This window comes from Microbulbifer aggregans, assembly GCF_001750105.1.
Classification (GTDB): Bacteria; Pseudomonadota; Gammaproteobacteria; order Pseudomonadales; family Cellvibrionaceae; genus Microbulbifer; species Microbulbifer aggregans.
The window spans coordinates 1,895,052-1,952,722 of record NZ_CP014143.1; the positions used below are offsets into that span (position 1 = coordinate 1,895,052).

General features: G+C 60.2%; 54 protein-coding genes (2 of these 54 cut by a window edge). 34 read left to right on the forward strand and 20 right to left on the reverse strand.

From position 1 onward, the window contains the following. From AUP74_RS08220 to zntB, 5 genes are all read left to right on the forward strand, one after another. Positions 1-149 carry the final stretch of a TonB-dependent receptor gene (locus AUP74_RS08220; protein ID WP_069947155.1) on the forward strand. The gene continues 2,821 nt to the left of window position 1, outside the view, so only the last 149 of its 2,970 coding nucleotides appear in the window; its start codon lies off the left edge, out of view; its stop codon occupies positions 147-149. Between the two features lie 199 nt (positions 150-348). Beyond that, positions 349-1,014, forward strand: coding sequence for a hypothetical protein (locus AUP74_RS08225; protein WP_069947156.1), 666 nt, complete (start codon positions 349-351; stop codon positions 1,012-1,014). Continuing rightward, a complete protein-coding gene (locus AUP74_RS08230) occupies positions 1,001-1,423 on the forward strand; it encodes a GFA family protein (protein ID WP_069947157.1) in 423 nt (140 codons plus the stop codon). The genes AUP74_RS08225 and AUP74_RS08230 overlap by 14 nt, the downstream gene beginning before the upstream one ends. Further along, positions 1,416-2,288: a D-hexose-6-phosphate mutarotase gene (locus tag AUP74_RS08235; protein WP_069947158.1), complete on the forward strand. Its 873-nt coding sequence runs from the start codon at positions 1,416-1,418 to the stop codon at positions 2,286-2,288. The genes AUP74_RS08230 and AUP74_RS08235 overlap by 8 nt, the downstream gene beginning before the upstream one ends. A 50-nt stretch (positions 2,289-2,338) precedes the next feature. After that, entirely contained in the window at positions 2,339-3,337 is a 999-nt protein-coding gene (zntB, locus tag AUP74_RS08240) for a zinc transporter ZntB (RefSeq protein ID WP_069947159.1), read from the forward strand. A 48-nt stretch (positions 3,338-3,385) separates the two neighbouring features. On the opposite strand, the gene AUP74_RS08245 is transcribed toward zntB, so the two are convergent. The 10 genes from AUP74_RS08245 to dksA form a co-directional block, all read right to left on the reverse strand. Beyond that, the gene (locus AUP74_RS08245) at positions 3,386-4,180 is read right to left on the reverse strand and encodes an acyl-CoA thioesterase (protein ID WP_069947160.1); all 795 of its coding nucleotides are present in this window, start codon (positions 4,178-4,180) and stop codon (positions 3,386-3,388) included. A 30-nt stretch (positions 4,181-4,210) separates the two neighbouring features. Then, on the reverse strand, positions 4,211-5,026 hold the full coding sequence (panB, locus tag AUP74_RS08250) for a 3-methyl-2-oxobutanoate hydroxymethyltransferase (RefSeq protein WP_069947161.1): 816 nt from the start codon (positions 5,024-5,026) through the stop codon (positions 4,211-4,213). Between the two features lie 5 nt (positions 5,027-5,031). Continuing rightward, positions 5,032-5,718 carry a deoxynucleoside kinase gene (locus AUP74_RS08255; protein ID WP_069947162.1) on the reverse strand — a complete coding sequence of 229 codons (687 nt, stop codon included), beginning with the start codon at positions 5,716-5,718 and terminating at the stop codon, positions 5,032-5,034. A gap of 101 nt (positions 5,719-5,819) precedes the next feature. Then, complete coding sequence (gene folK / locus AUP74_RS08260; RefSeq protein ID WP_069947163.1) at positions 5,820-6,302, reverse strand: 2-amino-4-hydroxy-6-hydroxymethyldihydropteridine diphosphokinase; 483 nt, start codon at positions 6,300-6,302, stop codon at positions 5,820-5,822. A 6-nt stretch (positions 6,303-6,308) separates the two neighbouring features. Continuing rightward, positions 6,309-7,658, reverse strand: coding sequence for a polynucleotide adenylyltransferase PcnB (pcnB, locus tag AUP74_RS08265; protein WP_069947164.1), 1,350 nt, complete (start codon positions 7,656-7,658; stop codon positions 6,309-6,311). Positions 7,659-8,472: 814 nt separating this feature from the next. Continuing rightward, a complete protein-coding gene (locus AUP74_RS08270) occupies positions 8,473-9,861 on the reverse strand; it encodes a sigma-54-dependent transcriptional regulator (protein ID WP_069947165.1) in 1,389 nt (462 codons plus the stop codon). Between the two features lie 145 nt (positions 9,862-10,006). Next, a complete protein-coding gene (locus AUP74_RS08275; protein WP_069947166.1) occupies positions 10,007-12,964 on the reverse strand; it encodes an ATP-binding protein in 2,958 nt (985 codons plus the stop codon). After that, on the reverse strand, positions 12,954-13,130 hold the full coding sequence (locus AUP74_RS17335) for a hypothetical protein (RefSeq protein ID WP_193427356.1): 177 nt from the start codon (positions 13,128-13,130) through the stop codon (positions 12,954-12,956). Before AUP74_RS17335 ends, AUP74_RS08275 begins: the two co-directional genes overlap by 11 nt. Before the next feature lie 122 nt (positions 13,131-13,252). Then, positions 13,253-14,140, reverse strand: a complete 888-nt coding sequence (gene gluQRS / locus AUP74_RS08280) for a tRNA glutamyl-Q(34) synthetase GluQRS (RefSeq protein ID WP_069947167.1) — start codon at positions 14,138-14,140, stop codon at positions 13,253-13,255. A 78-nt stretch (positions 14,141-14,218) separates the two neighbouring features. Further along, positions 14,219-14,656, reverse strand: coding sequence for an RNA polymerase-binding protein DksA (gene dksA, locus AUP74_RS08285; RefSeq protein ID WP_067085220.1), 438 nt, complete (start codon positions 14,654-14,656; stop codon positions 14,219-14,221). A gap of 288 nt (positions 14,657-14,944) precedes the next feature. Here dksA and sfsA point away from each other — a divergent pair, with 288 nt between their 5' ends. Continuing rightward, positions 14,945-15,652: a DNA/RNA nuclease SfsA gene (gene sfsA / locus AUP74_RS08290; protein WP_069947168.1), complete on the forward strand. Its 708-nt coding sequence runs from the start codon at positions 14,945-14,947 to the stop codon at positions 15,650-15,652. A 7-nt stretch (positions 15,653-15,659) separates the two neighbouring features. Here the strand turns inward: sfsA and AUP74_RS08295 are convergent, their stop codons facing one another. The 4 genes from AUP74_RS08295 to AUP74_RS08310 all read right to left on the reverse strand — a co-directional run bounded on the left by AUP74_RS08295 (position 15,660) and on the right by AUP74_RS08310 (position 18,495). Next, complete coding sequence (locus AUP74_RS08295) at positions 15,660-16,004, reverse strand: Rieske (2Fe-2S) protein (protein WP_069947169.1); 345 nt, start codon at positions 16,002-16,004, stop codon at positions 15,660-15,662. A gap of 54 nt (positions 16,005-16,058) precedes the next feature. After that, positions 16,059-17,126 (reverse strand): S1C family serine protease, encoded by a 1,068-nt coding sequence (locus tag AUP74_RS08300; RefSeq protein WP_069947170.1) that lies wholly within the window; start codon positions 17,124-17,126, stop codon positions 16,059-16,061. A gap of 106 nt (positions 17,127-17,232) precedes the next feature. Beyond that, positions 17,233-18,117 carry a protease HtpX gene (htpX, locus tag AUP74_RS08305; RefSeq protein WP_069947171.1) on the reverse strand — a complete coding sequence of 295 codons (885 nt, stop codon included), beginning with the start codon at positions 18,115-18,117 and terminating at the stop codon, positions 17,233-17,235. A gap of 93 nt (positions 18,118-18,210) precedes the next feature. Further along, positions 18,211-18,495 (reverse strand): TfoX/Sxy family protein, encoded by a 285-nt coding sequence (locus AUP74_RS08310; protein WP_069947172.1) that lies wholly within the window; start codon positions 18,493-18,495, stop codon positions 18,211-18,213. Positions 18,496-18,780: 285 nt separating this feature from the next. On the opposite strand from AUP74_RS08310, the gene AUP74_RS08315 reads away from it, so the two are divergent. The 3 genes from AUP74_RS08315 to AUP74_RS08325 all read left to right on the forward strand — a co-directional run bounded on the left by AUP74_RS08315 (position 18,781) and on the right by AUP74_RS08325 (position 20,921). Then, entirely contained in the window at positions 18,781-19,494 is a 714-nt protein-coding gene (locus AUP74_RS08315; protein ID WP_069947173.1) for a M15 family metallopeptidase, read from the forward strand. Continuing rightward, positions 19,470-20,330, forward strand: a complete 861-nt coding sequence (cysE, locus tag AUP74_RS08320; protein WP_472436432.1) for a serine O-acetyltransferase — start codon at positions 19,470-19,472, stop codon at positions 20,328-20,330. The genes AUP74_RS08315 and cysE overlap by 25 nt, the downstream gene beginning before the upstream one ends. A 93-nt stretch (positions 20,331-20,423) precedes the next feature. Next, positions 20,424-20,921: a hypothetical protein gene (locus tag AUP74_RS08325; protein ID WP_069947174.1), complete on the forward strand. Its 498-nt coding sequence runs from the start codon at positions 20,424-20,426 to the stop codon at positions 20,919-20,921. 122 nt (positions 20,922-21,043) lie between these two features. Here AUP74_RS08325 and ppa read toward each other — a convergent pair whose 3' ends face one another. Further along, on the reverse strand, positions 21,044-21,580 hold the full coding sequence (gene ppa / locus AUP74_RS08330; RefSeq protein WP_069947175.1) for an inorganic diphosphatase: 537 nt from the start codon (positions 21,578-21,580) through the stop codon (positions 21,044-21,046). Between the two features lie 214 nt (positions 21,581-21,794). Here ppa and AUP74_RS08335 point away from each other — a divergent pair, with 214 nt between their 5' ends. From AUP74_RS08335 to AUP74_RS08355, 5 genes are all read left to right on the forward strand, one after another. After that, positions 21,795-23,168: a glutamine synthetase family protein gene (locus AUP74_RS08335; protein WP_069947176.1), complete on the forward strand. Its 1,374-nt coding sequence runs from the start codon at positions 21,795-21,797 to the stop codon at positions 23,166-23,168. Positions 23,169-23,189: 21 nt separating this feature from the next. Beyond that, positions 23,190-24,578 (forward strand): aldehyde dehydrogenase family protein, encoded by a 1,389-nt coding sequence (locus tag AUP74_RS08340; RefSeq protein WP_069947177.1) that lies wholly within the window; start codon positions 23,190-23,192, stop codon positions 24,576-24,578. A 17-nt stretch (positions 24,579-24,595) separates the two neighbouring features. Then, on the forward strand, positions 24,596-25,771 hold the full coding sequence (locus tag AUP74_RS08345) for an iron-containing alcohol dehydrogenase (RefSeq protein WP_069947178.1): 1,176 nt from the start codon (positions 24,596-24,598) through the stop codon (positions 25,769-25,771). Positions 25,772-25,822: 51 nt separating this feature from the next. Next, a complete protein-coding gene (gene msrA / locus AUP74_RS08350; RefSeq protein WP_069947179.1) occupies positions 25,823-26,413 on the forward strand; it encodes a peptide-methionine (S)-S-oxide reductase MsrA in 591 nt (196 codons plus the stop codon). 109 nt (positions 26,414-26,522) lie between these two features. Next, positions 26,523-27,521 carry an LLM class flavin-dependent oxidoreductase gene (locus AUP74_RS08355; RefSeq protein ID WP_069947180.1) on the forward strand — a complete coding sequence of 333 codons (999 nt, stop codon included), beginning with the start codon at positions 26,523-26,525 and terminating at the stop codon, positions 27,519-27,521. A gap of 66 nt (positions 27,522-27,587) precedes the next feature. Here AUP74_RS08355 and AUP74_RS08360 read toward each other — a convergent pair whose 3' ends face one another. Next, positions 27,588-28,850: a 6-phosphofructokinase gene (locus tag AUP74_RS08360; RefSeq protein WP_069947181.1), complete on the reverse strand. Its 1,263-nt coding sequence runs from the start codon at positions 28,848-28,850 to the stop codon at positions 27,588-27,590. Positions 28,851-29,169: 319 nt separating this feature from the next. Here AUP74_RS08360 and mpl point away from each other — a divergent pair, with 319 nt between their 5' ends. The 4 genes from mpl (at position 29,170) to AUP74_RS08380 (ending at position 34,269) form a co-directional block, all read left to right on the forward strand. Further along, the gene (mpl, locus tag AUP74_RS08365; protein ID WP_069947182.1) at positions 29,170-30,561 is read left to right on the forward strand and encodes a UDP-N-acetylmuramate:L-alanyl-gamma-D-glutamyl-meso-diaminopimelate ligase; all 1,392 of its coding nucleotides are present in this window, start codon (positions 29,170-29,172) and stop codon (positions 30,559-30,561) included. Between the two features lie 130 nt (positions 30,562-30,691). Then, positions 30,692-31,306, forward strand: a complete 615-nt coding sequence (locus AUP74_RS08370) for a flavin prenyltransferase UbiX (RefSeq protein ID WP_069948770.1) — start codon at positions 30,692-30,694, stop codon at positions 31,304-31,306. Further along, positions 31,303-31,578 carry an Rdx family protein gene (locus tag AUP74_RS08375; RefSeq protein ID WP_226999923.1) on the forward strand — a complete coding sequence of 92 codons (276 nt, stop codon included), beginning with the start codon at positions 31,303-31,305 and terminating at the stop codon, positions 31,576-31,578. Before AUP74_RS08370 ends, AUP74_RS08375 begins: the two co-directional genes overlap by 4 nt. A 102-nt stretch (positions 31,579-31,680) precedes the next feature. Beyond that, positions 31,681-34,269 carry an efflux RND transporter permease subunit gene (locus tag AUP74_RS08380; RefSeq protein WP_069947183.1) on the forward strand — a complete coding sequence of 863 codons (2,589 nt, stop codon included), beginning with the start codon at positions 31,681-31,683 and terminating at the stop codon, positions 34,267-34,269. Positions 34,270-34,339: 70 nt separating this feature from the next. Here the strand turns inward: AUP74_RS08380 and AUP74_RS08385 are convergent, their stop codons facing one another. Then, the gene (locus tag AUP74_RS08385; RefSeq protein ID WP_145924348.1) at positions 34,340-35,863 is read right to left on the reverse strand and encodes a tryptophan halogenase family protein; all 1,524 of its coding nucleotides are present in this window, start codon (positions 35,861-35,863) and stop codon (positions 34,340-34,342) included. 150 nt (positions 35,864-36,013) lie between these two features. Between AUP74_RS08385 and AUP74_RS17475 the strand changes: the two genes are divergently transcribed. After that, positions 36,014-36,961 carry a tryptophan 7-halogenase gene (locus AUP74_RS17475; protein ID WP_158514552.1) on the forward strand — a complete coding sequence of 316 codons (948 nt, stop codon included), beginning with the start codon at positions 36,014-36,016 and terminating at the stop codon, positions 36,959-36,961. Next, positions 36,912-37,571, forward strand: a complete 660-nt coding sequence (locus AUP74_RS17480; protein WP_158514553.1) for a tryptophan 7-halogenase — start codon at positions 36,912-36,914, stop codon at positions 37,569-37,571. The genes AUP74_RS17475 and AUP74_RS17480 overlap by 50 nt, the downstream gene beginning before the upstream one ends. An 88-nt stretch (positions 37,572-37,659) precedes the next feature. Here AUP74_RS17480 and AUP74_RS08395 read toward each other — a convergent pair whose 3' ends face one another. The 3 genes from AUP74_RS08395 to ypfJ form a co-directional block, all read right to left on the reverse strand. Then, positions 37,660-40,350, reverse strand: a complete 2,691-nt coding sequence (locus tag AUP74_RS08395; RefSeq protein ID WP_069947184.1) for a TonB-dependent receptor — start codon at positions 40,348-40,350, stop codon at positions 37,660-37,662. Positions 40,351-40,951: 601 nt separating this feature from the next. After that, entirely contained in the window at positions 40,952-41,233 is a 282-nt protein-coding gene (locus AUP74_RS08400) for a peptidylprolyl isomerase (protein WP_069947185.1), read from the reverse strand. An 86-nt stretch (positions 41,234-41,319) separates the two neighbouring features. Then, the gene (ypfJ, locus tag AUP74_RS08405) at positions 41,320-42,213 is read right to left on the reverse strand and encodes a KPN_02809 family neutral zinc metallopeptidase (protein ID WP_069948773.1); all 894 of its coding nucleotides are present in this window, start codon (positions 42,211-42,213) and stop codon (positions 41,320-41,322) included. A 131-nt stretch (positions 42,214-42,344) separates the two neighbouring features. Here ypfJ and AUP74_RS08410 point away from each other — a divergent pair, with 131 nt between their 5' ends. The 14 genes from AUP74_RS08410 to AUP74_RS08475 all read left to right on the forward strand — a co-directional run. Next, on the forward strand, positions 42,345-42,920 hold the full coding sequence (locus AUP74_RS08410) for an LON peptidase substrate-binding domain-containing protein (RefSeq protein WP_069947186.1): 576 nt from the start codon (positions 42,345-42,347) through the stop codon (positions 42,918-42,920). 107 nt (positions 42,921-43,027) lie between these two features. After that, positions 43,028-44,320 carry a glutamate-5-semialdehyde dehydrogenase gene (locus tag AUP74_RS08415; protein WP_083260877.1) on the forward strand — a complete coding sequence of 431 codons (1,293 nt, stop codon included), beginning with the start codon at positions 43,028-43,030 and terminating at the stop codon, positions 44,318-44,320. 131 nt (positions 44,321-44,451) lie between these two features. Further along, on the forward strand, positions 44,452-45,117 hold the full coding sequence (gene nadD / locus AUP74_RS08420) for a nicotinate-nucleotide adenylyltransferase (RefSeq protein WP_069947187.1): 666 nt from the start codon (positions 44,452-44,454) through the stop codon (positions 45,115-45,117). 10 nt (positions 45,118-45,127) lie between these two features. Then, positions 45,128-45,463, forward strand: coding sequence for a ribosome silencing factor (gene rsfS, locus AUP74_RS08425; RefSeq protein WP_069947188.1), 336 nt, complete (start codon positions 45,128-45,130; stop codon positions 45,461-45,463). A 54-nt stretch (positions 45,464-45,517) separates the two neighbouring features. Then, on the forward strand, positions 45,518-45,994 hold the full coding sequence (gene rlmH, locus AUP74_RS08430) for a 23S rRNA (pseudouridine(1915)-N(3))-methyltransferase RlmH (RefSeq protein ID WP_069947189.1): 477 nt from the start codon (positions 45,518-45,520) through the stop codon (positions 45,992-45,994). 230 nt (positions 45,995-46,224) lie between these two features. Then, positions 46,225-48,123, forward strand: coding sequence for a penicillin-binding protein 2 (mrdA, locus tag AUP74_RS08435; protein WP_069947190.1), 1,899 nt, complete (start codon positions 46,225-46,227; stop codon positions 48,121-48,123). Further along, positions 48,116-49,261: a rod shape-determining protein RodA gene (rodA, locus tag AUP74_RS08440; RefSeq protein ID WP_226999731.1), complete on the forward strand. Its 1,146-nt coding sequence runs from the start codon at positions 48,116-48,118 to the stop codon at positions 49,259-49,261. Before mrdA ends, rodA begins: the two co-directional genes overlap by 8 nt. Before the next feature lie 75 nt (positions 49,262-49,336). Then, on the forward strand, positions 49,337-50,335 hold the full coding sequence (mltB, locus tag AUP74_RS08445) for a lytic murein transglycosylase B (protein ID WP_226999732.1): 999 nt from the start codon (positions 49,337-49,339) through the stop codon (positions 50,333-50,335). 153 nt (positions 50,336-50,488) lie between these two features. Continuing rightward, the gene (locus AUP74_RS08450) at positions 50,489-51,346 is read left to right on the forward strand and encodes a septal ring lytic transglycosylase RlpA family protein (RefSeq protein ID WP_069947193.1); all 858 of its coding nucleotides are present in this window, start codon (positions 50,489-50,491) and stop codon (positions 51,344-51,346) included. Positions 51,347-51,429: 83 nt separating this feature from the next. Next, positions 51,430-52,581: a D-alanyl-D-alanine carboxypeptidase family protein gene (locus tag AUP74_RS08455; RefSeq protein ID WP_069947194.1), complete on the forward strand. Its 1,152-nt coding sequence runs from the start codon at positions 51,430-51,432 to the stop codon at positions 52,579-52,581. A gap of 206 nt (positions 52,582-52,787) precedes the next feature. After that, on the forward strand, positions 52,788-53,069 hold the full coding sequence (locus AUP74_RS08460; RefSeq protein ID WP_069947195.1) for an HP0495 family protein: 282 nt from the start codon (positions 52,788-52,790) through the stop codon (positions 53,067-53,069). After that, positions 53,070-53,774: a lipoyl(octanoyl) transferase LipB gene (gene lipB / locus AUP74_RS08465; RefSeq protein ID WP_069947196.1), complete on the forward strand. Its 705-nt coding sequence runs from the start codon at positions 53,070-53,072 to the stop codon at positions 53,772-53,774. Continuing rightward, entirely contained in the window at positions 53,767-54,765 is a 999-nt protein-coding gene (gene lipA / locus AUP74_RS08470; RefSeq protein WP_069947197.1) for a lipoyl synthase, read from the forward strand. Before lipB ends, lipA begins: the two co-directional genes overlap by 8 nt. A 401-nt stretch (positions 54,766-55,166) precedes the next feature. Beyond that, positions 55,167-57,671, forward strand: partial view of a TonB-dependent receptor gene (locus AUP74_RS08475; RefSeq protein ID WP_069947198.1) — the 5' portion only. Its footprint extends 471 nt past the window's final position; only the first 2,505 of its 2,976 coding nucleotides appear in the window; its start codon is at positions 55,167-55,169; its stop codon lies off the right edge, out of view.

Here is a 57,671-nt window from a genome sequence, read left to right on the forward strand (position 1 = left end):
CGCTGAAGTTCCGCGCGGACCTGTTCAACCTGTTTGACAACCAGACTGGTTACAACATCCAGCCGTACGCGGACTTCTCTGACTACGGTGAGCCGCGTGACTACTACGCGCCCCGCCGAATCCAGCTGTCTGTCGGTATGGACTTCTGATCGTCCGCGCCCCTCAATTAGAGGGGCGACTCTCGATCGGCGGATGCTGAATCTGCCTCCCAACAGAATGCCCCGGTCCTCCCGGGGCATTTCTTTTTCCGCTCCTCTTTCCCTGTTGACTTGCCTCGCTGTGACCTCCAGTCCACTTCAGTTATCATCGAGACCATTCGAATGACACTGGTCTCGACGGAGGTTGCTCTTGGGCAGCAGTTACTGGCTGGCGGAAGTCTTGCTGGCGCTGGCAGCGTTGCTGGTAGCCAATCAATATTGGTATCTGGCCCGGGAGCGCTCGCAATCTCCGGCGCTGCTGGTGGTGGCCGGTTGTCTGTGTCTCGCTCTGGCGGCCTTTGTTGGCGCTTACCGTTATGGTGTTGATCCCCAGATAACGGAGCTGCACCGGGCTTTGTCCCGCCTTTCCGGTTTCCTGACATTCTCCAGCGTCGGCTTGGCCCTTTTGTGGGTTTACTTTGTGCCCGCGATCGGCCGCCAGACCCGTGCGCCGGCCTATGCGGCGCTGGTGCTGCTCGCTGGCTCTGCGTTGGGCGTCATGGAATCCGGACTCATTCCTCCCGGTTCCGTTAGCTCGCTCTGGTCCAGTATCGGCCTTGCCGGCTGGCTCGCGGTGGCGTTGCTGACACGTTTGCGCGGGCATCGGCTCGGTCGCGGCGAGGCGCTGTTGCTGGCCTCAGGTCCGGTACTTGTAATTATCGCTTCCACGGTTATTGGCACTGGGCCTTCCAAGCTCCTGGGGCTTGCTCGCATGAACTGGTTCCATCTGCTCCTGGCCCTGGGCATGATGACGTTACTCTGGGGGCGGCCGCTGTTTGATCACGTCGATGGGGAAGCACACCATGAGCCAAAGTGATTGGCCGTTGCGAGGGGGTTGCCACTGCGGTGCTGTGCGCTTCCGCGCGACCATGATGACGAACGCTGGCCAGGCGCCGGTGGCCCACGAGTGCAATTGCTCCATGTGCCAGATGGTGGGATTCCAGCATCTGATCGTCGCTGCCGAAAATTTTGAATTGCTGCAGGGTAGTGATGCCCTGAGCTGTTACACCTTCAACACTGGAGTGGCCAAGCACTACTTCTGTCGCCACTGTGGTGTGAAATCCTATTATGTCCCCCGTTCCAACCCCGATGGTTACAGTATCAACCTGCGCTGCCTGGATGAGATTCCGGAAGGAACGCGGATAGAACCTTTTGATGGTCAGCATTGGGAAGTTAATGCCTCAGCGCTGGCGCACTTGAGCAAGGTGGAGAAAAATCATGACTGAAGTCGCAAGCTCTAGTGCTGTACGGAAGACCGATAGCGGCGCACTGTATGGGAAGCCCGGCCTGCCCCTCTATGTGGTGGAGACTCCACTGTGCCGTGCGGTAATCGCACAGCAGGGCGCGCAGCTGCTGGAGTTTCAGGCTGAGGGCGAGGAACCGTTGCTATGGCTCAGTCCGGTGGCCGGGTTCGCACCGGGTAAAGCCGTTCGCGGCGGTATCCCACTCTGTCTGCCCTGGTTTGGTATACACCCGGATAAAAGCAAGCCCAAACACGGTCTGGTCCGCACCCGCCCCTGGGCTCTGGAGAGTGCTGGGACTTTGCCTGATGGCGAAGTTGAGTTGGTGTTTACTTACCACCATGCGGCCGATGCACTGTTTAAATCGGATTTCCATTGCCGCTACAGGATGGTCCTTGGCAAAACCTTGCAGCTGGAGTTGGAGCTGCAGAATCTCGGTGCAGCGGCAGCGATGTACAGCTGGGCCTGGCACACGTATTTTGCTATTGGTGATATTGAGTCCGTGGCGGTGATGGGCCTCGAGGGAGGGGAATATCTCGATAACACCCGCGGGTTCGCCAAGGGTAAGTTGGAGGGTGTGCTGACGTTCCTGGGAGAAGTCGATCGCGTGTTCGAAGGCGCACCCGCAAGGCAACAGATACAGGAAGCGAGCCCTATCACTACGAGTAGTGAGGGTTGCGACACGGTGATTACCTGGAATCCGGGCAAGGAGCTCGCAGCGACCCTGCCGGATGTCGGCGCACACTATCGTGAGTTTGTCTGTGTCGAGCACGGTAATGCATTAGCCGATAGTTGGGAGCTAGCCCCGGGCGAGACTCGCTCGGCCAGGCTTCTGTTGGGCCGAGAGTGATGACGCTCAGATCTCCGCGTAACTGAAAATAAAAGCCACGGGAGCCGGGAATGCAGGCGCAGGGTGAAGCAGTGCAGTCGACAGAGTTCGGTTTGATCCATGCCTATTTGCTGGACCGGCATGGCGGTGGCCGATATCTCGACTGGAGCGAAGTCCAGCACTGGCAGCCTTCCCAGGGTGTCCTGTGGCTGCATTTTGACTACAGCCGCGAACCGGTTCGCGACTGGCTGGAACAGCAGAGCGATCTGGATCCGCTGGTGGCGGAGGCCCTGCTCACAGAGGAAACCCGCCCGCGCACTTTGCCGGTAGGCCAAGGGTTGCTGATAGCCTTGCGCGGGGTCAACCTGAACCCGCAGTCCCAGCCGGAGGATATGGTTTCCGTCCGCCTCTGGGTTGAAGAGCATCGCATTATCAGTACCCGCAAGCGCCGTTTACTGTCCGTGGGGGATTTGCTGGAGTCGCTGGAAGCGGGCCGCGGTCCTCGTGGCGCGGCCGAGTTGCTGGTGTCCCTGACGGATCTGCTTGTCTGGCGGATGAGCGATACGGTCGAGGGGTTCGAGAGCTCCATTGATGAGCTGGAAGACCGTCTCCTTGAGCCTGGCAGCGGCAGCCTGCGGTCGGAACTCGCACAGCTGCGCAAGCAGACCATTACCCTGCGCCGTTACCTGGCACCAGAGCGGGAAGCGCTCTCGCGGTTGCTGGTGGAAAAGGTCGATTGGTTCGACGAGAGCAGCCGTATCCGCTTGCGTGAAGTCAGTGATCGCTTACAACGGCATATCGAGGATATCGATGCGGTGCGGGAACGGGCGGCTGTGACTCAGGAGGAGCTGCTGAGCCGCAACTCCGAGCAGCTCAACAGCCGGATGTATGTACTGTCGGTGGTTGCCGCCATCTTTCTGCCGCTTGGGTTTCTCACCGGGCTTCTGGGAGTCAATGTCGGTGGGATACCGGGGGCGGACAACCCCGGTGCTTTCCTGATTTTCAGTGGCCTGTTGCTGGTCGCTGTTGTGCTACAGGTGCTGGTCTTCCGCTGGCGAAAATGGCTTTGAGCCACCCCTGAAAACTCCAGTCGTCCCGACTCAAGCGATTGCGCGTTGTCAGCCGAACACGGTCACCGTCTGCCGGGTAAAGGCAGCGAGGCGACCGTTACTGTCCCACAGCTTTGCCCCGATCACCCCGTAGCCATCTGCTGCCTGTTCCACTTCGGCCAGGTACTGCCACCATTCCGTCGCAGGCATGTCAGAGAGTGGCTCCATAAACTCGATGGTCCAGGTGAGTGAGCTGGCTGGCGCCGGTTGGGTCAGCATTGGCAGCAGCGCGGGTGGCCAGGCATCGATCAGTGCCAGCAGGTGGCCAATCGCAGCCGGTGCATCGCTGGTTTCCTCGTGACGGAAGCGTACCCAGCCGCCCAGTTCGCGCACGTGGCTGCCGGAAAATGGCATGGCGCCGCGGGCGATGCGATAGTCAAAGTGACGGGTAAATTCCGGCACCAGGCCTGGTACGTCGGGCAGGGCGGGGCACTGGTCCGGTGATGGGAAGTCCGGTGCCGGCGCCATGTCGGCTTTTACCGATGATTCCCGCCCGCTGCCGAAACTGGCCAGTGCTGCTATCACGGGCTGGCCATCTTGCAGGGCCCGCCCCTCTACCTGAGTGACCGACTTGCCCGCCCGCAGTACCGCAGTGCTTACCTCGAGGTCGCCGGGCTCGGCCGGTGCGACGAAAGAAAAAGTGATGGAGCGCAGGCTGGCGTCGCCGGAGACGCGGGCAGACATGGGCTCATGCAGCATTGCTGCGACCAGGCCTCCAAAGGTGGCGCGCCCCTGGGCCCAACCCTCCGGAATGTGCAGGTCACCGTCGGTGCGCCAGCTGGGAAAGAGTCGATCGAATTCCATTTCGTACCTCGGATTCGGTAAGTCCTGGGCTCAGGAAAAAGTGTGGCTGTCGTCGGGGAAGATGCCGTTTTTCACATCGGCGGCATACTTGTGCAGTGCACCGGGGATATCTCCGGCTTCGACAAGAAAGTTCTTGGAAAACTTCGGCGGCTTTTCCGTGAGGCCGAGGATGTCGTTGATCACCAGTACCTGGGCGTCGGTATCGCGGCCCGCGCCGATACCGATGGTGGGCATGGAAACACTGTCGGTTATGCGTTTTGCCAATTGTGTCGGCACGCACTCGAGTACCAGCAAGTCGGCTCCCGCCTCGTCCAGCTCCGCTGCATCGCTGAGGATCTGTCCGGCGGTGTCCTCGTCCCGGCCCTGCACGCGGAAGCCGCCCAGCTTGTGAACGGATTGCGGGGTAAGGCCCAGGTGTGCGCAGACGGGAATGCCGCGGTCGGTGAGAATCTTGACGGTTTCTGCCAGCCAGGCGCCGCCCTCGATTTTCACCATGTGGGCGCCCGCCTGCATGATACGGGTGGCGTTGGTGAGTGCCTGCTCCGGTGTGGCGTAAGTCATAAACGGCATGTCACCCATGATGAGGGATTTCTTGTTGCCGCGGGCCACCGCCTCCACGTGGTAGATCATCTGCTCCATGGTGACGGGGATGGTGCTGTCATAGCCGAGTACGGTCATACCGAGGGAGTCGCCGACCAGTACCGCCTCTACACCGGTACGCTGCGCCATGGCAGCCATGGGTGCATCGTAGAGGGCCACCGTGATGAATTTCTCCCCATCCGCTTTCATCTTGCGCAGTGTCTGCACAGTAATGGGTTTACTCAGTTCGCTCGGTTTATACGGCATGGCGATCAAATTCCCGGGTTGTAGTAGTGGCGACCGCTGTTGATGGTAAGCATGTATTCCACCAGCTGCCGGTAGTCGTCGGGCCGATCGACGATGTCGATATCCTCGCTATTGACGATCAACAGCGGTGCCCCGTCATAGTAGTGGAAGAAGTTGGTGTAGGCTTCGTTCAGCAGCGCCAGGTAATCGTTGCTGATCGACTTCTCGGCGGCGATACCACGGTTGCGGATGCGCTCCTGTAACACATTGAGGGGGGCCTGAAGATAAATCACCAGATCGGGCTTCGGTGCCTGCAGGGTGAGGTGGTGGTACACCTCCCGATACAGGGCGAGCTCATCGGCATCCAGGGTTACTTCAGCAAACAGCTGGTCTTTTTCGATCAGGAAGTCGGATACCCGCACCGGTTTAAACAGGTCGTCCTGTCGCAGTGCCTGAATCTGCTGCGAACGCTGGAGCAGGAAGTGCAGCTGGGTGGGCAGCGCGGCGCTCTTGGCGTCGCGGTAGAATCGCTCGAGGAACGGGTTGTCCTCGGGCAGCTCCAGCAGGGTGTCGTAATTGAAGGTAGCGGCGAGCTTTTTCGCCAGGGTGGTCTTACCTACGCCGATATTGCCTTCAACAGCAATAAAGCGGGGCAACTCCCGGTCCGCGAGATTCAGCTCCTGTAATAGCGTATCGGTGTGCTCTGGTGACACTGGCGGTTACTCCTTGATCTTATCGTTACCGCAGTCGGCTCCGTCTACTGTATCGCAGTTGGAGCTTTCAGAATTTTTTATTGTCGTCTGATGCTGACAGCTTACCCCAATTTTTCCAGACGGTTTTGGGGGCATGCCCGCAGCAGTTCCTGAATGGATTCCCCGGTCGGCAGGGTGAGGGCTCGCGCCAGTTCAGCAAGCGGCACCAGTACAAAGTTACGTTCACCAATGCGAGGGTGGGGGATCTGGAGGCGGTCGGTGCGGATGGTCTCCTGCCCGAAAAGCAGGATGTCCAGGTCGAGGGTGCGGGCGCCCCAGCGTACCGAGCGCTCGCGACCGTGATCAGCCTCAATTGCCTGCAGCGCATCCAGTAACGCTTCCGCGTCCAGCCCTGTCTCCAGCTCGGCCACGGCATTGATATAGTCAGGCTGGTCGCCGGGTCCTACCGGTGCGCTCAGGTAAAAACTGGAACAGCGCAGCACGCGGGTCTGTGCCACTGCATCCATCGACTTCAGGGCGCCACGGAGTTGTTGTTCCGGGTTGGCGAGGTTGCTGCCAAGGCCAATAAAAACATTGCCAGTCACCGCAAGTCACTCCGCCTTGGGGCGTCGACGTCTGCCTCCACGGGAGCCACGGCCGCGCCGACGTCCGCCACCACTGCGCTGGACCTTGCTCACCAGCTGCGCGCGGCCTTCCTCATCTGCTTCCTGGAAGTCGGTCCACCACTGTCCCAGACCGGGCTCAATCTCACCGCACTGCTCTCGTAGCAGCAGGAAGTCGTAGGCGGCCCGGAAGCGGGGGTGTTCACTGAGGCGCTGGGCGCGATTGCCATTACGCTGTGGCAGGCGCAGCTGCAGGTCCCAGATTTCCCGCATGGGAATGGAGAAGCGCTTGGGGATGGCGGTGTGCGTCAGCTGGGCGCTGACGACCTTTTGCGCCGCCTGCGCTAAAGCAGGGACCGGGGGAGTGCCGTGATCCTGCAGGTGTTGCTGCTCGTTGCGCACGGCTGGCCACAAGAGCGCACCATAGAGAAATGCGGGGGTGACGCGTCTGTCTTCCCGGATGCGTTGATCCGTATTGCGCAGAGCCAGCCGGGTCAGTTCGAGGGCGGCGGGATCCTTCAGGGCAGCGGCATTCCCGGGGAACAGGTGCTCCCAGAGGCGGTACTGGCGGAGCAGCTCGAAAGTGCGCTCGCCATGCCCGGCCATCAGCAACTTGAGCACCTCATCGAACAGTCGCGCCGGGGCGATGTTGCGCAGCAGTGGTGCCAGCTCCTTGAGGGGAGTGGCAGTGTGCTCTTCAATCTCGAAATCCAGCTTGGCAGCGAAGCGTACCGCCCGCAGCATCCGCACCGGATCTTCTTTATAGCGGGTGGCAGGATCGCCGATCATGCGGATCAGGCGTTCGCGAATGTCGTGCACCCCACCGGTGTAATCGTGCACCTCAAAGCCCTTGGTGGTGTAGTAGAGGGCGTTGACGGTGAAGTCGCGGCGGGCGGCGTCACTGGCCAGGTCGCCGTAGACGTTGTCCCGCAGCAGCATGCCGTGCTCGGACTGCTGGGCTTCGTGCTCTTCGCCTTCGCTGTGGTGACCGCGGAAGGTGGTGACTTCAATGATTTCCCGCCCGATCCGGGCGTGAAGGATGCGGAAGCGGCGGCCGACAATCCGGGCGCCGCGGAAGAGCTCCTTAGCTTGTTCCGGGGTGGCGTCTGTGGCGACGTCGAAGTCCTTCGGGTGCCCGCCGAGCATCAGGTCGCGTACACCGCCTCCGACGATATAGGCCTCGAAACCAGCGTCCTGGAGCCGCTTCATCACGGTGAGGGCGGCGCGGCTGATCTCCTTGCGGGAAATATTGTGGTCTCCGCGTGGCACGATTCGAGGGCCACTCGGTTCAGATGGCTTGCGCCAGCGTTTGATAGTACTAATCAGGGAGTTGAGCATACGGCTGTCTGTCTTGACTGCTGCCAGCGCGATGTGGCGTGGGGGTATCCCATTGGAGGCGGATTCTACCACAGCTGCGACAGGAGTCAGATTTTGACAGCGTCTTTGGGATGGGCTGTCACACAGAAAAGAAGGAAGGGAGGGAATTATTCTTATTTGGATGAAGGCAGCGGCTTCCTTGCGCTCTCAATTTGCTTCTAGCAAACACCCTCTCCCAGGTACAAAACAGTCAGTTTGTAACGCGCTTGTTATTCTTGTTGTCTTCTTTCTCTTATTGTTATTTTTTATTGTTATTGTTCTTCTCGGCTTGGTCCCTGTTTGCTTTTATTTTCGACCGCGCCGTCATTTTTATTCTTATTGTGTGTCGCCCGCTTATTGTTGAATGTTATTAGGGCTTAGGTTGCCATTTATTTTTATTCTTGGCTGTTCTTCTTGTTTGCACTAGAGATAAAGCACTTAGCGTGCCAACTTTTAAAAAGCCTTTGAAAACAAGCACTTAGAATTTTAAAGAATTGTAAGGCGCCAAATAACAAGTCTCTCGCGTTACGGATAGCGCGCTAGTTGTTACTCCTGATGAGACCCGGGTAACACTTTGGGTTCCGCAGGATTCGGGTAACAGTTCCCGCTCCGGTAGTTATGTCAGTTAGGGCAGGTGTGGCTGATTTCGGCCTCCGCGAGAGGGGGTGGCGGCTGCTTCGTGGTTTAAAAAGGCTTACAAAAATGAATTGCGGCGAGCGCCTGGGGGAGCGGCACCACCGACAGAGACTGCCGGTGGCTGATGGAGAGAGATGTCTGGGGAAGAGCAGCCGGAAAACTAAGCCTCTGCGGCAGTGCGGCTCTTCTTCTTGCGCGGAATTCCCAGTTTCTGGCGGCGTTCCCACAGGCACTTGCGGCTGACGCCCAGCTTCTTGGCCAGCTCGGTCTCGCTCATGGTGTCCTGATGTTCCAGCACGAAGCGGGCAAAGTAGTCTTCCAGAGAGAGATCCTCACGGGGATCCGTGTGCAGGCTGCGCGGGCGGCGCTCGGGATCTGCCTCGTCGACCGGTACCAGGTCCAGGTCGATATCGAGGGTGTCATGGTCGATTTCGGTGCTGTGGTCGTCGGTGAGGATGACGGCGCGCTGGATGGCGTTTTCCAGCTCGCGCACGTTGCCCGGCCAGGTGTAGGTCGTCACGGCCTGAATGGCTTCCGGGGACAGTTTCAGTGTCGGGCGCTCCACTCGGGCGCAAAACTTCTCCAGCAGGGATTCGGCGATCGTCAGCACATCCTTACCGCGCTCGCGCAGTGGGGGCAGTGTCATTTGCACCACGTTAATGCGGTAATAAAGGTCTTCGCGGAATTTGTGTTCGCTGGCCAGCTGGCGCAGGTTGCGGTGGGTAGCTGCGACCAGGCGCACATCCACCTTGCGGGATTCCACTGCACCAATGGGGCGCACTTCCCCTTCCTGTAGCACCCGAAGCAGGCGAGCCTGGGCTTCCAGTGGCAGTTCGCCAATCTCGTCGAGAAAAAGCGTGCCGCCATCAGCGGCGGCCACCAGGCCTTCCCGGGCAGTCTGGGCGCCGGTGAACGCCCCTTTCTCGTGACCGAAAAGCTCCGCCTCGATCAGCGTTTCCGGGATCGCCGCACAGTTAACCGAGATCAGCGGTTTGCCGGCGCGTCGGCTCTGCTCGTGGATGGCGCGGGCCACCAGTTCCTTACCGGTACCGGTTTCACCATGCACCAGTACGGTGGCATCCGTCGGCGCGACCTTGTTGATGCGGGCATACAGCTCGCGCATGACAGGGCTGTCACCGATCATACCGGCAATGGCACGTCCCTGGCTGCGAGCCGTTGGCGCCTGGGCGCGGCTCTGTTCGGCCTTGCCGATCACCCGGCGCACGGTGGCGATCATCTCGTCGTGGTCAAACGGTTTGGCGATGTAATCCGCGGCGCCCATACGCATAGAGTCCACCGCGGAGCGGAGGCTGGCATAGCTGGTCATGATCAGGACCGGCACGTCGCCCGCCAGTTTCAGCAGGTCGGTGCCTGGTGCGCCGGGCAGGCGCAGGTCGGAGATGATCAGATCCACTTCCGTGAGGCGGTACTTGGTTGTTGCCTCGCGCACAGAGCCAGCTTCGCTGACCCGGTAGCGATGGCGCTCCAGCAGCTTGCGCAACGCCGTCCGGATAATGGCTTCATCTTCGACGATCAGGATGTGGCTCATGTGTTACGCCTGGTTACAAAACAAACAATGAACGCCTAGTTTTACCTGCAGCGCGTTTCGATGCAACCCATTTGGCGGGTTTGCACACCTGCACTGTGTCGCCCGACTCCTCCGTAATCCGCATCAGCACTGGCGGACTGTTTGGTCACAAAGGTAGCTGAACGACAAATCTGGCGCCGCGGTCAGTCTCTGGATTGGCGGGACTGACCAGTTCCAGCTGTCCGCCGTGCTCTTCGACAATGCTGTAGACCATGGCCAGACCGAGCCCGGTGCCTTCACCGGGCTCCTTGGTGGTGAAGAATGGCTCCAGGATACGATCCCGGTGCTGTGCCGAGATTCCGGGGCCGTCGTCGGTGACAGCGACACAGGCACAACCGGCGTGCCGGTAGCCGTCGATCTGGATGTTGCCGCCGTCGGGGCTGGCATCTCGGGCGTTGCTGAGCAGGTTGATGAATACCTGGATCAGGCGCTGGTTATCCCCTAGGGCGATCAGGTCTTCGGGTACCGCGTTGGTAAAGGTGACCTGGGTCTTATCCCGCTGTAGGGAGAGCAATTGCACCGCCTCCTCGACGCAGGAGTAGAGGTCCACTGGTGCCCGCTCGCTCTCCTCCTGGCTGCCACTGTGCGAGAAGTTCACCAGGGAGTGCACGATGCGGCTGATACGCTGGGTCTGGCTGAGAATCTGGTCGGCGGTATCGTGCACCTCTGCCGAGTCGGACTCGAAGTGGAGGTTCTGTGCCAGGCAGGCGATGCCGGTGACCGGATTGCCCACCTCGTGCGCCACCCCGGCCGCAAGGCGGCCCACCGAGGCGAGTCGTTCGCTGTGGATGAGCTCCTGCTCGAGGATCTGGGTCTCAGTGATGTCCTCGATCAGTAGCATCTGGCCGTCGCCGCGCTCGTTGCGGGCTTTGCCGGCGCGGGTGCTTTTCATCCGGGTTTTGTGCAGGTTGAGCCAGTGGCTGTTGCCGGCAATGCTCACCTGGCGCTTGAACATGCTGTCCTCTGTCGAGCCGGCAAACTCGGTCAGCAGTCCGCGCCAGGGTTCAGCGAGGTAGTCGAGCTTCGAGCCAATTACCTCGCTGGCGGCGATGCCGGTGAGGTCCTGCATGGCGTAATTCCACAGCAGCAGTTCGCCGTCGCGACCCAGTGAGCAGGCGGCCATTGGCAACTCCTCGAGCATCTGCCGGTGGTACAGGCGCAGGTTGTTGAGTTCGGCGGCCAGGCCCGTGAGCTGGTTCTTGTAGCGGCTGAGGCGCGACTCGATCAGGTGGATGTCCTTGTGCGCCGGCTGGCCGCTGTCTTTGAACGGGAAATGGCGGTCAATGATCTGGCCCGCCAGTACCCGTCCCAGCAGTCCGGAGAGGTTGGCTTCCAGCTTGTCGCGCAGTTGCCGCAGGGCCAGGGGGCGGCGCTCGTCGGCGGGCAGGTTCAGCTGGCGCAGGGCACGGTTTACCTCCTGGTTGGCGGTGGTCGCCCCCAGGCTCTCTGACAGTCGCAGACGGAAGTCGGCCGCCGAGGTCACGTCCAGCTGCAGGCGCAGGGCCTGGCTGAGGCTGTCGTCGCTGCAGAGGTCCGCGGCGTATTGCTCCAGGCTGCTGGTCTCGGTGGTCAGTGAGATGCCAACGAACAGCAGGACATTGACGGCCAGGGAGAGTGTGGTGACCTGGGTCCAGATTGTCATACCCAGCGGGACCTGGATCTCGGTGCCCGGTAGGGTGAAACCGCTCGAGCCGAGGATGGATGGCAACAGCAGGCCGCAGGCCCACACCAGCATGCCGGCTACCAGGCCGGCGATGAAGCCGCGCCGGTTGCCCTGTGGCCAGTGAATCACTGCGAAGATGCCCGGCAGGAACTGCAGTGAGGCAATGAAGGCCAGCAACGCCAGGTCGGAGAGCGACAGGCGGTTGTTGAGCAGCAGGTAGAAGGCGAAGCCGGCCAGAAACAGCGCCGCCACGAGGGCGCGGCGCAGCCACACCAGCTGCCGGTACATATTGTCTTCCGAGTGCCAGCGGGTGCCCGGCAGTAACCAGTGGTTCATCACCATGGTGGACAGCGCCAGCGTCATCATGACCAGTGCCCCGGTGGCGGCGGACAGGCCGCCGACAAAGGCCAGTGTGGTCAGCAGGGTAGAGCCGCTGGCGCGGGGCACGGCGAGGGCGAAATACTGCACCGGCTCCGCCACATCGAGGGCAAAGCCCGCCCACATGATCGGGAAAATCGGCAGTGCCATGAGCAACAGGAACAGGGGAAAGCCCCAGCTTGCCACCCGCAGGTTACGCGAGGCCGGTTGGTCGGCAATGCTCAGATAGAAAATGTGCGGCATCGCCACCGCAGTGGCGATAAATACCAGTAGCAGGGTGTGGGATGAGCCCTGCTGGATCGGGGCATACAGCACTTGCTGCATGTCGGCGTTTTCCCGCAGCCACTGGTCGAGCCCGCCAAAGCCACCGAAGACACCGTAAATTGCATAACCGCCGATCCCGAGCAGAGCCACCAGTTTGACGACTGATTCCAGTGCCATTGCGCTCGCCAGTCCGGCGCGGCGTTTACGGGTGGCTCCGTACATGCTGGTGAACACAGCCAGCAGTACGCAGTAGAAAAAGGCGATCAGGTTCTTGCTGTTGATGCCCGCCTCGGGCAGCCCCAGAGCCGCCACGCTGTCCCGGGAAAGCAGCGCCAGTGTCTCCGCAACCGCCTGGATCTGCAGTGCGATCAGTGGCAGCAGGCCGAGCAGCATGAACAGGGTGGCCAGGGTGCCCGCCTGGCGGCTGTGGTAGCGAAACACCAGCAGGTCCGCAGGAGAGGTCAGCTGGTAACGCTGCGCCAGTCTTGCCAGGGGTTCCAGCGCCACCGGCGCAAACAGGAACATGGCACCGGTTCCCAGGTAGTAGGCGAGGACGCCATAACCATACTGCCAGGCAAGGTCGACAATGCCGTAGAAGGTCCAGGCAGACAGGGATACCCCGAGGGAAAGCACAAACACCAGCGGGTGGCGAACCCAGCGGGACGGCAGCCAGCCCTTGGACGTGGCGAAGGCGACAAAAAACAGTGCGGCAATGTAAGCGACACCGATCAGGGCGATGTGGGCGATCTCAAAGCTCATCGTTCTTCCGCCGCATCTGCACCAGGACCGCCAATAGGATCAGAGCAAACCAGAGAATGAAGGGCCGGTACCAGGCGCCGTCGGGATTGATCATCCAGGTGAAAACGGTGGGGGAGAAAACATAGCCCACCAGTACCAGCAGAATCAGAAGGGTGCGGTTGCTCATAGAGTCACTCGGAGCCCGGTCGCATTTCACGGTGCGCAAAAGCAGTCGTGAAACAGACCCAGGTGAAGGTCGTGCCGATCAATGGTCTTCGCCGGCGCCGAGATGGTAACGGCCGCGCCGGATCACTGCAATTGCCGGTCCCGACGATCCACCTGCTGGCGTTGCCAGCGGGCGACGGCCCAGTGCAGGATGGCGGGCGGGGATTCTTCCTCAAGCTCCGTTGGCGTGTGAAAACCGAGAAAGCGCAGCGCCGCGCAGAGGTTTTCAGCCGGTCGCTGGTCATCGATGGCCGGGGCGTGATTTTGCTTGCTGAGCTTCTGGCCTGCGGCCCCCATCACCAGTGGGAGGTGGCCGAACACTGGCGGTTGTGCGCCGAGGAGGCGGAACAGCCGCTGTTGTGCGCCGGTGGTCTCCAGCAGGTCGGCGCCGCGCACAACATGAGTGATGCCCTGGTCGATATCATCCACCACTACGGCCAGCTGGTAGGCATAGAGACCATCACGTCGCTTGAGGATGGTGTCTTCCCGGATCTGCTGGTGCCGGGAGCCCTGCCAGATATCATCGAAAGTTTCCTCGCCACCGGCGCAGTGCAGGCGCAGGGCGCTCGGCAGGTCAGCCTGTAAAGCTTCTCTGGGGGTGTCGCGGCAACTGTCATTTGCGTGGCCACCCTGTTTGCGGATCTGCGCCCGCGAGCACTGGCAGGGGTAGAGCAGGCCGCGTTCGGCAAGTGCCTCTAAGGTCTGTTCGTAGAGGGAGTGGCGACGGCTCTGCCATTCCAGCGGACCGTGCCAGTGCAGGCTGTGGGCCTCAAGGGATTTGAGGATGCGATCGGCGGCACCGGGTTCCTCCCGCGGAGGATCCAGATCTTCCATCCGTACCAGCCAGTGGCCACCATGTGATATGGCATCCAGGTAGCTTCCCAGGGCACAGACAAGCGAACCGAAATGCAATGGTCCGGTAGGCGAGGGCGCGAAGCGGCCGATATAGCGGTTGGTGTTCTTTGAGGTCATGGACGATGCGGAGGATCGCACCGGGGAGTCGCGCCGGGCGATGCTGGTATCGCCCGATGCTGGTGACTCCCTGTCTGGTTAGCCAGAGATCTGCTTTTCCTTGATTTCCGCCAGGGTCTTGCAGTCTACGCACAGAGTGGCGGTGGGGCGTGCTTCCAGACGGCGGATGCCGATCTCGACGCCGCAAGCCTCACAATAGCCGTAGTCGTCCTGGTCGATCAGTTCGAGAGTCGCATCGATTTTCTTGATCAGCTTGCGTTCGCGATCGCGGGTACGCAGCTCCAGGCTGAACTCTTCTTCCTGGCTGGCCCGGTCTGCCGGGTCCGGGAAGTTGGCTGCCTCATCCTTCATGTGGGAAACGGTGCGGTCCACTTCCGCCATCAGCTCGGCCTTCCAGGCCAACAGCAAGTTGCGGAAATGCTCCTGCTGCTTCTCATTCATGTACTCTTCGCCCTTCTTCTCTTTATAGGGCTCCAAGCCGTGCAGAGATTCGGTGCTCGCAGCAGTTTTGGGCATAGTCGTTGCCTCTCTTTACTAATCGGACCCCCGGATATGGGGCCGCTACCACCAAAATCAATGTGTGTGATTCAAAGCATGTGAATCAGCACACTAGCCTAGTCCGGTTTTACCCGGAGCGCGCAATGTCTGACCGGTTTTGGTCAGGCTAGCGCAGCAGGCTCTTCCCTCCTCGGCGCCAAACCCCCTGGTCACCGAGAGCGAGGAAGCTACCAAATCTCTGCGGTTCGCGCCACAAAATGTTGTCTGGTATGTTTTGGCGCTCAAATTATCCACAAAGGTCGATCTGTGAAGTTTAATCCTCCACTGCAACAGGGGACGCTGTTGCGCCGCTATAAACGATTTCTCGCCGATATCGAGACCGCCACCGGTGAATTATTGACCATTCACTGTCCGAACACCGGTTCCATGAAGAATTGCTGGGCAGAATCCACACCCTGCTGGTACTCGGATTCCGCTAACCCCAAGAGAAAATACCGCCACACCCTGGAAGTGACCACCACGCCGGAGTCGGCGCTTGCCGGCGTGAACACCGGTCGCGCAAACGCCCTCGTGGAGGAGGCGATTACAAGCGGCGTCGTCGACGAGCTGCAGGGCTATGAAACATTGCGCCGGGAAGTGCGCTACGGCGAGGAGAACAGCCGCATCGATCTGTTGCTGAGTGGTGCGCAGGGCGACTGTTACGTGGAGGTGAAAAACGTGACCCTGGCAGAAGGCGCGCGGGGACTCTTTCCCGATGCCGTAAGTGCAAGGGGAGCGAAGCACCTGCGGGAGCTGCAGAAACTGGCGGAGGGTGGCGTTCGGGCAGTACTTTTCTACTGCGTGCAGCATTCCGCGATCGAGACCGTTGAAGCGGCGCGGGAGATAGACCCGGGCTACGCGGCTGCCCTGGACGATGCGGTTGCTGCGGGTGTGGAAGTGATCGCTTACCGGGCGGTGATCGGAGCGGGAGAGATTCGGTTGGAGAAGGCGCTGCCCTATATCGGCCGCGCCTGAATCGCGGTCACTCGGCCAGGAGCACGTAGAGCCCTTCCTGGGTGTGCTCGATAGGCACTGGCGTGAGGGCTTCGCCGGCACAGGGTCCGGCAATACACTCACCGGATTCGATCACAAACAGTGCGCCGTGGGAGGCGCACTGGATCAGGGCGCCATCCGGGTCCAGAAACTGGTCTTCCTGCCAGTCCAGGTTGATCCCCCGATGGGGGCAGCTGTTTTTGTAGGCGTAGACTTCGCCATCCTTCATCACCGCGAACACATTATCTGTTCCAGCGGCTGCGTCGCCCAGCGAGAAGCCTTTTGACTGGCCTTCGGTCAGTTCGTCATATCGGCAAAGAAAGTATTTCTGCATATCTACGTCGACTCGGGAATCGGTGTCTTTCGCCGCCAGCGAAGCGGCGCGTATTTATTCCGGAGCGGCGAGTGTAATGGATGTTTCGTGCATTTGCCCGTCGCGCAGGAAGTTGAGATTGACCTCATCCCCGGCACGGTGGTTTTCCAGCGCGTTCAGCAGGTCGTCATAATTCCGCACCGGTTGTCGCTCGATACCGACAATGACGTCCCCCAGTTGCCAGCCGCCAGTGGGGGAGCGGTAAATACCGCGCAGTCCCGCCTGTTCCGCCGGCATGCCCGGCGCGGTGCGCAGCACTGCCACGCCCTCGAATCCGTAGCGACTGGCCCACTGGTCGGGTGCGGATTCAATGCCCAGTATCGGTCGCACCAGGCGACCGTGGGCGATCAGCTCCGGCACGATCTTTTTCACCGTATCCACTGGAATGGCAAAGCCAATGCCGACGCTGGCGCCGCTGGGGCTGTAGATGGCGGTGTTGACGCCGATCAGTCGACCGCGGCTGTCGAGCAGTGGCCCGCCGGAGTTGCCGGGATTGATCGCGGCATCGGTCTGGATCACGTTGCGGATGGTGCGGTTGTTGGCCGCCTGAATCTCCCGACCGAGAGCGCTCACGACACCGGTGGTCAGCGTGGTATCGAGGCCGAAGGGATTGCCGATGGCCAGCACTTTCCGGCCAACAGCCAGACTGCGCGAGCTGCCTGCCACCAGCGGCTTGAGGAGCTCCTGCGGCGCGTCGATACGCAGCACTGCCAGATCCTTCTCTGGTGCCGATCCCACCAGCACTGCCGGCCACTCGCTTCTGTCCTGCAGGGTAATGGTGACCTTGCGGGCGCCCTCGATTACGTGGAAATTGGTAACGACATGGCCCTGCTCATCCCAGATAAAGCCACTGCCGGCGCCCCGGGGTACGGTGTGCAGGCGCAGGCTCCAGCGGTCCCGCACCAGGGTTTCATTGGTGACATAAACCACCGAAGGGCTGGCGAAGTTGAACACCTCCATGGTGTTGCGTTCATCGTCAGTGGAGAACTCCGGCAACAGGGCTGGCGCAGCCGTCGAGTGGAGTGGTGCCAGGAGTGCTGCGATCAGCAGAGGAAAAGAGAGCAGGGACTTTATTTTCTTCATGGTCGGACAGGTCAGCTTCGTTGACTGAGCAGGTATGGAGCCCGCGTTGCCAGCCTGTGTGACCAGTGCGGGCGAGGCCGCACTGGCACTGCTATTCCGGCTGAAATCAGCCGCGGGGGTTCTGCAGGGCGAGGATGCGGTCCTGCAGCGGCGGATGGCTGGCGAGCAGTGCGCCCATGTTGCCATAGATGCCAAAGGCCTTCATGTTGCTGGGCAGGGGCTCCTCGCGGCCCACTTCGGACTCCGCCTTGATCCGCGCCAGTGCGGCGGCCATGCCCTCGCGACTCGCCAGGTGCGCGCCGGCGGCGTCGGCGCGGAACTCGCGGCGGCGGCTGAACCAGGCCACCACCATCATCGCCAACACACCAAAGATCATGTCCATGATGATGGACGTGATGAAGTAGCCAATGCCAAGCCCCTGTTCGTTTTTCAGCAGCACGCGGTCGACAAAGAAGCCAACTAGCCGCGCGAAGAACATGACGAAGGTGTTGAGGACGCCCTGGATCAGGGCCAGGGTGACCATGTCGCCATTGGCGACGTGGCCGATCTCGTGGCCGATCACGGCGCGCGCTTCCTCGCGAGGGAAACGCTCCAGCAGGCCCGCACTGACGGATACGAGAGCGCTGTTCCGGTTCCAGCCGGTGGCAAAAGCATTGGCCTGGGGCATGGGGAAGATCCCCACGTCCGGCATGCCGATGCCGGCCTTGTCTGCCAGTTCGCGCACGGTATCCACGAGCCATTTTTCGTCGGCGTTTTGCGGCTGAGTGATCACCTGGGTACGGGTGCTCATGCGCGCGATGGTCTTGGACAGCAGCAGGGAGATGAGTGCACCGCCGAAGCCGAAGATGGCACACATCAGAAGCAGGGCTGACATATTGAGATCGACACCGTTGGCGGCGAGGATCCCGGGAACTCCCAGCAAATTGAAGACAATACCAACCAGAACCAGGACGGCCAGGTTAGTCAGCAGAAACAGACCAATGCGCAACATCGGCACTCTCCATTTAGTGTTCTTTCAGAGAGAGTGTAGATAGGGCCGGTTGCCGCGGTTTCAAGATAGACCTCGGTGACTTTTTGCTGTCGATCACCGCGCTCTGCTGGCAGACAGTTGGCGGTCCGCCTCGCTCGCCAGTCGGGCTTTCAGGTCCGGATCCAGGTCGTTCCAGTGTACATCCAGCAGGGCGCCCTGGAGGGCGTACAAAAGCACGCGCGAGGCGTTGATGCCGCGACTGCGGATGCTGATGAATGCTTCCACCGGGCCGACGCGATGCAAGTCGTCGCGGGAACGAATACCCACCGAGTGGAGAATATTGACGGAGGCGAGGCCGAGGTTTTTGAGTTGCAGCAGTTCTGACTGACTGGGGTGCATGAGTGATATCCCTATCCTGTTTCAGCTGGCAACCGGTTGCCCGGTTCTGCTCGGCCACATCCTGTGTCCGGCGAGCCAACATAGCACACTTGTCTGGAAGGCTAAAACTACAGCGTTTCCGCAATTAAAAAGCATTCTCAAATCGATTTGCGGTTCCCATAAAAGCGGAATTCTGCAGCGCAATGGCGCGGCGGCGGGACACGCGATTTGTTACAGTAAATGGCGATGAACCCGTGTAATGAAGAATAGAGTTTGCCGACTGCCTGGCAAGTCCGGAGCCCATTGATGCTGACCCCGCCCATCGAACGCATGCTGTTTGGCCTCAGCGACGATCATGTGATCCTCGAGCCGCACTCCGGACAGCTGATGCACCCGGAGGCGCTGGTGGCTTTTCAGCGTCTCAGCGCCGACGCGCGCGATGCGGGTTTCGATCCGCAGGTGGTGTCCGGGTTCCGCAGTTTCGACCGCCAACGGACCATCTGGAACCGCAAGGCCCGCGGGGAGCGGCCGTTACTCGACAGCGCCGGTGAGCTGCTGGAATTTGCGGCTCTCTCACCTCGGCAGACCGTTTATGCGATTCTCCGCTGGTCGGCGCTGCCCGGTGGTTCCCGCCACCATTGGGGGACGGATTTCGATGTGGTCGATCGGGCAGCCATGCCGGATAATTACCAGCCGCAGCTGACACCGCAGGAGGTCTGCGACGAGGGTATCTTCGGGCCCTTCCACTGCTGGCTCGACGCCCGTATTGCCGCCGGTGAGAGTTACGGTTTGTTCCGGCCCTATGCGCAGGACCGCGGCGGCGTTGCGCCGGAGCGCTGGCATCTGAGCTTCGCGCCGGCGGCCTGGGAGCTGCAGGCGCTGCTGACCCCAGAGCGGCTGGAAGGGCTGATTCATGACAGCGATCTGGTACTGGGCGAAACCGTCTGCGAGGACATGGCTGCTATCTTTGAGCGTTTCGTCCGGGTGCCGGAACAATGTTATCCACCACAGAATTCATGACGCGAGGACCGCTTATCAACGGCGATATCGAACAGCGGGATATCTGGAGTGCTATGCGGGCGGAAGCCAGCGAGGCGGTTGCCGGTGAGCCAGTGCTGGCGAGCTACTTCCATAACACCATCCTGCGCCACAAATCCCTCAATGACGCCCTCGCTTACCAGCTGGCATCCGTGCTTGATCACAATGCCCTGACGGCGACGGCCCTGCAGGAGGTGATTGCCGCGGCTCTGGCGAAAGATCCGGGTATTGGGCGCTGCATGCAGGCGGACATCTGCGCCTGGTATGACCGCGATCCTGCCTGCGACCAGTACATCACCCCGTTTCTCTACTTCAAGGGCTTCCACGCGTTGCAGTCGCACCGCATTGCTCATTGGCTCTGGCGACAGGGTCGGCGCACACTGGCGCTGTATTTCCAGAGCCGTGTCTCGGAACAGTTTGCCGTCGACATTCACCCGGCCGCCCGTTTCGGTTGCGGTATCATGATCGACCACGCCACGGGTCTGGTCGTTGGGGAGACCTGTGTAGTGGAGGACGATGTCTCCATTCTGCACTCCGTCACGCTGGGCGGCAGTGGCAGCGGTGGTGGGGATCGTCACCCCAAGATCGGCCGCGAAGTGATGATCGGCGCCGGAGCCAAAATTCTCGGCCCGGTGCGGGTCGGCACCGGGGTGAAAATTGCTGCCGGCAGCCTGGTATTGTCGGATGTGCCTGAACACAGTACGGTCGCGGGCGTACCGGCGCGCCAGGTCGGCGGGCGCACCGCAGCCGCACCGGCCTATACCATGGATCAGACCCTGGATCCCGCCGAACCGGACAACAGTGGCCAGCGCGACTAAGTGTGATCGGGCGTGATCGAGCAGAAAGCAGCGCACAAACGACCAAAGCAAACAGAACAATAAGATGCCCCTGAGGCAAGGAGAGGAAAGCTCATGTCGGAGCTTCGCTACAGTGTGATTTTTCGCGGCGACCTGGAGCCGGGATTTACCGCCAATGATGTGCGGGCCAACCTGGCTCGCCTGTTCAAGGCCAGCCCGGAAACCATCGAGAAGTTGTTCAGTGGCCGGCCGCTGGCAATCAAGAAGAATCTGGGCGAGGCCCAGGCCCGGCAGTTGCAGGCGACGCTGGCAAAGATGGGGGCCCAGGTCACCTTGAAAGCGGAAGGTGAGCCCGCCCCGGCCGCCGTGCCGCCATCACCAGAACCGGAACCCGCAGCCGAGAGCCGAATGACTGACTCGGGGCCCGACTGGTCCCTTGCGCCCATGGAGGGCAACCTGGTCAAGGACCACGAGCGGGAGAAAAAAGAGGCGGTGCAGGTGGAAGTCAATCACCTGAGCCTGAAGCCTGCCGGGGGCAACCTGGTGGAAGACACCGAGCGGGAGCGCACGCCCGGGGCGACGGTCGCCGCTCCGGACTGGCAGCTGGACTGATCGGCGGCCAGGCCGCCGTCACTTCGATACCGCCATCCTGCCCTCGCCACTCGCAGTTTTCTGCAGCCATAAAAAAACCGGCCAGTGGCCGGTTTTTTTATGGGATTGGCTGAGGATCTAGATCAGCCTTCCTCTTTCAGGTAGCGCTCGCGGGAAGCCATTACTTCCTTGCGTGCCGCTTCGGCGTCGGCCCAGCCGTCTACCTTCACCCACTTGCCCGCTTCCAGGGCCTTGTAGTTTTCAAAGTAGTGCTCGATCTGCTTGATCAGCAGCTCCGGCAGATCGCCGATCTCCTGTACGTGGTCGTACAGCTTGGTCAGCTTGGTGTGGGGGACGGCCAGCAGCTTGGCGTCCACACCGGATTCGTCGGTCATGTTCAGCACGCCGATGACGCGGGAGCGAATCACGGAGCCAACCATCACCGGGTAAGGGGCAACAACCAGCACGTCCAGGGGGTCACCGTCTTCAGACAGGGTCTGCGGCACGTAGCCATAGTTGGCCGGGTAGAACATGGGGGTGGCGACAAAACGGTCTACGAATACCGCGTCGGAGTCCTTGTCTACCTCGTACTTGATCGGATCGTGGTTGGCCGGGATCTCGATAATGACGTTGATGTCGCTGGGCAGGTCGTTACCTGCGGGGATCTTGTCGAAGCTCATTGCTGGTCCTGACTGGATGTGGTCGAAAATTTGAGAGCGCGGATTATAAACCCTGCGTCGGGCCCCGGAAAGTCGCATTGCTGGCGCCGCATTGCCGGCGAAAATGCGGATTTGGCGGCAGTTTGTTGTCTTTTGGTGTCCCTGCGCGTATGGCGGCGGGGAGGCGCGTCTATCCTGTACCGGGTCGATAACAACAAAAGAGGCTGCGACGGCCATGCTCGATCCGCGATCCATCCACTCTGCCAGCGACGCCCGCGCCATTGTCGAGGAGCGCAAGCTCACGCATGTGAAAGTGGGGCTGTTCGATAACGACGGCGTCATGCGTGGCAAGTACATGAGCCGCGAGAAGTTCTTCTCCGCCCTGGAACACGGGTTTTCCTTCTGCGATGTGGTGCTGGGCTGGGATGTGAAGGATCAGCTGTACGACAACGCCCAGTACACTGGCTGGCACACCGGCTACCCGGATGCACCGGTGCGTATCCTGCCGGAGACCTGTCGCGAAGTGCCGTTCGAAGATGGCATGTTGCTATTTCTGGCCGAATTCGAGCTGCACGCCGAGGCAGTCTGTCCTCGCGCAACGCTGCGTCGGGTAATCGAGCGCTGCCAGAGCGCCGGTTTCGAGCCCTTCGGTGCCCTGGAATACGAATTCTTCCTGTTTGACGAAACTCCGGATACTGCCCGGGAGAAAGGCTTTCGCGACCTGAAGCCGTTTACCCCGGACTGGTTCGGCTATTCCATGATCCGCAACTCCGTGCATGCGGAGCTGTATCGGCAGATCCTCAGTCTGGGCGAGCGCATGGATTTCCCCATCGAGGGGCTGCATACCGAGACCGGTCCGGGCGTATTGGAGGCTGCCATTGCCGTCGATGGCGCCGCGTCGGCGGCAGACAAGGCGGCCCTGTTTAAGACGTTCATCAAGGTGCTGGCGCAGCGCAACGGGTTGATGGCCACCTTTATGGCCAAATGGTCAGGCGACTACCCGGGGCAGAGCGGGCACATTCACCTGTCCCTGCGGGATCGGGACAGCGGTCACTCCGCGTTTTTTGATCCGGAGCACCCACAGAATATGAGCACGGTCCAGCGCCACTTTGTCGCCGGTCAGCAGCGGCTGATGCCGGAGTTTCTCGCCATGATGGCGCCCACGGTCAACAGCTACCGCCGCTTGATACCGGGATTCTGGGCGCCGACCGACGCCACCTGGGGCATCGAAAATCGCACCGCCGCGCTGCGGGTCATCCCCGGCAGTGACAAGTCCCAGCGGGTCGAGTATCGCCTCGGCGCGGCCGACGCCAATCCCTACCTGGCCCTGGCGGCAGCACTGGGCTCCGGTCTCTACGGGGTATTGCAGCAGTGGGAGCCGGCGGATCCTGTAGAGGGCAATGCCTATGCGCTGGTGCAGCCGGAGGAACGCGCACTGCCGCGGACACTGTGGGATTCTGCCCAGCGGCTGCGGTCGTCTGATGCCGCGCGGGAACTGTTTGGTGGCGCCTTCGTCGATCACTTCGCCGCGAGCCGCGAGTGGGAGGAGCGGGAGTATCGCCGTCATGTGAGCGACTGGGAGTTGGATCGTTACTTCGAGATTATTTAACCGGCATCGAGGCTCCAGCCCATGAGTACACTGCAATGCCTGTCGCCGGTGGATGGCTCCCTGTATGTGGAGCGCGTACTGGCGACAGAATCGGAGATTCGCGCAGCGCTGGATGCCGCTGCGCGCGCGCAGCCGTTCTGGCGAAATACGCCGGTGGCGGACCGGATCGCGATGATACGCAAGGCTGTAGAAATATTTACCGAGAAAAAAGAACAGCTGGGCCCTGAACTCACCTGGATGATGGGGCGGCCGATTCGCTTTGCCAGCGGTGAGATACTCGGCTTTGCCGAGCGTGCCCTTTACATGGCGGAAATCGCCGAGAGTGCCCTGGCCGACATTCGGCTGCCGGAAAAGGAGGGTTTCGAGCGTTTTATCCGCCGCGAGCCGCTAGGTATTTCCCTCGTCATCGCCCCGTGGAATTACCCCTACCTGACGGCCGTCAATGCGGTTGTCCCTTCGCTCCTGGCCGGCAATGTGGTGCTGCTCAAGCACTCGGCGCAGACGCCCCTGTGTTCCGAGCGTATGGTGGAGGCGTTCACGGAAGCGGGCCTGCCCACCGGTGTTTTCCAGTACCTGCATTTGAGCCACGGCAATACCGAGCGCCTGATCAGTGCAGCGGAGGTCAATCATGTCGCTTTCACCGGTTCAGTACCCGGTGGTGCCATGGTGGAGCGGGTGGCTGCGGGACGTTTTATCCAGGTGGGGCTGGAGCTCGGAGGCAAGGACCCGGCCTATATCCGCAAGGATGCCGATCTGGAAGCTTCGGTCGCCAGTGCGGTGGACGGTGCTTTTTTCAATTCCGGGCAGTCCTGTTGCGGCATCGAACGTCTGTACGTGCACGAGAGCTTGTTCGACGCGGTGGTTGAACGGGCAGCGGCGCTGGTCAGCGACTACCGGCTCGGCCGCCCGGATGATCCGCAAACGACACTGGGACCGCTGGTGCGCACGGCGGCTGCAGATTTTGTCCGCGGACAGGTGGACGAGGCGCTGTCCGCCGGCGCTCGCGCCCACATCGATCCCGTCATTTTTCCCGCAGACAGGCCGGGCACTCCCTACGTGGCACCGCAACTGCTGACCGAGGTGAATCACGAGATGCGAGTGATGCGGGAGGAGTCCTTCGGCCCGGTGCTGGGCGTGCAGCCGGTGCGGGACGACGAGGAAGCCATCGCGCTGATGAACGACAGCGACTTCGGTTTGACTGCCGCTATCTACAGCGACGATCCCGAGGCGGCGAAAGCGATTGGCGATCGCCTGCAAACCGGCACTGTATTCCTGAATCGTTGCGACTATCTGGATCCGGCACTCGCGTGGACCGGTGTCAAACAGTCGGGCCGTGGCTGCACGCTTTCTCCGGTCGGTTACGAACACCTCACCCGGCCCAAATCCTTCCACCTGAAAAAACGGCCCTGAGCCAACCGGTCAAATGTATGGATACGCAACGCTTCCACAATAACTGGAACTACCCCACGGCAATTCGTGTCGGCCCGGGGCGAATCGAAGAGTTAGCACCGGTCTGCGCGGAGCTGGGTATCCGCGCACCGCTGCTGGTGACGGACCCGGGGCTCGCTGGCTTGCCGATGGTGGAAAAAGTGCTGAACCTCTGCGCGACCGCCGGCCTGAAAGTGGGAATTTTCTGCAGTATCAAGGGCAACCCGAACGGAAAAAATGTCGCGGACGGGGTGGAGGCCCTGCGCTCCGGTTGGCACGACGGTGTTATCGCCATGGGAGGCGGCTCGGCACTGGATGCCGGCAAGGCGATCGCCCTGATGGTGGGCCAGCGCCTGCCCATCTGGGATTTTGAGGATGTCGGAGACAATTTCACGCGGGTGGACGAGTCGGGCATGGTGCCGGTGGTGGCGGTACCCACAACCGCTGGCACAGGTTCGGAAGTGGGGCGCTCGTCCGTCATTACCGATGATGAAGCGAAGCTCAAGCGTATCATCTTCCACCCGAAAATGTTGCCGGCCACCGTGATTCTGGACCCGGAGCTAACCCTCGGCCTGCCCGCCAGCATCACCGCCGCCACCGGTATGGATGCCCTTTCCCACAACCTGGAGGCTTTCTGTGCGCCGGCCTTTCACCCGATGGCAGAAGGAATTGCGCTGGAAGGGATTCGGTTGGTGAAAGAGTATCTGCCCCGCGTGGTGGCCGATGGCAGTGATCTGGAGGCGCGCCAGCAGATGCTGGTGGCATCGAGCATGGGGGCCACGGCGTTCCAGCGCGGTCTGGGAGCCATGCACGCCCTGGCCCACCCCATCGGAGCGCTATACGACGCACATCACGGAACCATAAATGCAATCTTGATGCCCTACGTACTGCAGGCTAACCGCGATGCCATCGCTGAACCCATGGTGCGCCTTGCTCGCTATCTGGATCTGCCGGGCAGTGGTCTCGATGCGGTTCTGGACTGGGTACTGCAACTGCGCGACATCATTGGCATTCCTCACACCCTTGAGGAAATCGGCATTGAGGAGGCACAGGCGGAGCGCGTGGGGGAAATGGCTGCGGTTGACCCTTCGGCCGGCAGTAATCCGATTCCCTTTGATGCCGCCGCCTATCGGGAAATTTTTGCCCGCGCCTGTAGTGGCGCACTGAACCTGTAAGAATTCCGTTCGTATACAGACAAACAGGAAAAGTGTGAACAGGAGGCGAGGATGCGCAGATTCATCGCAATAGGACTGCTTTCCATGGCAGCGCTGGTCAGTGCCCAGGGTTCTGGCGGTAATATCCAGACCGCGGTCTTTGCCGGCGGCTGCTTCTGGTGCATGGAACCGCCCTACGACAAGCTGGATGGGGTACTCAAAACCACTTCCGGCTACAGCGGTGGCAAAGTACCCAATCCCACTTACGAGCAGGTCTCCGGCGGTGGCACGGGCCACGCGGAAGTGGTGCAGGTCACCTACGACGCTGACAAGATCAGTTATTCACAATTGCTGGACGTATTCTGGAAAAATGTGGATCCACTCGATGGTGGTGGCCAGTTCTGCGATCGCGGCGACCAGTACCGCAGCGCAGTCTTCTACGGCAACGCCGAGGAAAAACGACTGGCAGAGGCCAGCAAGCAGCGGGTGGAGCAGCAGCTTGGCAAACGGGTAGCAACACAGTTGGTTCCGGAAGCGACTTTCTATCCGGCCGAGGGTTATCACCAGGATTACTACCAGCGCAACCCGGTGCGCTACAAGTACTACCGCTTTCGCTGTGGGCGGGATCAGCGCTTGGAGGAAGTGTGGGGTGCGGGCCGGTAAAGGAGGCATTGAGAAGACGCGGGTCAGGTTTTGAATCCAGTCCATTTCCTCTATGCTCGCCTCGCGAAGTCCAATATTTTCTCTTGGGCCTGAATTAGCTGAGTGTGTTTTGAAAGCCTATTCCCTGCTCGATTTATCCCCGATTACCGAAGGCAGCGACGCCGGTAGCGCCCTGCGTAATTCCCGCGAACTAGCGCAGCATGCTGAAACACTGGGCTATCGACGTTTCTGGATGGCGGAACACCACAATATGCCCGGCGTGGCCAGCGCAGCTACGGCAGTAGCCCTGGGGTATATCGCTGCGGGAACAGCGAGGATCCGCGTTGCTGCCGGCGGTGTGATGTTGCCGAATCACTCGCCTCTCGTCATCGCGGAGCAGTTCGGCACGCTGGCTGCGGTATATCCAGGCCGGGTGGACCTGGGGTTGGGACGAGCGCCGGGAACCGATGGTGCCACCATGATGGCGCTGCGGCGCGATCCCACGACTGCGGCGGATCATTTTCCTGAGGATGTGCAGGAGCTGCTGCACTTCTTTGCGCCGGAACAGCCCGGCCAGAAGGTGCGCGCGGTGCCCGGTGCCGGTCTCAGAGTGCCAGTGTGGCTGCTGGGGTCGAGTCTCTACAGCGCACAGCTCGCGGCTGCTTTGGGGCTGCCGTTTGCATTTGCCTCGCACTTTGCCCCGGCCATGCTGGATCAGGCATTACATCTCTACCGGCAGCACTTCGAGCCTTCGGAATACCTGGAGAAGCCCTATGCCGCGGCAGCCATCAATGTCTTTGCTGCCGACACGGACGAGGAGGGGCGGCGTTTGATGACCACTATCGAACAGCAGTTTGTGGCGCTCCGGCGCGGCACTCCGGGGCAGCTGAAACCGCCGCTAGACGATCCAGAAGCGGTTGCGTCGGCGGCGGAGCGGATGCAGATAGCGCAGGCCCTGGCAGAGACCGCAGTTGGGAATCGGGAGAGCGTGGCGGCCTGGATCGATCGCTTTCTCGAGCGCACTCGGGTAGACGAGCTGATCGTGACCGGAGCGATGTACGATCACGCCGCGCGACTGAAATCATTCAGGATTGCCGGTGACATTCTCTCGGACCGGATGCGTCGATAAGCGTGAAGCCAAAAAAGAAAACCCCGCGGATGCGGGGTTTTCTGTGTAACGCGGATGTAAAAGCGCTTAGCCCTTGAAACCGTCTTCCAGCTTCTTATCCACCAGCACCTTCTTCAGTTTTGCATACTGCGGCACACCGTTCTTGAACGGCGGGTAGTCCTCACCCTGGATCAGCGGCAGCAGATAATCGCGGCCGGCTTCGGTGATGCCGAAACCATCCTCGCTGATGTATTCCTTCGGCATCATCTTTTCCACGTTGGCCACTTCAGACAGCGGCGCCTCGCCAATGGACCAGCCGTATTCGGGCCCCTGGTCGCGGACGATACACGGCATGATGGCGTTTTTGCCCTCAAGCGCTTTTTCTACCGCGGCACGGCCGACGGCATAGGCCTGAGAGACATCGGTGGCGGAGGCAATATGGCGTGCGGCGCGCTGGAGGTAGTCCGCCAGCGCCCAGTGGTATTTCAGGCCCAGTTCGGCCTTGATCATATTGGCCAGGGTCGGGGCGACGCCACCCAGCTGTTTGTGGCCGAAGGCGTCGGTGGTGCCGGCATCGGCCAGGAAGGTGCCGTCGGCGTACTGGGCACCCTCTGAAGCTACGATCACGCAGTAGCCTTTCTCGTCCACGGTGTCCTGCACCTTCTTCAGGAACTTGTCCTTATCGAAGGCCACTTCCGGGAACAGGATGATGTGCGGCGCGTCGCCTTCTTCCTGCTGGGCCAGGGCGCCAGCGGCGGCGATCCAGCCAGCGTGGCGGCCCATTACCTCGAGAATGAATACCTTGGTGGAGGTGGCGCACATGGAGGCCACATCCAGGGCCGCCTCCATGGTGGAAACCGCCACGTACTTGGCCACGGAGCCGAAGCCCGGACAGTTGTCGGTGTGGGGCAGGTCGTTATCCACAGTCTTGGGGATGTGGATGGCCTGGATCGGATAACCCATGGTCTCGGAAAGCTGGGAGACCTTGAGGCAGGTATCGGCGGAATCGCCGCCACCGTTGTAGAAGAAGTAGCCAATATCGTGGGCTTTGAAGACTTCGATCAGGCGCTCGTACTCTGCGCGGTTTTCCTCCAGGCTCTTCAGCTTGTAGCGGCAGGAGCCGAAGGCGCCGGAGGGGGTGTGACGCAGGGCGGCGATGGTTTCGACGCTCTCCTCGTTCACGTCGATCAGCTCCTCATGCAGGGCGCCCAGAATGCCATTGCGTCCGGCATATACGTGACCGATTTTGTCGCTGTGTTCACGCGCAGCTTCGATAACGCCGCAAGCGGAGGCATTGATAACGGCGGTGACGCCGCCGGATTGGGCGTAGAAGGCATTCTTTTTCGACATGGTCATCCTGTATACAAGAGCGGGTCGGAGCGGCGCTAAGCCCCGTAAACCGTTGCGCCCCAACCGTTGGCGCGAGTCTCAAGATTCGCTGACAGTTGGGGCGCTGGCGGAGGTTGCGGACCGATGGCGGCAAATTCTACTACCACCCGGGGGCTGAGGCCGGCAATTTCGGGGGCGGAGTCTAATGGAATCGGGGCGTAAATGCACAAATTCCGGGCGCCGTGACTCCTCTGTGTTCCTCCGTCGGGTCTGGGGTGTCACCCCGTGATAAGCTTGCGCTCATTGATAGGAGCGTTTGATAGGAGCATTCGACAGCCCTATGCATATTCATATTCTAGGTATCTGCGGCACCTTTATGGGCAGCCTGGCGCAGCTGGCGGTCGCAGAGGGGCACAAGGTCACCGGTAGTGACGCCAATGTTTACCCGCCCATGAGCACCCAGCTTGAGCAGGCGGGTATTGAGCTGACTGAAGGCTATGATCCGGCACAGCTGGACCCGGCCCCGGACCTGGTGATTATCGGCAATGCCCTGTCCCGGGGTAACCCGGCCGTCGAGGCAGTGCTGGATCGCGGCCTGCCCTACACCTCTGGCGCCCAGTGGTTGTGTGACCATTTCCTCGGCGGCCGCTGGGTGCTGGCGGTCTCCGGTACCCACGGCAAGACCACCACCGCCAGCATGCTGGCCTGGATTCTCGAACACGCGGGGATGAAACCCGGTTTCCTGATTGGTGGTGTGCCACGCAACTTCGATGTCTCCGCCCGTCTGGGAGAGACGCCCTTCTTCGTGGTGGAGGCGGACGAGTACGACACCGCTTTCTTCGACAAGCGCTCCAAGTTCGTCCACTACCGCCCGCGAACCCTGATTATCAACAATCTGGAGTTCGATCATGCGGACATTTTCCCCGATCTTGCGGCGATCCAGCGGCAGTTTCACCATTTGGTGAGGACAGTGCCCGGAAACGGCCTGATCGTCTCGGCTGCCGAGGACAATGTGGAGCAGGTCCTCGAGCAGGGCTGCTGGACCGAGGTGCAACGCTTCTCCACCGAGGCTGAAGACGATGTGCGCCTGGGGGATTGGTGCGCGGTCGATGTGGCGGCGGATGGCGGTTCTTTCGCAGTGCAGTTCCGCGGCGCCGAGATCGCCCGCGTGCAGTGGCAGCACACGGGGCTGCACAATGTGCGCAACGGCCTGGCGGCGATGGCCGCGGCTCGTCACGTAGGGGTGGAGCCGGCGGTGGCGGCCGAGGCGCTGGCCAGCTTCGAGGGCGTGAAGCGGCGCATGGAGTGCCTGGGTGAAGTGGGTGGCGTACGCGTTTACGACGACTTTGCCCACCATCCGACGGCCATCGAATCCACCCTGAATGGCCTGCGGGCCCGGGTAGGGCAGGACAAGATCATCGCCCTGATTGAACCGCGCTCGAACACCATGCGTATGGGTATCCATCAAAACCATCTGGCGCGGGCCTGTGCTGGCGCCGACCTGGTGCTTTGGTATCAGCCCGAGGGCATGGGCTGGTCCCTCGGTGATGTGGTTCACCACTCCACTGTGCCGGCAAAGATTTTCGACAACATCGAGGCTGGGGTAGAATCCGCGGTCAATCTGGCCGAGCCGGGCACGCACATCGTTGTAATGAGCAACGGCGGCTTCGGTGGCATTCACCAGCGCCTGCTGGCGGTGCTGGAGCAAAAGAGCGAACAGGCCGGGTCCTGAAGCCGCCGGCCCTCGTTTTTTTGCGGGCATCCGGCTCCAGACCCAGGCTTTCCAACATGGGGGCGCAGCAAGCTCCCGAGTAGAGACAGATTTGGCCGAAGCTGAATTTTCCAAGACCGTGACTCTCGCCATGACCGGCGCGTCCGGAGCACAGTATGGTCTGCGTTTACTGCAGTGCCTGCTGGCTGCCGATGTGCGGGTGTGGCTGCTGCTATCGGATGCAGCACAGGTGGTGATCAATACGGAAACCGACTGCCAGCTGCCCGGGAGTGGCGATGACCAGGCCGTAGAGGCTTTCCTGGCCGACCGTTTCGGGGCCAGGCCGGGGCAGCTGAAACTGTTCGGCAAGCGGGACTGGTTCTCGCCGGTGGCCTCGGGCACCGGCAGTCCGGCCAGTATGGTTATCTGCCCGGCCAGCGGCGGTACCCTGTCCGCTATTGCCTGCGGCGCCTCCAACAACCTGATTGAGCGGGCTGCGGATGTGGCCCTGAAAGAGCGCCGCCAGCTGATCCTGGTCCCCCGGGAGGCGCCTTATTCGGAAATCCATCTGGAGAACATGCTCAAGCTGACTCGAATGGGAGCGATGGTGCTCCCGGCGAGCCCCGGCTTTTATCAGCGACCCCGTACCCTCGAGGACCTGGTGGATTTCGTGGTGGCACGCTTGCTGGATCAGCTGGGCGTCGAGCAGGGCCTGCTGCCGCGCTGGGGAGAGGCCGGTTCAGTTGGTGAGGCCGCGCAGCAGTGAAGCCCTCGGTAACCATTCGCTACTGCAGCCAGTGCAACTGGATGCTGCGGGCGACCTGGATGGCCCAGGAGCTCCTGCACACGTTCGCCGAGGATCTGCAGGGGGTCACCCTGGAGCCGGTGACCGGCGGGGCATTCGAAATTTTCGCCGACGGAGAGCTGCTCTGGGAGCGAAAACGGGATGGTGGATTTCCGTCCGCCAAGGAACTAAAACGCCGCCTGCGGGATCTGTTGTTTCCGGACCGCGAGCTGGGGCATCTGGACCGGCCCTGACCCTGTAACTGAATTGAGACCACTGCGGCCCGAGCGCCGCTTCTTAGCCACCCGCCGGACGAGCGGGCCGGTAACAAGAATTCCTAGAGTTAGCGAACCACTATGCTGTCTGCTTTCAAGACCACCTACGAGAACCTGATCACCCGTCACCCGAAGGGCGTGCTGGTGTTCGTCGCGCTGCTGACCATCGCCGCTGCGTTTGGCCTGCCCCGGTTCAAGATCGATGCCTCCGCCGATTCCCTGACGCTGGAGGCGGACGAGGCGCTGGATTATTACCGCGAGATCGCCGAACGCTATGCCAGCGGCGATTTCCTGGTGGTGACTTATCGCTCCAGGCAGGGCGACCTGTTCGATGACGCCTCGCTGAACACCCTGCGCCAGTTGCGTAATGAACTGGCTCAGGTAGAGGGTGTGGAGAGCGTACAGACGATTCTCGACGTGCCGCTGCTGTACAGCCCGAAGCCGCAGATTGCCGAGCTGGCGGATGGCATCCGGACCCTGTCGACTCCCGGTACTGACAAGACGCAGGCCCGTCAGGAATTTCTCTCCAGCCCTATCTACCGCGATCTGATCCTGAGTCCGGACGGCCAGACCACCGCTCTGCTGGTGAACCTGGAACTGGACCGTCGCGGCCTGGAGCTGGTACGCGAGCGGGACAGTCTGCGTCGTCAGCGCGACAGCGAGGGATTGAGTGAGGCGGAAGCTGCGCGCCTGGAGGAAGTGAGCGCGCTGTATCTGCAGCATCGCACCGAGCAGGACATCGTTTCCCGCGAGCGGGTGGAAGTGGTGCGCGGGATTATTGCCAGTTATGAGGGCAAGGCGGAGCTGTTCCTCGGCGGTGTCTCCATGATTACTGCCGACATGATCGCCTTCATCAAGAGTGACCTGGTGGTGTTCGGGGCGGGTATCCTGCTGTTCATCATTGCCACTCTGCTGATTATTTTCCGTCAGGTGCGCTGGGTACTGCTGCCACTGAGCACCTGTATCGTGACCGCTGTGATCATGCTTGGGTTCTTGAGCTGGCTCGACTGGCGCCTGACGGTCATCTCCGCCAATTTCGTCGCGCTGCTGCTGATTATTACCCTGGCCATCACGATTCACCTGTCGGTGCGATACCGGGAGCTGGCGGCCCAGAGCCCGGACTGGGATCGCCGTCGCCTGGCACTGGAGGCGGTGCGCTTTATGGCCAAGCCGTGCCTGTATACCGCACTCACCACCATCGTGGCGTTTGCGTCGCTGGTGGTCAGCGGCATTCGACCGGTGATCGACTTCGGCTGGATGATGACCATGGGCGTGGCCCTGGCGCTGGTGCTGTCGTTCCTGATCATTCCGGCCGTACTGATGCTGCTGCCCAAGCGTACCGAGGGCATCAGCCAGGACAATTCCCACGCGTTTACACTGCTGTTCTCCCGCTTTGCCGAGCGCCGTCGTGCCCTGGTACTGGCAGTGGCCGCTATTGCTGCGGTCGTGGGAGGTGTGGGCGCGACCCAGCTCAAGGTGGAAAACCGCTTTATCGATTACTTCGACAGCTCCACCGAGATCTACCAGGGCATGCTGGTGATCGACCGTCGACTGGGCGGTACCGTGACTCTGGATATCATCCTGGATAAACCCGAAGTGGAAGAGCCCGCATTCGAGGGCGAAGAAGATCCCTTCGGTATGGACGCCGAGGAAGGCAGCACAGAGGAAGATCCGTTCGCAGCGGAAGACCCCTTTGCCGCGGACGATCCCTTTGCCACAGAGTCGGAGACGGTCGAACCCAGCTACTGGTTTACCGTGGGCGGCCTGGCCAAGATCGAACAGCTGCACGATTTCCTCGAGCGCCAGCCGGAGATCGGCAAAGTGCAGTCGCTGGCAACTCTGTACAAAGTGGCCCGTGACCTGAACGGCGGCCCGCTGAACGACTTCGAGCTGGCGGTGGCCCGCTCTGGTCTGCCGGCGGAGATCAACGAAGTGCTGGTAGAACCGTACCTTTCCATCGAACACAACCAGGCCCGCATAACCCTGCGAGCGATGGAGACCGACCCTAACCTGCGCCGGGATGAGCTGATCCAGCGCATTTACGATTACGCCCATGATGAGATGGGCATCGCGCCGGAGAACATTCGCCAGACTGGGCTGCTGGTCCTCTACAACAACATGCTGCAGAGCCTGTTCAAGTCACAGATCCTGACGCTGGGGGCGGTGTTTGTCGGTATCCTGCTGATGTTCCTGGTGCTGTTCCGCTCCCTGTCCATCGCGATCATCGCCCTGATCCCGAATATGCTGGCCGCGGCAGTGGTGCTGGGTGGCATGGGGCTGGCCGGTATTCCACTGGATATGATGACGATCACTATTGCCGCCATCACCGTGGGTATTGGTGTGGACCATGCGATCCACTATCTCTATCGGTTCCGCAGTGAATTTGCGAAGGATGGCGACTATCTGGCGACCATGCACCGCAGTCACGCCACCATTGGCCGGGCCATGTTCTATACCGCGATCACGATTATTGCCGGCTTCTCGATCCTGGCGCTGTCCAAGTTCGTGCCGTCGATCTACTTCGGACTGTTGACGGCGCTGGCCATGTCGGCGGCACTGCTGGGCTCCCTGACCCTGCTGCCGCTGTTGTTGCTGATCTTCAAGCCACTGCGGGCACCGGAGGCGCCGGGAAAGCCTGAGCTCGCGGGGGAGGGCCTCGCCGGGGCCTGATTGGTGCCTGGCAACTGGCCGGAGAAGTCATCTTTGGCCAGTGAGGTGACCGGCGTATACCTGCTGCAGGTTACGCCGGTTCGCTCACGGACTGCCTCAGGCTGTCGAGCTGGGTCTGGTGCTGGCGAAAGCGGGCCAGGTTGCCGGTACAGAAACGCCGTACTTCCTGATGTTCCCGTGCGACAGCGGCGTCCGCCGGGCGCAGGTTTCTCGGGAAGCGCCCCATGCCAGCCAGTAGTGAGTACCAGCTGGCCCTTGAATACACCAGTTCCGCGCCTGCCTGTTCCAGTAGTCTGTCTACATCCCCGTTGTTATCCCAGCAGTCCAGCAGAGCCTGTAACCGGTCGGAGATGACAATCTCCTCCCGGGCCGCGCGCCAGTAGGCCGTATCCTCACGGCTGTTGAGCTTGTAGTGGCCGGCCACATAGTCCAGCACGCCATCGAACAGCTGATTGATACGCTCGTTAAAGACAGTCTTTTTGTGCGGGCCTGGGGCTTCGGTGTCCTGGAACCGGAAGGCCTCCAGAAAGTGTTCAATGGTGAACTGGACCAGCATCAGTGCGGTTGCCTCCAGGGGTTCGATAAACCCCTGGGATAGCCCGACCCCGAGGCAGTTGCCCTGCCAGTGTTCCTCTGCCCGCCCGACTCTCATCTTCAGGTGGTTCACTCGGGCTGACTCCGGAAGGCCCAGTGTCTTGCGGAGTTCGGTCTCTGCCGCATCCGGGGAGACATAGTGATTGCTGTACACGTAGCCGCAACCGGTACGGTTCTGCAGCGGGATACGCCACATCCAGCCGCTGGAAAGGCCCTCCGAAATGGTTTCCGATAACAGCGGTTGTGAGAAATCCCGCTCTATCTGTACCGTGACCGCCGCGTTGTTGAACAAGGTACGGCTGAAATCCCGGAACCGGTAGTCGGGGGCACCGCCAAGAAGCAGGGCCCGGAAGCCCGAGCAATCAATGAAGAAGTCTGCTGCAATGCGTCCGCTTTTTTCGGTGACGATTGCTTCAATATTCTCCCCGTTTCTTTCGACCGTCGAGACGGTATCGATGAGATGTTCCACTCCGGCAGCTTTGGCTTTTTCCCGCAGAAAGCGCCCCAGCAGCCCTGCATCGAAGTGGTAGCCGTAATCCAGCTCAAAAGGCAGGGGTTTTTCCGGGTGTGGCGCGCAGGCGTTTGATGACAAAAAGGGCGCGTGGAAAAAGTCGGTCGGATTTGCCGGGGTGTCGATTCCGCTGCGCCGCCGCCTGACATTCTCGAAAAAAACCTGGCCGATCTCTCGATCCAGCGGCGAGAAGAACGGATGGTAGTAGGATTCGTAGCCGGGCACCGTAGACCAGCGGGGAAAACGGATGCCGCATTTGTAGGTGGCATTGCAGGCCGGCATCCATTCAGACTCGTCAATTCCGAGCGACTTGAAGAAGCCTTTCAGGTAGGGCGTGCTGCCCTCGCCAACACCAATAGTGCCAATAGCGTCGGATTCCAGCAGCATGATGGATACGTCACGATCCCGCCACCGGTGCGCCATCAAGTTCGCGGCCATCCAGCCGGCAGTGCCGCCGCCGACAATCATCACGGAATAAGGCTTTTTCAACTTGGATCCCCCGGGGACGATGGTTCCCACTACTGGTCAAGAGTGGCAAACTAAACCATTAATTTCGGGCGTTTTGATGGTATTGCCCGACGACAAGAATAAATTACACCACCAGTTTGTCACTGGTACAACGCCACCTCGGGGGCAGTCTTGAACACAATAAAAAATATAGTCATCGTCGGTGGTGGTACGGCGGGGTGGCTGGTTGCAGCGTCTCTGGCCAGGCAGCTCAATATCATCAATGATTCCGAGACCAATATCACCCTGGTGGAGTCACCCGATGCACCGACTATCGGCGTCGGGGAGGGCACCTGGCCCACCATGCGCAGCACATTGAAGCGCATTGGTATCGACGAAACCGACTTTATCCGTGAGTGCGATGTTTCCTTCAAGCAGGGAACACAGTTTGTTAATTGGCACAGGCTCCACAAGGATGGGAGCGATGCTACTTATTTCCACTCCTTCGAGTTGCCACACACGCAGTGGCGCACTTCTCCCGGGCCATACTGGCACTATCTGAAATCGGAGCTTAATCGATCCTATGCCGATGCGATTTCGGTGCAGCCCGAAGCGTGCCGGGGGTACTTCGCTCCCAAGACCATGGCCACCCCCGCCTATGAAGGACTGCTGAATTACGCCTATCACCTGGATGCGGGCAAGTTTGCGAAGATGCTGGCGAAGGTCGCGACCGAGAAGCTGGGTGTCCGGCATATCTCCGCCTATATTGAAAGGGCCAGGTTGGACGAGGATGGATATATCACCTCGCTTGCCACCCGTGAGAAGGGGGATATCAAAGGTGACTTTTTTGTCGACTGTAGCGGGTTCGCAGGGCTGCTGATTGATCGCACCTATGAGATTCCCTTTCGATCGGTGAAGGACAAGCTGTTCGTGAACAGCGCTATCGCCATCCAGATGCCCTACGAACGCCCGGATGCCCCCATCTCCAGCCCCACGCTCTCGACCGCACAGACCGCCGGGTGGATCTGGGACATCGGCCTGCAGGCGCGTCGGGGCACAGGCCATGTCTACAGTGACGATTTCATCTCTGATGATGAAGCGGAGGCACAGCTGCGGCGATACCCTCGGTCCCGGCTCTGAAAAGCTCGATGCCAAGCACATCAAGATGCGGCTTGGATATCGCGAGAAGGTATTTCACAAGAACTGCGTTGCTGTGGGGCTGGCAGCAGCGTTTCTCGAGCCGCTGGAGGCGAGTGCGATTTTCCTGGTCGAGGCGGCCTGCAATATGCTCGGCGAGCTGTTCCAACGTAACAGTGAGATGCTGGAGCGGCTGGAAAAGAAATACAACGCGTCGTTCATCGGTCGCTGGAACAGCGTGGTCGACTTTATCAAGCTGCACTACTACCTGAGCGGACGCACGGATTCGGATTTCTGGATCGAGAATACCCGTCCCGAGACGGCGCCGGAGTCACTGAGAGAGTATCTGGACTTCTGGCAATACTACCCGCCGAGCCGATTTGATCTGTCCAGTAGTCTCGAGCCATTCGTGCGCGAGAGCTATGAATTTATCCTCTACGGCATGGGCTACGGAAATTATCAATATGACAATCCCGCACGCCTGCCACATCTTGAATATGCGAGGGAAAACTTTGCCCGTATTGACCGGATGCGCCGTGAAGTGCCGACACAGCTGGTGACCAACCGGCGCCTGCTGGATCAGCTGAAGGATTTCCGCTTCCAGAGTATCTGAGGGGAAATTCCAGCCATAAAAAAACCGGCCCGAAGCCGGTTTTTTTATGGCTGGCATCCGGCTCCCCTGAGGGGCCGGAGCACGCTTCTTAGAACTTCACGGAAGCGTTCATGAACCAGCGGGTACCACCATCGTTGATCAGCTGGAAGATACCATCCCAGTTATCCTGGGAGTTCTTGGTACGGTACAGCTCTCCAGTCAGGTTGACGCCCTGCAGGCTCAGGGTGACGTTGTCGGTTACGTCCGCAGAGAAGGCCACGTCCAGAGAGGTGAACGCTTCGGTCTCGGAAGCGGTACCGATACGAATGCCGTTAAAGAACTCGCCGCGATGGTTGGCCATCAGGCGGGCGCTGTAACGGTCATTTTCCCAGTAACCGGTAACGTTCCACATATCTTCGGAGTTACCCGGCAGGTTCAGGCCGGAAACCCCATTGTTATCGACAACCTCAGCATCGGTGAAGGTGTAGTTGGTGCTGACACCGAAGCCGTAGGCGATTTCCGTCTGCAGCTGCAGCTCGAGGCCCTGAACACTGGCCTCACCACCGTTGCGGGTACGGGACACTTCCAGTTGACGGGTAACGGTCTCGCCGGTGTTCTCATCAATGATGTCGAGGGTTTCGAGCTCAGAGATGGAGAACAGGAAGGACTCGATATCCTTACGGAAATAGGTGGCGCTAGCCAGGGCGCCATCAGCAAAGTACCACTCCACGCCCAGATCAAACTGGTTGGCCAGCCACGGATCCAGATAGGGGTTACCTGCGGAACCGGTCAGGGTGGTGCTGTTGTAGCTGAAGGTGTTGCGCAGATCCTGGTAGTTGGGCAGTGACATCACCCGCGCAACAGCACCGCGAAGCAACAGGTCATCCTGCAGCTGATAAACCACGTTCAGGCTCGGCAGAATCTCACTGTAGTCGTTGGATGTCGGAACACCCAGCAGCCACTCGTCATTGGCCTGCTGGTTAGCAATGGATTCCAGTTCGTAGTCGACATAGCGCACACCGAAGTTACCGCTCAGCTTGTCGTACTCGAACTCGGCCATGGCGTAGAGAGCCAGCTTGTCTTCTTGGATCTCGTAGAAATCAGACAGGCTCTCGCGCTCGCGGGTGTTGCCTGGCGTCAGCTGGGAGGACAGGCTACGAATACCGTCCAGATCCAGGGTCGGCAGACAGGTCAGGGTATTGCTCTTGGCCGTCTCCTCATACTGGCCACAGCCGGTATTAACCGGGAGGTCAGCATAGGTGGCATTGCCAAGCGCCAGGCTTGCCGGGATCTGGGCAGTGAAGTTGTACAGGTGGCGCTCGTTGGTGTGGTCCTGGTACTTCAGACCGGTCTTCACGGAGGTGATGTAACCGCCGTTATCGATCGGCACTGTCAGGTCAAACTGAACGTAGGTCTCCTCGTCGGAGTCCTCGATGTGCGGGTTGTTCTCGCGGATTTCCAGCGGGTAGTTGCCCGGGTTGCTTGGATCGAAGCCCTGGAAATCGACACCGAGCTTGTTGCCGGTAAGGTCGAGGGTCAGTACTTCATCACCAGTCAGGCCCGCGACGTCGGCATTGGCCGCGTTGATCTTGCCGAAGTAACCGATCACGATGATGTCACCGGCGGCTTCGGTGTGGCCAACCTGGGCGTGGGCTTCAAACAGGTCGTGGGTATAAGTCACGTCGAGGTCGAATGCCTGGGCTTCCGGGTTGGTGTTACGGAAGAAGGAGTCGGGACCGAACCAGTAATCGTCACCGGATTCACCGGAAACATTGCCGAGAATGGAATCGTGCTTGAGGATACCATTACCGGCCGGGAACTCCTTGGAAGCGGTGACATTGCTGATGTCGTCAGTACGACCCGGCACCACCAGGTAGTTGGAGTTGACGTTATCCGCTGACAGCTCGAAATTCAGGTAGTTGGCAACGATATCCAGCTGCTCAGTCGGCTGGTACTGCGCGGTGAAGTTGTAGGCGGTGCGCTCGCGCTGTTGCTGGAAGATAGCGTGACCAGCGCCCCAGGTGGCATTGGTAAAGTCACCGGCGGGCTCGACGTTCTTCGCGCTTACGCCTGCGCCATAGTAGTTTTCCATGGCGTCGTAGGTGGTGAAGCGCTCCTGGTGAGAGGCGCTCACCAGCACACCGAACTTCTCGTCGTCGGACTTCCAGCTGTAGAGACCGGAGTAAGCCGGATCCCAGCGCTCGGCGTTTTCAGAGTACTGATATTCCACGGAGCCGCGCGCGGTGCCACTAGCCAGATCCAGCGGGCGCGAGGTTTTGATATTGACGGTACCGCCGATGGAGCCTTCCGGCAGGTCGGCGCGCGGAGACTTGTAGACTTCCAGTGCGGAGACCAGCTCGGCGGCCAACATGTCAGAACGGAAGCCGCGGGTCGGGCGGTAGCCTTCGAACCACTGGGCGGTGGAGATGGACTGACCATTGAGATAGGTCAGGCTAAGCGCCGGATCCAGACCACGGATGCTCACGCCGTCCGCTTCGCCGAAACGGCGCTCGATGCCGACACCCGGAATACGCATCAGTGCATCACCGATGTTCTTATCGGGGAATTTACCGATGTCCTCGGAGGTGATGCTGTCCATCACCATAGTGGAGTAGCGCTTGGCATCGATGGCTCTTTCCAGGGATGCCTTGAAGCCAACTACCTCGACCTCTTCGATCTGAGTGGATTGCTTTTCTTTTTTCTCTTCTTCCTGGGCGAGTGCCAGAGGGGCGGCCGCTCCGGCCAGGGCCAGGGCGATTCCGCTTGCCAGAAGTTTTTTGTGAAAGACGTTTGATGACATAGGTTTTTCCCGGTCTTATCGTTATGCGGTTTTGCTGATGCCTCAGCGCACCCCAAGTGTCAAAGCTGACACTAATGCCAAGGCTCTCTCTCCTTGCGCCTTGGAATCTCCAAAGTGACATCGCTGTCATTTTTTGAGCCAAGACCCTGTACATCAATAGAAAGTCCAGTTCCCCAACGGAAGGACTGCTCGAGTCTAATTTATAAATTCCTGAAGAGCTACATCCTCAGAATAATTTATTTTGTTTTGTCGAGAATTAACAAGTTTGAAAGTTTGTGGTGGTTAAAATTGCATCAAGCCTGGCCGAAAAAACGAAATTGGCGCCATTGACCAATAAGGGCCGTCGGAAGTTGGAGCGGTTAATGCCAATTACAATCGTTGTGCTGATTAAGATTCCGCGCTGAGTTCGTTATCGCATTCAAATCGAGTAGCGGTGGCAGGCCGCTCGCTGATTGGACTGGGTGGAGAAAATATAAGGGGGGATAATCGTCAGTGCTCTGGGTCCGGGGCGGTAATAACCCGCCCCGGTAGCGGCAACTAATAGCGGTTCTCGTCAACAGTGTTCGAGGGCTGCTGGTAACAGAGAATTTTGTCTCTGAACTCAGTCGTGACGACTGGTGATTTCCAGCAGGTGGTAGCCAAACTGTGTTTTGACAGGGCCGTGCACCTTGTTCAGCTCTTCCGAGAAAACCACCCTGTCGAATTCGGGCACCATTTGCCCCTGACTAAATTCTCCCAGGTCACCGCCGTTACGGCCGGATGGGCACTTGGAGTGCTCCTGGGCGACGGCGCCGAAATCAGCACCTTCCTCGATCTTCTTCTTTAGTTCCTGACACTTCTGTTCACTTTCCACAAGAATATGTCGTGCGGTCGCTTTTGGCATGGTGCTGTCTCCGTCGAATTGGTCGGCGAATGTTGATTCTGTTGCTTCAGCTTAGAGGTTTTACCGTGCGCTTGCCGCGAGCTGTGTCACTGGCCGGAAAGGGCGGCAAAAGTGTTGCACTGGTTGACATCGCCACTCTCGAAGCCGCGGCGGAACCAATAGGCGCGCTGTTGCGCGCTGCCGTGGGTAAATGAATCGGGGGATACGGCCCGACCGGACTTCCGCTGCAGTCGGTCATCGCCCACGGCCGCAGCGGCGTTGATGCCCTCCTCAATATCACCTGGCTCAAGCAGCTGCCGATCGCGATGTGCGTAAAAGGCCCAGACGCCGGCAAAGCAGTCCGCCTGCAATTCCAGCATCACCGACAGACGGTTGGCCGTGGCTTTATCGGATTGCATGCGCGCCTGCTGTACCTTTTGCGAGGTGCCGAGCAAGTTCTGAACGTGATGTCCCACCTCGTGGGCGATCACGTAGGCGAAGGCAAAGTCTCCCGGTGCGCCCAGGCGTTTGAGCTCGTTCAGGAAGCCAAGATCCAGGTACACCTTGCCATCACCGGGGCAGTAAAAGGGGCCCACAGCCGCACTGTTGAGCCCACAGGCTGAACGGATCATGTCGTCGTAAAGCACCAGCTTGGGCGGGGTGTACTGTGCGCCTGCGGTCGCAAATACCTGCGTCCAGGTGTCTTCTGTATCCGCCAGTACGACCGACACAAAATCTGCCACCACATCGCTGGGTTGTGCAGGCTGGCCGCCAGCAGTGTCGGGAACCTGAGTCTGCGGCGGCGCACTCTGGAACAGGTTGCCGTTGCCAAAGAAGAAATAAAAGGCGGCAATGGCAGCGAGAATCAGCCAGCCTTTCTTACTGCGCAACAGGAAAGGAGCAATGGCGAGCAGGTTGCCCAGTCCACCCAGGCCGCCGCCCCCGGATTCACCGCGGCGGTCTTCGACATTCTCACTTCTGCGACCCTTTTGCCAACGCATGGCACTCTCCCGGAAATCGTCTTCATAGAGCATAGACTAGCTGGCACAAAATTCTTTTTCTGCCGATTTGGCCGTGGTGCTGTGCCTATAGATGTTATCTTTGAGAGTACTCCCTGGATGCGAGAAGGCCTGTGTCCCAGATACCTATTTTTCCACTGCGGGTTGCGCTGTTTCCCGGCGTCACTTTACCGCTGCGTATCTTTGAGCAGCGCTACCTGCGCCTTGTCGCCGACACGCTCAAAGCCGATGACGGATTCGGTATTGTGCTGATCCGCTCCGGCGGCGAAGTGGGGCGTTCGGATGTCTGGCCGGTGGGTGTGTTCGTCAAAATCGTTGACTGGAGTCAGGGGGAGGAGGGGCTGCTGCACATCATGGTGCAGGGCCAGCGCCGGTTCCGGATCAATAGCACCAGCCGCAGCGAAGACGGCGTGATGATGGCTGAGGTGGACTGGTTGCCGGATGAGCCTTTGCGACCGGTGCCGGTGGAGTGCGACGGGTTGCTGGCGGTCCTCGATGAGCTGAAGGAGCACGCGGCCATGCTGTCTTTGAAGTTTGAGCCCGTGGAGAGTGCCGATGCACTCTCCTGGCAGCTGGCGCAGCTGCTGCCGTTAGACGATAAGGTGCGTATTGAGCTTCTGGACACAGAAGATCCGCTGGAGCGGCTGGCGACCATAGCCGCCAGCCTTGACCGCTGGTCCAAACAGTAACCGCTTCAGCTGCGTCCTGAGAACTTGCTCGATTTGCCCGCCTGCCACAACCGGGATGCTGCTCTGCGTTATACTGCGCGGCCTATTGCATCGCATGGAGAGCCTCTGTGACCACTAGCAGCGCGACGGAAACCGCCGATTCGCGGTCCACCCGGGAGAAAATCGAGTCCATGGGGCGTCGCGCCCGGGACGCGGCCCGCGTGATAGCCCGGGCAAATACCGCCACCAAGAATCACGCTCTCCAGGCGATCGGTCGCGAGCTGGACTTGCGCCGCAGTGAAGTGCTGGAAGCCAATCAGAAAGATCTCGAAGCCGGGCGAAACAGCGGCCTGGATGCGGCCCTGCTGGATCGCCTGGAGCTCAACGACGAGCGCATCGACGGTATGATCGAGGGGCTGCACCAGGTTGCAGAGCTGCCGGATCCGGTCGGTGAGATCGACGATCTCAATTTCCGTCCCAGCGGTATTCAGGTGGGCAAAATGCGCGTGCCGTTGGGCGTGGTGGGCATCATTTACGAGTCCCGTCCCAATGTCACCATCGACGCCGCCAGCCTGTGCCTGAAATCGGGTAATGCGACCATCCTTCGCGGTGGTAGCGAGGCACTGCACTCCAATGGCGCCATTGCGGCCTGTATCGCGGCCGGGCTGGAAGAGGCCGGCTTGCCGCAGTCCGTGGTGCAGGTGGTGGACACCACCGACCGCGCAGCGGTGGGTGCCCTGATCGCCATGCCGGAATACGTGGATGTGATCGTACCCCGCGGCGGTACTGGTCTGATCGAGCGGGTAAGCCGCGATGCGAGAGTGCCTGTGATCAAGCACCTGCACGGGGTCTGTCATGTCTATCTCGATGACCGCGCTGACCGGGAAAAGGCGTTCAATATCGCCCTGAATGCCAAGACCCACCGCTATGGCGTGTGCAATGCCATGGAAACCCTGCTGGTGGCCGAGGGGATTGCGGAAGAGATTCTGCCGCGCCTGGCCGCTGCTTATCGCGAAAGAGAGGTTGAGCTTCGCGGCTGTGCGCGTACACTGCGCATCCTCTCGAATTGTGAGGCGGCCAGCGAGTCGGACTGGAGCGAGGAGTACCTGGCGCCGGTGCTGGCGATCCGGGTGGTGGCCAATATGGATGCTGCTATGGATCACATCGCCCGCTATGGTTCCGGCCATACGGAATCCATCGTTACCGAGGATTACAGCCGCGCGCGGCGTTTTCTCGCCGAAGTGGATAGCAGTTCGGTGATGGTGAATGCCTCGACCCGCTTTGCGGATGGTTTCGAGTACGGGCTGGGTGCGGAAATCGGCATCAGCACGGACAAGATCCACGCCCGCGGCCCGGTGGGCCTGGAGGGACTGACCTCCCAGAAGTGGATTGTTCTGGGGGATGGGCATATCCGCCAGTAGCGCTGGTTTGGGGCGCCCGAGCATGGCCCTGCCCGGGCAAGCTGTGGATACCTCACGATACGGCTCCAAATTGGAGCGCTTTTGACTGTGCGGTGCGGGCATGAACGAGCCAACCCCTAGTTCTGGAACAGATGAATAGCGAGAGAAGGGCGATCGCCCTGTTCGGCGGCACTTTCGATCCGGTGCACTTCGGCCACCTGCGGATGGCGCTCGAGCTGAAAGAAGCGCTGGGCTTCGACGAGATGCGGTTGCTGCCCAGTCATCAGCCCCGCCACCGGCAGTCGCCCGGCGTTTCCGCGGAGCGCCGTCGGGAAATGCTGGCGCTGGCGATTCGGGACTGTCCGGAACTGACTCTGGATGACCGGGAGCTGTGCCGGGGTGGCGACACTTATACGGTGGACACCCTGGAGGCACTGAGGGCTGAACTCGGTGAGTCGGTTTCCCTCAGCTTCTGCATGGGGCTCGATTCCCTGCTCACCCTGCCTACCTGGCACCGCTGGCAGCGACTGCTGGAGCTGGCGCACCTGGTGGTGGCAACCCGACCCGGCTGGCATTTGCCGGAGGAGGGGGAAGTGGCGGAATTACTGCGCAGTCATGAGGGTGAGCCGCGATCTCTGCGCGAGTCGCCCGCCGGGAGCATCGTAGTGCGGGAGCAAACCCTGCTGCCCATCTCCGCGACCCGCATCCGCCAGCTTATCGAACGGGGACAGTCTCCCCGTTTCCTGCTGCCGGACGCAGTTTTGCAATATATTGAAGACAAACAACTCTATCGGACAGCCACCGAAAGCGGCTGCTAAACAAGGTGTTATGACAGATATCAAGAAAATCGCCATTGAGGCACTGGAGGATCTTAAAGGGAAGGACATCGTTGCCATGGATGTCTCGGAACTGAGTGATGTGATGGACACACTCATTATCTGCACCGGTACCTCCAACCGGCAGGTGAAGTCTCTGGCGAACAATGTGGTCGAAGAGGGCAAGCAGGCAGGTGTCCGTCCCATCGGCGTCGAAGGGCTGGAGCAGGGCGAATGGGTGCTGGTCGATTACGGCGATCTGGTGGTTCATGTGATGCTGGCCGATGTGCGCAGCTTCTACGACCTCGAGAAGCTCTGGTCCATGACGCCGGCGAGCCGGGAAGAGTAAGGACTCGCGCCGACGGGTGACGAGTACGTCGCCCTTTGGTGGAGTGAATTCCAGATGAAGATTCGCATCCTCGCCGCCGGCGGGCGCATGCCGGCCTGGGTTCAGGAAGGCTACAACGAGTATGCCAAGCGGCTGCCCCGGGAGATCAGCCTGGAAATGGTTGAGATCCCCCTCGGCCAGCGTGGCCAGAAAAATGCGCCGGCACTGGTCGAAAAGGCGCGTCAGAAAGAAGGGGAGGCGATGCTGGCTGCACTGCATCCTCGCGACCATGTCGTCGCACTGGATGTGAAGGGCAAGCCCTGGAGTACAGAGCAGCTGTCGCAGCAGCTGGAGGGCTGGCAAATGCAGGGCGACAACGTGGCGCTGCTGATCGGCGGGCCCGATGGGCTGGCGCCGGACTGCCTGGCGAAGGCTCGCCAGCGCTGGTCCCTGTCGCCGCTGACCCTGCCGCACCCTCTGGTGCGGGTGGTCCTTGCGGAGCAGCTCTACAGAGCCTGGACTTTGCTGGCGGGACACCCCTACCACAAGTGACTGGCAGCTCAGCTTCCGGTCAGGCCCTCAGGGAGATTGTCCCTGATTTACCACCCCTAGTGGCCCGGAGCGTGAATCTGTCTGTGCGGTCCAGTCACCGGGAAGCCGCAATCGGGTCAGCGAATGCGGGTTGTTTCGCGAATCTTCACTAAATTTCGCACTTTGCATTCATCAAATCGCCGCCGAAGTGTACACTTCGTGGTCAATTTTCGCGCCAGCCCAAGTGACCAATGGCCCACGATCTGCACCTGAAAGACCCCCTCCTCGAGCAGCGGCTGTTTCGCAACCGCATGCTGGTGGCGCTCGTCGGGGTAGTGGTGCTGCTGGGCGTGCTGGTAGCGCGCTTCTATAACCTGCAGGTGGTCAATTACGACGACTACCGCACCCAGTCCGACGAAAACCGCATCCAGGTGCGCCCCGTGTCTCCCACCCGCGGCCTGATCTATGACCGTAATGGCGCCCTGCTGGCGGATAACCGGCCCAGTTATACCCTTGCTGTGGTGCGCGAACGGGTCCGCGATATGGACGGTACCCTCGAGCTGATTGGCCGTCTGGTGCAACTGGATGATGCCGATGTGGATAAATTCCGCCAGCGGCTGCAGCGTCGCCGCCCCTTCGAGCCGGTGCCCCTGCGCTACCGACTGACGGAGGAGGAGATCGCGCGTATCAGTGTCAACGAATTCCGCCTCCCTGGTGTCTCGGTCGAAGCCGAGCTCGTGCGCTACTACCCGATGACCGATCTCTTCGCCCACAGCGTCGGCTATGTGGGCCGGATCAGTGAGCGGGAGCTGACGGACTTCTCCGAAGAGGATGTACGGCGCTACCGCGGTACCCAGAGTATCGGCAAGGTGGGTCTGGAGAAGTCCTACGAGGATGTGCTGCTGGGCGAGGTCGGTTTCGAGAACGTCGAGACCAATGCCCGTGGTCGCGTCCTGAGGGTGCTCGAACGGCACGATCCAGAGCCCGGTTCCGAGCTCACCCTGCATATGGATGCCCGCCTGCAGCAGGTGGCGACCGAGGCGCTTGGCGAGAATCGCGGCTCTGTGGTGGCTATCGACGTGAAGACGGGTGGCGTGCTGGCCTTTGTCAGCAAACCCTCTTTTGACCCGAACCTGTTCGTAACCGGTATCAGCTTCAAGGACTACAAGGCGCTGCGGGACTCCATTGACGTGCCGTTGTTCAACCGGGCCATCCAGGGACAGTACCCTCCCGGCTCGACCCTCAAACCGCTGATGGGGCTCGGAGGCCTGGCGGCCGGCGTGATCGATCGCCAGACCAAGGTCAAGGATCCCGGTTGGTACAAGCTCCCCAACGACACCCGCCTGTACCGTGACTGGAAGCGCTGGGGGCACGGCAAGAAGGTCGACCTGATTCAGGCGTTGACCGAGAGCTGTGATGTCTATTTCTACGATATGGCCCACCGGTGGAACATCGACGGCATGCACGATATCGCCACCCGCTTCGGACTTGGTGCCAAGACCGGTATCGACCTGCCGGTAGAACGTCCCGGTCTTTTCCCCTCGCGGGCCTGGAAGCGTGGCGCCCGGGGCATGCCCTGGTTCCCGGGGGACAATCTCAATGCAGTCCTCGGGCAGGGCTTCGTACTGGCCACGCCACTGCAGCTGGCAGTCATGACGGCCACCATCGCCAACCGTGGTACCCACTACAAGCCGCAGGTGGTGATGGCGGTCGACGGCGTGGAGCAGCCGCCGGAAGTGCTGCATCACGTCGAGGCCAGACCGGAGCACTGGGATCTGATCTTCGAGGGCATGGAGTCCGTGGTCTACAGCACGCACGGCACTGGCAAGAAGGCCGGAGCCGATCTGGATTTCCGTGTCGCCGGCAAAACCGGTACCGCCCAGGTGGTGGGTATTGCCCAGGGTGAGCAATACGATTCCGAAGCGCTGAAGGAGCGCCATCGGGATCACGCCCTGTTTGTGGCTTTTGCTCCGGTGGATGATCCGCAGATCGCAGTAGCGGTGCTGGTAGAGAACGGCGAAACCGGTGGTGGCGTTGCTGCGCCCGTGGCCCGGGAGGTGTTCTTTGACTGGCTGTCCCGTCCCTATGAGGATACCGCCAGTGTATTGCCCGGACCGGTTCAGCTAGAAAAAGGGGGTATCCGTGGCTAGTCGCGATTACATGCACCGGTTGCCGGATTCGCACAGCAGCCTCAGCCGTCCGGTCAGCTTTTCCCGCCGCTGGCACATCGATGTGCCGTTGCTGGTGCTCCTGATCTTACTCTGTGGCGTTGGCTTGACCGTGCTGTACAGCGCCTCCGGTGGCGAGACGCATTACGTGCGTCGCCAGGCGGTGTTTCTCTGTATCGCTTTTGTCGGCATGCTCGTGGCCGCAAACGTGCCGCTGGATATGTACCGGCGATGGTCGCCCTGGTTATATGTGGCCGGCTGCGGAATGCTGGTAGCGGTATTGTTCGTGGGGGTGGGTGCCAAAGGCGCTCAGCGGTGGCTGGAGATTGGTGGTTTCCGTTTCCAGCCCTCCGAGGCCCTCAAGCTCGCGGTGCCCATGTCAGTGGCGGCCTTTCTCCATCGTCGCACGCTGCCGCCTTCCTTTATTACCGTGCTCGGCGCGCTGGCGATCGTTGCAATACCCGCGGCACTGATCGTGCGCCAGCCGGACCTGGGTACCTCAATCCTGATCGCGGCCTCGGGTATCTTTGCGCTCTATCTTGCGGGGCTCAGCTGGAAGATGATCGGTGGCGCAGCCGTGGCGCTGGTGGCGTCCGCCTGGCCGATCTGGCAGTGGGGCCTGCGTGATTATCAGAAGCAGCGCATCATGACCCTGTTCGACCCCGATGCCGACCGGCTGGGCGCTGGCTGGAATATCTTCCAGTCCAAGGCTGCCATTGGCTCAGGAGGGGTTTACGGAAAAGGCTATATGCAGGGCACCCAGTCCCAGCTGGACTTTTTGCCTGAAAGCCACACCGACTTCATCATCGCCGTACTCTCTGAAGAGTGGGGTATGCGCGGTGCATTGCTGCTGCTTTTGCTGTATGTGCTGATCATTGCACGGGGCATCTATATTAGTTTCATGGCCCAACATGTCTTCGGAAGACTGCTGGCGGGGAGTATTACGCTGACTTTCTTTGTCTATGTGTTTGTGAATATCGGAATGGTCACCGGGCTCCTGCCGGTGGTGGGGGTGCCCCTGCCACTTGTGAGCCATGGTGGGACCTCTGCCATTACTCTGATGGCAGGTTTCGGTATCCTCATGGCCATTGGCACAGAGCAGCGCCGTGTAACGTTCTAGATTTCGTCTGTGAGATCCGCGTGGCGCACAAAACTTCGATGTACTTGGATGTAGAGACGCTATATGAGAACAGGAGTGGTAGTTTTGAAGTGGACCACGGGACTTTTGGTGGGGCTGGGCATGATCCTCTCCGCCTGTGCGCAGGAACCAGGCCACGGAGATAACCCGAATGCCCAGGCATTCGTCGATTACATGGTCGAAAAGCACAACTTCGATCGTGATGAGATGGTGGCCCTGATGCGCGAGGCCAAACGTAAGGACTCCATCCTCAAGGCTATCCAGCGCCCCGCTGAGAAAGCCAAACCCTGGTACGAGTACCGCAAACTGTTTGTTACCCCGCAGGGTATCGCCGGTGGTGTCGACTTCTGGGACAAGAACAAAAAGGCGCTCACCGAAGCTGAACAGAAATATGGTGTGCCGGCGGAATTGATCGTCGCCATCATCGGGGTGGAGACACGCTATGGCGGCAATATGGGGGGGTACCGGGTACTGGATGCCCTGGCGACGCTGGCGTTTAACTATCCCCGCCGCTCAGAATTTTTCACCAAGGAACTGGAAAACTTCCTCCTTCTGACCCGCGATCAGGGTTTCAAGCCCACCGACCTGAAAGGTTCCTATGCCGGTGCCATGGGCTTTGGCCAGTTTATGCCGTCCAGCTACCGCGCTTATGCGGTGGATTTCAATGCCGACGGCAAAGTGGACATCTGGGAGGATACCGAGGACGCCATTGGCAGCGTGGCCAATTATCTGGCCCGGCACGGCTGGCTGCCGCTGGATCCAGTGGTGGTGCTGGCCACTCCGCGCCCGAATGCTGACATGACCATCGTCAACGACTCACTCAAACCCCAGTGGACTGTAGGCCAGCTGGAGGAGAAGGGTTTCTCCACCACGGCCCAGGTCGCCCCGGACATGAGCGCCAATGTTTTTTCCCTGCAGACGGAACAGGGCAAGCAATTCTGGATCGGCCTCAAGAATTTTTCTGTAATAACAAGTTACAATCGCAGCCGCCTGTACGCGATGGCGGTGTATGACCTCGCGCAGGAAATCGTCAAGGCTCGTGGAGGGCGCTCCTGAGCACTGCGTCTGACGGGCGAAAATAAAATTCAGGATCTGCACTCCGGGGAACCAACCGGGGTGCCATCCATCAAAAATCCGAATTTAACAGCAATTACCAAATAAGAACGGTCTGGGTGCGCGGCCGATTGACGCCATCCGTCGGGGGATTTCATGCTGAAAAATAACAAGCGACTGGCTGCCGCTGCGGCTGCCCTGTTGCTGGCCGCCTGTAGTGGCCAGCCCAGCAAGCCCATCAGGGATGAAGTGAAGGACAGTGGGCCACCGGTACCTGTGGATATGCTGGCTACACCTGATCCCACACCCGTGCGAGAGCCCATCGGCCAGGCGGGTAACAAGTCACCGTATATCGTAAATGGCGTCAGGTATCGCGTGATGAACGGGGTGAAGGGCTACAAGGAGCAGGGCCATGCCTCCTGGTACGGCACCAAGTTCCACGGCCGGCGCACTGCCAATGGCGAGGTCTACAATATGTACGCCATGTCCGCGGCTCACAAGACGCTGCCCCTGCCTAGCTACGCCAAAGTCACCAATCTGGATAACGGTCGCAGCGTGATCGTGCGGGTCAATGACCGCGGCCCCTTTGTGCCGGGACGGATTATTGATCTGAGCTACACCGCCGCGCAGAAGCTGGGCTATATCGATAAGGGGGTAGCGCGCGTTGAGGTGGTTGCCCTGGATCCGGATAGCCTGCCGCCGGCAACCGAAACCCTGGTCGCCGAGAAGGATGTTTCTGCCAGAGAGGCCCTGGCGCAGGATGCCAGTTTCAAGCTACCCACGAATACTTATCTGCAGGTAGGTGCTTTCAGCGACCCCTCCCAGGCTGACCGCGTGCGCGGGCAGGTCGCCTCAGTGGTCGACTATCCTGTATCGGTCAGTCCGGTGTTCAACGGAGCAAAAACACTGTACCGCGTGAGAATAGGGCCGCTGGCGCAGCAGCGCTCCCTGGTGGCGGCTCGGGAAACGGTGGAGCAGAACCGTCTCGGCACCCCGCTGGTCGTATACGACTGAGGGGTGCGCCGGTTGGCAAAGCCGGCCCGTAAAACTTTGCCTACAGGAATCGACGAACACGAGGAATAAAGAGACAACCACCCATGATCAAACGCTTTCTTGCCTGCCTGTTGCTGCTGTCCAGCGCTGCCGCCACTGCCCAAACCGAGCAGTCCCTCATTCCGGCGCCACCGCAGTTGGCTGCCACCGCCTACCTGCTGCTGGACGCCCACACTGGCCAGATTCTGGTGGAGGAGAATGCCGACAAGCAGGTTCCCCCGGCCAGTCTCACCAAGATGATGACCGCTTATATCGTCTCCGAGGAGATCGAGAAGGGCACCATCAAGGAGACGGACCAGGTACTCATCTCCGAAAAGGCCTGGCGCAAGGGCGGTTCGAAGATGTTTGTAAAGGTGGGCGAAAAGGTACCGGTGATTGACCTGCTGCGCGGCGTCATTATCCAGTCCGGTAACGATGCCAGCATTGCCCTGGCAGAGTTTGTCTCTGGCAGTGAGGATGTATTCGCCGAAGTCATGAATCAGCAGGCAGAGCTGCTGGGCATGCATGACACCACCTTTAAAAACGCCACTGGCTGGCCCGCGGAAGGACATATGACAACCGCCCGCGACCTCGCCACGCTGGGGCGCGCGGTGGTTATGGACCACCCGGAGCACTACAACCTCTACTCCGAGAAGTATTTCAGCTTCGCCGGTATCAACCAGCCCAACCGCAACCGTCTGCTGTGGCGGGACAACGCGGTGGACGGTATCAAAACCGGCCATACCGAAGAGGCCGGCTACTGCCTCGTGGCCTCGGCACAAAAGCGCGGTATGCGCCTGATCTCTGTCGTGCTGGGCACCGACAGTGATGAAAAGCGCGCAGCCGAGAGCCAGAAGCTGCTGGCCTACGGTTTCCGCTACTACCAGACCCACAAGGTCTACGGCTCCGACGACGTCCTGCAGACCGAGCGTGTCTGGGGCGGCAAGCAGCCTGAAGTCGGTATCGCGGTTCAGGAAGACGTGTTTGTCACCATCCCCCGGGGCGGAGAAGACAACATCAAGGCCGACCTGATCATTGATGGGGAGCTGGAGGCTCCGCTGAAGAAGGGGCAGCCAGTGGGCAAGGTGGTTGTGACCCTGGATGGCAAGACTGTCGCTGAAGTGAAGGCGGTCACTGCCGAAGAGGTTGAAGAGGCGGGCTTCTTCAAGCGCCTGTGGGATGCCATCAAGCGCTTTGTCATGGGCTTCTTCAGCTAAAGATTGCATGAGACGGCCCCGCCACGGTAGACACGGGCGGGGCCATACACTCCTCCCTCACAGCCTGGTCTACTGGCCAGCGCGCCGGTACAGGGGGCTGCTTTCCCCAGTGGTCACTGTGCACTATTCACTCACCAAGGTATAATCCCCGCCCGGTCGCGCCGTCCCCTCTGGTCACTGTCATTTGCGCGGCCCTGGAGAGTGGTATGAGCCAAGACCCGAATCAAGCCCCCCCGAAAATCGAATTTCCCTGTGAAGACTACCCGGTCAAGGTGGTTCGCGACGCCGATCACACCGCACATGAGTTCGTGCTGGAAGTGATGCGACGCCATGCGCCCGACCTCGACGAAGAGCGCATCACCGTGCGGGATAGCCGCAACGGCAATTTCACCTCGGTGACTTTCTTTATCGTCGCCACCGGCGAAGAGCAGCTCAAGGCGCTGTTCGAAGAGCTGAAGGCCCATCCATCGATCCATATGGTGCTCTGAGTGGCAATCATCCGAGACCTCGGGCGACGTGACTACGAGACTGTCTGGCGGGCCATGTCCGGTTACACCGACACTCGTGACAGTGACAGCCCTGATGAAATCTGGTGCGTGGAACACGAACCGGTGTTTACCCAGGGCCAGGCCGGCAAGGCTGAGCACCTGCTCAATACTGGAGATATCCCGGTCGTACAGGTAGACCGCGGTGGCCAGGTGACCTATCACGGCCCGGGGCAGCTGGTGGTCTACCCGCTGCTGGACCTGCGGCGGGCCAAAATCGGTGTCCGCGACCTGGTCACGGCACTGGAGAACGCAACCGTAGCGATGCTGGCCGGATACGGAGTCGCCGCTGCGCCGCGAGCCGATGCTCCGGGGGTTTATCTGACCGAGGGTCCGCGGGCGGGCAACAAGATCGCCTCCATCGGCCTGAGAGTGCGCCGGGGCTGTAGCTTCCACGGTATTGCAATCAATATCGATATGGATCTGGCGCCCTTCCTGCGCATCAACCCCTGTGGCTATGCAGGGATGCAGATGGTGCAGATGGCGGAACTGATTGCGCCGGTGCCCTCCTGGAGTGAGGTCGCCGAGGTCTTCGTCATCGAGCTGGTGAAAGCCCTCTCACTGGATGCTGCCGAGTGGCATCCCGTCGAAGAATCAATTTTTGCGCGTGCGCGCGCCGAGCAGGAACAGGAAACAACCAATGGCTGAGAATTCCACACCGGACCGTCCCGATCTGGTACCGGTAAAGCGCACCCGCCGCCTGCAGCAGGGCGAAAAGCTCCGCGACGGTGACAAGGTTGAGCGTATCCCGGTCAAGGTGATCGCCAGCGATCAGGTCCTGCGCAAGCCGGACTGGATCCGGGTCAAGGTGCCGGCCTCCAAAGAGGTGGACCGTATCAAGAGCATCCTCCGTTCGCAGAAGCTCGCCACCGTGTGCGAAGAAGCCAGCTGCCCCAACCTGGGTGAATGTTTCAGCGGCGGAACTGCCACCTTCATGATCATGGGCGAGATCTGCACCCGTCGCTGCCCCTTCTGCGATGTGGGCCACGGCAAGCCGAACCCGCTGGATCCGCAGGAACCGCAGCACCTGGCCGAAGCCATCGCCGCCATGGGCCTGCGCTATGTAGTGATCACCTCTGTGGACCGTGACGACCTGCGCGACGGCGGTGCCCAGCATTTTGCCGACTGTATCCGTATCGCCCGCGAGCACTCACCCAACCTGCAGGTAGAGATTCTGACTCCGGATTTCCGCGGGCGTATGGACGTAGCGCTGGATATCCTCGAAGCCGAGGCTCCGGACGTGTTCAACCACAACCTGGAAACGGTGCCGCGCCTGTACCGGGAGTCCCGCCCGGGTGCCAACTACAAGTGGTCCCTGAAACTTCTGCAGGAATACAAGAAACGCCGCCCGGACGTGCTGACCAAGTCCGGCCTGATGGTCGGACTTGGTGAAGAGAAAGAAGAGATCTTCGCCGTGCTGGATGACATGCGAGAGCACGACATCGACATGCTCACCATTGGCCAGTACCTGCAGCCGAGTAAAGAGCACCTGCCGGTACAGCGCTACGTGCACCCGGATGAGTTCGAGGAGTATCGCCTCTACGCCGAGCAGATCGGCTTCAAGCACGCTGCCTGTGGCCCGCTGGTGCGCTCCTCCTACCACGCCGACAAGCAGGCGCATGGGGAGAAAGTCAGCTAAGCATGGTTTGGTGGTATTAAGGGAACCAGTAAGAGCCAGGGAATCTAGACGCAAAGGCCTGCAGTGATGCAGGCCTTTTTGTTTTGGGGTAAAGCCAGCCCGGAGTGGCTTTGTTGCGGCAAGTCGGTCAGCGAGTCCCGGTTGCCGCACTTTTAATCCGTCATGTCCTGTTTGCCCTGAGTCTCAATTGCAGTGGTCGGCCAACCCGGCAATATGCCATAACAGTGCGAAGGGTCGCCGAGGTGCACCGTGGTGGTGCGGCGAGAGTTGGCAGGTAGATGTAGTGAAACCCGGCGGTGGTAGGGGTCACCCCAGCATCAGCTGAATGGCCAGCAGAGCTTCGTAGCTACGAGAGAACCATAAACACGACACAATAATCTTAAAGACTCGGGGAAGTGTTGATGAAGAACAGAACATTCCGCAAGGACCGGTTGGCGGTCACGATCTCCCTGGCGATGGGTGCTGCCATGCTGCCCGCAGCCGGCCTGCAGGCGCAGGAAGACAGCGCTGCGCTGGAAGAGATCACCGTTACTGGTATTCGTGGCAGTTTGACCAAGTCCATGGACGTCAAGCGCGACGCAGATGGTATTGTTGATGCCATTTCTGCAGAAGATATCGGTAAGTTTCCGGATACCAACCTTGCCGAGTCGATGCAGCGTATTACCGGTGTGTCCATCGACCGTGTGAACGGTGAGGGCAGCCGCGTGACCGTTCGCGGTATCAACCCGGACTACAACCTGGTGACTCTGAATGGCCGTCAGATTGCGCGTACTACAGGTGGTCGTTCCTTCGACTTCCAAAACATCGCGTCGGAGATGGTTCAGGGTGTTGAAGTTGCCAAGAGCAGTAGTGCGCTGGTGCCAAGTGGTGGTATCGGTTCCACTATCAACCTGCTCTCTGCCCGTCCTCTGGAGATTGGCGAGCGCCGCCTGCAGTTTGCCACCAAAGGCGTGATGGACGAGTCCTCTGAAGAGGCAAATATCACGCCGGAGTTCTCCGGTTTCTATTCAGATACTTTCGCCGATGGGACCTTTGGTGTAGTTATCGCCGCCAGTACTCAGGAGCGTGAGAGTGGCAGTCAGCAGGGCCTGGTGGGCACCGGTTGGCGCAGCTTCGCCGGTACCGTTGATCAGGACTGGGGTGCCGGAACTGCCGAGTGGGGCGGTGTGCCGCAGGAGAACCAGGTAAACCGCCCGGGCGAGGGTGATATCTATTCTGTGCCGCAAACCACTGTTTACAAGTTCGAAGAGCAGCAGCGTAAGCGTACCAATGGTCAGCTGGTTCTGCAGTGGGCGCCTACTGACGATATCACTGCGACCATGGACTACATGTACTACGCAAACGATATCGCCAAGCAGTTTAATGACATTTCTGCCTGGTATAACTTCGGTCCTTCTGAGAACGTTTGGACCGATGGTCCCATCGCGACACCGATTATCTATTCCGAGACCTACGGTGCCCCGGCTGACCTGTCCATGGCTGCAGGCGAGAGTGCCGAAGCTTATCGTGGTCAGGCTCTGGGTGTGAATCTGGAGTGGGACGTAAATGAAAGACTTTCTCTCGCTTTTGATGCGCATACCTCTGATGCAGAGCGTCGTCCGGACAGCCCTTGGGGCTCCGACGCCCTGTTGTCTACCGCAGCTTTCGTTCGCACCAGTGCAACCACGGACTTCAGTGAGGACCTTCCCGCGCTGTCTGTGGGTGGTGGCAACGACGTGCAGCCTTCCGACATGCTGGTTACCGGTAGCGTGTTCACAAACTCCCGTGACCGTTCCGATATCGATGCCTTCCGCTTCAGCGGTAACTTTGAGCTGAATGAATCCAGCGATATCGACTTCGGTATGAGCATGCAGGCAGTGAGCAACCGCTCGCAGATGGCCGTCGTGCAACGTGATGCTTGGGGTGGTGCAGGTCCCGCCAGCGATCTGGATGATTCCCTCTTCCCGGCTGACTCTATTCAAGACAAGTTCGATGTCGCCACCGGTGACTTCTCTGAGATCGGTGGTGCCGATGTGCAGAATGTCTACTTCGACTGGGACTTCGAGACTGTGCGTGCAATCGCAGAAGAGCTTTACGGTGATGCTATCTGGCCGGGGCTGATTGGTGATTGTGGAACTCAGTTCTGTCCTTCTACCGCCTACGATCAGGCAACTGACCGGACTACCGAAGAAACCACAACAGCTGCTTTTGCTCAGTACAACTTCGAGTCTGCTATCCAGACGGCCAGCGGCGAGATGCCCTACGAGCTGAGCTTCGGCCTGCGGTATGAGACCACTGAAGTGGATTCTGAAGCGGCCTCTCCGACCTATGACAGTGCCATTTGGGGCTCTGCCAACGAGGTGGTTCTGGTTAACTCTGGTACTGGGTTCCTGTCCCAGACCGCCGACTACGACTATTGGCTGCCGAGCTTCAGCTTCAAGATGGATGTGACAGAAGATGTTATCGTTCGTGCGGCTGCCAGCGAAACCATTGGTCGCCCGAGCTACGATGCGATCAAAGGTGGCACCCAGATTGGCTCCCTCGCTCGTGTCGACGGCGGTAGTGGTTCCGCGGGTAACCCGGCACTTCTGCCTCTCGAGTCCACTAACTTCGACCTCTCCGTCGAGTGGTACTATGGCGAATCCAGCTACGCGTCTGCCGGTTACTTCACCAAGCGAATCGCCAACTTCATCTCTAACGGAACAGTTGAGTCCAATGTGTTCGGCATCGCGAACCCTGCTGAGGGCGCGCTGGTGCAGGCTGCTCGTGACGCTGGTCTGACCGATGTGAACGAAATTCGTCAGTACATCGCCGACAACTTTGCTGACGATCCCTTCGTTGAGGTTGGTGCGGATGGCAATGTCGTCATCACCGGTAATCCAGCGACTGACCCGGAGATGACCTTCCTGCTGAGCATCCCGGAAAAC

Coding starts and splice junctions, on each gene's coding strand:
- AUP74_RS17335 (WP_193427356.1), bottom strand. CDS start 13,130: ATGAGCAACCGCACCCTTCTGATTCTGCTGGTACTGGTGGGCTATGTT.
- AUP74_RS17480 (WP_158514553.1), top strand. CDS start 36,912: ATGATGAAGCGGAGGCACAGCTGCGGCGATACCCTCGGTCCCGGCTCT.
- AUP74_RS08235 (WP_069947158.1), top strand. CDS start 1,416: ATGACTGAAGTCGCAAGCTCTAGTGCTGTACGGAAGACCGATAGCGGC.
- ppa (WP_069947175.1), bottom strand. CDS start 21,580: ATGAGCTTCGACAAGATCCCCGCAGGTAACGACCTGCCCAGCGACATC.
- AUP74_RS08340 (WP_069947177.1), top strand. CDS start 23,190: ATGAGTACACTGCAATGCCTGTCGCCGGTGGATGGCTCCCTGTATGTG.
- htpX (WP_069947171.1), bottom strand. CDS start 18,117: ATGTTGCGCATTGGTCTGTTTCTGCTGACTAACCTGGCCGTCCTGGTT.
- cysE (WP_472436432.1), top strand. CDS start 19,470: ATGTTATCCACCACAGAATTCATGACGCGAGGACCGCTTATCAACGGC.
- AUP74_RS08230 (WP_069947157.1), top strand. CDS start 1,001: ATGAGCCAAAGTGATTGGCCGTTGCGAGGGGGTTGCCACTGCGGTGCT.
- msrA (WP_069947179.1), top strand. CDS start 25,823: ATGCGCAGATTCATCGCAATAGGACTGCTTTCCATGGCAGCGCTGGTC.
- AUP74_RS08275 (WP_069947166.1), bottom strand. CDS start 12,964: ATGAGCTTTGAGATCGCCCACATCGCCCTGATCGGTGTCGCTTACATT.
- AUP74_RS08460 (WP_069947195.1), top strand. CDS start 52,788: ATGAGCCAAGACCCGAATCAAGCCCCCCCGAAAATCGAATTTCCCTGT.
- pcnB (WP_069947164.1), bottom strand. CDS start 7,658: ATGCTCAACTCCCTGATTAGTACTATCAAACGCTGGCGCAAGCCATCT.
- AUP74_RS08300 (WP_069947170.1), bottom strand. CDS start 17,126: ATGAAGAAAATAAAGTCCCTGCTCTCTTTTCCTCTGCTGATCGCAGCA.
- AUP74_RS08395 (WP_069947184.1), bottom strand. CDS start 40,350: ATGTCATCAAACGTCTTTCACAAAAAACTTCTGGCAAGCGGAATCGCC.
- AUP74_RS08315 (WP_069947173.1), top strand. CDS start 18,781: ATGCTGACCCCGCCCATCGAACGCATGCTGTTTGGCCTCAGCGACGAT.
- lipA (WP_069947197.1), top strand. CDS start 53,767: ATGGCTGAGAATTCCACACCGGACCGTCCCGATCTGGTACCGGTAAAG.
- AUP74_RS08400 (WP_069947185.1), bottom strand. CDS start 41,233: ATGCCAAAAGCGACCGCACGACATATTCTTGTGGAAAGTGAACAGAAG.
- AUP74_RS08380 (WP_069947183.1), top strand. CDS start 31,681: ATGCTGTCTGCTTTCAAGACCACCTACGAGAACCTGATCACCCGTCAC.
- AUP74_RS08310 (WP_069947172.1), bottom strand. CDS start 18,495: ATGCACCCCAGTCAGTCAGAACTGCTGCAACTCAAAAACCTCGGCCTC.
- ypfJ (WP_069948773.1), bottom strand. CDS start 42,213: ATGCGTTGGCAAAAGGGTCGCAGAAGTGAGAATGTCGAAGACCGCCGC.
- rlmH (WP_069947189.1), top strand. CDS start 45,518: ATGAAGATTCGCATCCTCGCCGCCGGCGGGCGCATGCCGGCCTGGGTT.
- zntB (WP_069947159.1), top strand. CDS start 2,339: ATGCAGGCGCAGGGTGAAGCAGTGCAGTCGACAGAGTTCGGTTTGATC.
- AUP74_RS08360 (WP_069947181.1), bottom strand. CDS start 28,850: ATGTCGAAAAAGAATGCCTTCTACGCCCAATCCGGCGGCGTCACCGCC.
- AUP74_RS08245 (WP_069947160.1), bottom strand. CDS start 4,180: ATGGAATTCGATCGACTCTTTCCCAGCTGGCGCACCGACGGTGACCTG.
- nadD (WP_069947187.1), top strand. CDS start 44,452: ATGAATAGCGAGAGAAGGGCGATCGCCCTGTTCGGCGGCACTTTCGAT.
- dksA (WP_067085220.1), bottom strand. CDS start 14,656: ATGCCCAAAACTGCTGCGAGCACCGAATCTCTGCACGGCTTGGAGCCC.
- panB (WP_069947161.1), bottom strand. CDS start 5,026: ATGCCGTATAAACCGAGCGAACTGAGTAAACCCATTACTGTGCAGACA.
- AUP74_RS08335 (WP_069947176.1), top strand. CDS start 21,795: ATGCTCGATCCGCGATCCATCCACTCTGCCAGCGACGCCCGCGCCATT.
- gluQRS (WP_069947167.1), bottom strand. CDS start 14,140: ATGACCTCAAAGAACACCAACCGCTATATCGGCCGCTTCGCGCCCTCG.
- AUP74_RS08270 (WP_069947165.1), bottom strand. CDS start 9,861: ATGAGCCACATCCTGATCGTCGAAGATGAAGCCATTATCCGGACGGCG.
- AUP74_RS08295 (WP_069947169.1), bottom strand. CDS start 16,004: ATGCAGAAATACTTTCTTTGCCGATATGACGAACTGACCGAAGGCCAG.
- rsfS (WP_069947188.1), top strand. CDS start 45,128: ATGACAGATATCAAGAAAATCGCCATTGAGGCACTGGAGGATCTTAAA.
- mpl (WP_069947182.1), top strand. CDS start 29,170: ATGCATATTCATATTCTAGGTATCTGCGGCACCTTTATGGGCAGCCTG.
- AUP74_RS08455 (WP_069947194.1), top strand. CDS start 51,430: ATGATCAAACGCTTTCTTGCCTGCCTGTTGCTGCTGTCCAGCGCTGCC.
- AUP74_RS08450 (WP_069947193.1), top strand. CDS start 50,489: ATGCTGAAAAATAACAAGCGACTGGCTGCCGCTGCGGCTGCCCTGTTG.
- mrdA (WP_069947190.1), top strand. CDS start 46,225: ATGGCCCACGATCTGCACCTGAAAGACCCCCTCCTCGAGCAGCGGCTG.
- AUP74_RS08345 (WP_069947178.1), top strand. CDS start 24,596: ATGGATACGCAACGCTTCCACAATAACTGGAACTACCCCACGGCAATT.
- AUP74_RS08370 (WP_069948770.1), top strand. CDS start 30,692: ATGACCGGCGCGTCCGGAGCACAGTATGGTCTGCGTTTACTGCAGTGC.
- AUP74_RS08325 (WP_069947174.1), top strand. CDS start 20,424: ATGTCGGAGCTTCGCTACAGTGTGATTTTTCGCGGCGACCTGGAGCCG.